The 54,737-nt window shown below is 71.4% G+C and carries 59 protein-coding genes and 1 tRNA gene (2 of these 60 running past the window's edge); 19 read left to right on the top strand and 41 right to left on the bottom strand.

Annotation, left to right across the window (positions count from 1 at the left end):
• The 3 genes in view from aztC to aztB are tightly spaced (at most 13 nt apart) and all read right to left on the bottom strand, a layout consistent with a single transcriptional unit that may run on beyond the window.
• A protein-coding gene (gene aztC / locus MRBLMI1_RS12460) for a zinc ABC transporter substrate-binding protein AztC (protein ID WP_367733342.1) crosses the window boundary here: on the bottom strand, positions 1–37 show its 5' end (the start). The gene continues 896 nt to the left of window position 1, outside the view; 37 of the gene's 933 nt are visible here — the first part of the coding sequence; the start codon lies at positions 35–37; its stop codon lies off the left edge, out of view.
• Position 38: 1 nt separating this feature from the next.
• Positions 39–1,334 (bottom strand): ABC transporter, encoded by a 1,296-nt coding sequence (locus tag MRBLMI1_RS12455; protein ID WP_367733340.1) that lies wholly within the window; start codon positions 1,332–1,334, stop codon positions 39–41.
• Between the two features lie 13 nt (positions 1,335–1,347).
• Positions 1,348–2,217 (bottom strand): zinc ABC transporter permease AztB, encoded by an 870-nt coding sequence (aztB, locus tag MRBLMI1_RS12450; RefSeq protein ID WP_367733338.1) that lies wholly within the window; start codon positions 2,215–2,217, stop codon positions 1,348–1,350.
• Between the two features lie 63 nt (positions 2,218–2,280).
• Here aztB and aztA point away from each other — a divergent pair, with 63 nt between their 5' ends.
• Positions 2,281–2,946 (top strand): zinc ABC transporter ATP-binding protein AztA, encoded by a 666-nt coding sequence (gene aztA, locus MRBLMI1_RS12445; protein ID WP_367733336.1) that lies wholly within the window; start codon positions 2,281–2,283, stop codon positions 2,944–2,946.
• 81 nt (positions 2,947–3,027) lie between these two features.
• Here the strand turns inward: aztA and MRBLMI1_RS12440 are convergent, their stop codons facing one another.
• The gene (locus MRBLMI1_RS12440) at positions 3,028–4,305 is read right to left on the bottom strand and encodes a hypothetical protein (RefSeq protein ID WP_367733334.1); all 1,278 of its coding nucleotides are present in this window, start codon (positions 4,303–4,305) and stop codon (positions 3,028–3,030) included.
• A 419-nt stretch (positions 4,306–4,724) separates the two neighbouring features.
• Here MRBLMI1_RS12440 and MRBLMI1_RS12435 point away from each other — a divergent pair, with 419 nt between their 5' ends.
• Entirely contained in the window at positions 4,725–5,540 is an 816-nt protein-coding gene (locus MRBLMI1_RS12435; protein WP_367733332.1) for a helix-turn-helix domain-containing protein, read from the top strand.
• A gap of 62 nt (positions 5,541–5,602) precedes the next feature.
• Positions 5,603–6,562 carry a hypothetical protein gene (locus MRBLMI1_RS12430; protein ID WP_367733330.1) on the top strand — a complete coding sequence of 320 codons (960 nt, stop codon included), beginning with the start codon at positions 5,603–5,605 and terminating at the stop codon, positions 6,560–6,562.
• A 151-nt stretch (positions 6,563–6,713) separates the two neighbouring features.
• On the opposite strand, the gene MRBLMI1_RS12425 is transcribed toward MRBLMI1_RS12430, so the two are convergent.
• A complete protein-coding gene (locus tag MRBLMI1_RS12425) occupies positions 6,714–7,148 on the bottom strand; it encodes a MarR family winged helix-turn-helix transcriptional regulator (protein ID WP_367733328.1) in 435 nt (144 codons plus the stop codon).
• A gap of 145 nt (positions 7,149–7,293) precedes the next feature.
• On the opposite strand from MRBLMI1_RS12425, the gene MRBLMI1_RS12420 reads away from it, so the two are divergent.
• Both MRBLMI1_RS12420 and MRBLMI1_RS12415 read left to right on the top strand, forming a co-directional pair.
• Complete coding sequence (locus MRBLMI1_RS12420) at positions 7,294–7,641, top strand: hypothetical protein (protein ID WP_367733326.1); 348 nt, start codon at positions 7,294–7,296, stop codon at positions 7,639–7,641.
• A 121-nt stretch (positions 7,642–7,762) separates the two neighbouring features.
• Complete coding sequence (locus tag MRBLMI1_RS12415) at positions 7,763–8,095, top strand: hypothetical protein (protein ID WP_367733324.1); 333 nt, start codon at positions 7,763–7,765, stop codon at positions 8,093–8,095.
• A 22-nt stretch (positions 8,096–8,117) separates the two neighbouring features.
• On the opposite strand, the gene MRBLMI1_RS12410 is transcribed toward MRBLMI1_RS12415, so the two are convergent.
• The 4 genes from MRBLMI1_RS12410 to MRBLMI1_RS12395 form a co-directional block, all read right to left on the bottom strand.
• Entirely contained in the window at positions 8,118–9,614 is a 1,497-nt protein-coding gene (locus MRBLMI1_RS12410; protein WP_367733322.1) for a LuxR C-terminal-related transcriptional regulator, read from the bottom strand.
• Between the two features lie 521 nt (positions 9,615–10,135).
• Positions 10,136–10,220: transfer RNA gene (locus tag MRBLMI1_RS12405), tRNA-Tyr, on the bottom strand.
• Positions 10,221–10,329: 109 nt separating this feature from the next.
• Complete coding sequence (locus MRBLMI1_RS12400) at positions 10,330–11,211, bottom strand: PfkB family carbohydrate kinase (protein ID WP_367733320.1); 882 nt, start codon at positions 11,209–11,211, stop codon at positions 10,330–10,332.
• Positions 11,208–11,708, bottom strand: coding sequence for an FBP domain-containing protein (locus MRBLMI1_RS12395; protein ID WP_367733318.1), 501 nt, complete (start codon positions 11,706–11,708; stop codon positions 11,208–11,210). The genes MRBLMI1_RS12400 and MRBLMI1_RS12395 overlap by 4 nt, the downstream gene beginning before the upstream one ends.
• Before the next feature lie 114 nt (positions 11,709–11,822).
• Here MRBLMI1_RS12395 and MRBLMI1_RS12390 point away from each other — a divergent pair, with 114 nt between their 5' ends.
• The 4 genes from MRBLMI1_RS12390 to MRBLMI1_RS12375 all read left to right on the top strand — a co-directional run bounded on the left by MRBLMI1_RS12390 (position 11,823) and on the right by MRBLMI1_RS12375 (position 13,186).
• The gene (locus tag MRBLMI1_RS12390) at positions 11,823–12,311 is read left to right on the top strand and encodes a YajQ family cyclic di-GMP-binding protein (protein WP_367733316.1); all 489 of its coding nucleotides are present in this window, start codon (positions 11,823–11,825) and stop codon (positions 12,309–12,311) included.
• 28 nt (positions 12,312–12,339) lie between these two features.
• A complete protein-coding gene (locus MRBLMI1_RS12385) occupies positions 12,340–12,477 on the top strand; it encodes a hypothetical protein (protein ID WP_167494239.1) in 138 nt (45 codons plus the stop codon).
• A 200-nt stretch (positions 12,478–12,677) separates the two neighbouring features.
• Entirely contained in the window at positions 12,678–12,929 is a 252-nt protein-coding gene (locus tag MRBLMI1_RS12380) for a type II toxin-antitoxin system Phd/YefM family antitoxin (RefSeq protein ID WP_367733313.1), read from the top strand.
• On the top strand, positions 12,926–13,186 hold the full coding sequence (locus MRBLMI1_RS12375; RefSeq protein WP_367733309.1) for a Txe/YoeB family addiction module toxin: 261 nt from the start codon (positions 12,926–12,928) through the stop codon (positions 13,184–13,186). Before MRBLMI1_RS12380 ends, MRBLMI1_RS12375 begins: the two co-directional genes overlap by 4 nt.
• Positions 13,187–13,198: 12 nt before the next feature.
• Here MRBLMI1_RS12375 and MRBLMI1_RS12370 read toward each other — a convergent pair whose 3' ends face one another.
• Positions 13,199–13,903 carry a FadR/GntR family transcriptional regulator gene (locus MRBLMI1_RS12370; RefSeq protein ID WP_367733307.1) on the bottom strand — a complete coding sequence of 235 codons (705 nt, stop codon included), beginning with the start codon at positions 13,901–13,903 and terminating at the stop codon, positions 13,199–13,201.
• Between the two features lie 154 nt (positions 13,904–14,057).
• Between MRBLMI1_RS12370 and MRBLMI1_RS12365 the strand changes: the two genes are divergently transcribed.
• A complete protein-coding gene (locus MRBLMI1_RS12365; RefSeq protein ID WP_367733305.1) occupies positions 14,058–15,404 on the top strand; it encodes a dicarboxylate/amino acid:cation symporter in 1,347 nt (448 codons plus the stop codon).
• Between the two features lie 17 nt (positions 15,405–15,421).
• On the opposite strand, the gene MRBLMI1_RS12360 is transcribed toward MRBLMI1_RS12365, so the two are convergent.
• The 10 genes from MRBLMI1_RS12360 to MRBLMI1_RS12315 form a co-directional block, all read right to left on the bottom strand.
• Complete coding sequence (locus MRBLMI1_RS12360) at positions 15,422–17,119, bottom strand: AMP-binding protein (protein WP_367733303.1); 1,698 nt, start codon at positions 17,117–17,119, stop codon at positions 15,422–15,424.
• A gap of 44 nt (positions 17,120–17,163) precedes the next feature.
• On the bottom strand, positions 17,164–18,117 hold the full coding sequence (locus MRBLMI1_RS12355) for an alpha/beta hydrolase (protein WP_367733301.1): 954 nt from the start codon (positions 18,115–18,117) through the stop codon (positions 17,164–17,166).
• Between the two features lie 20 nt (positions 18,118–18,137).
• On the bottom strand, positions 18,138–19,412 hold the full coding sequence (locus MRBLMI1_RS12350) for an ABC transporter ATP-binding protein (protein WP_367733299.1): 1,275 nt from the start codon (positions 19,410–19,412) through the stop codon (positions 18,138–18,140).
• A gap of 43 nt (positions 19,413–19,455) precedes the next feature.
• Positions 19,456–20,304: a carbohydrate ABC transporter permease gene (locus tag MRBLMI1_RS12345; RefSeq protein WP_367733297.1), complete on the bottom strand. Its 849-nt coding sequence runs from the start codon at positions 20,302–20,304 to the stop codon at positions 19,456–19,458.
• Positions 20,304–21,254: a carbohydrate ABC transporter permease gene (locus MRBLMI1_RS12340; RefSeq protein ID WP_367733692.1), complete on the bottom strand. Its 951-nt coding sequence runs from the start codon at positions 21,252–21,254 to the stop codon at positions 20,304–20,306. The genes MRBLMI1_RS12345 and MRBLMI1_RS12340 overlap by 1 nt, the downstream gene beginning before the upstream one ends.
• 26 nt (positions 21,255–21,280) lie before the next feature.
• Complete coding sequence (locus MRBLMI1_RS12335; RefSeq protein ID WP_367733295.1) at positions 21,281–22,546, bottom strand: sugar ABC transporter substrate-binding protein; 1,266 nt, start codon at positions 22,544–22,546, stop codon at positions 21,281–21,283.
• Between the two features lie 156 nt (positions 22,547–22,702).
• Positions 22,703–24,076, bottom strand: coding sequence for an FAD-dependent oxidoreductase (locus MRBLMI1_RS12330; RefSeq protein ID WP_367733293.1), 1,374 nt, complete (start codon positions 24,074–24,076; stop codon positions 22,703–22,705).
• Between the two features lie 47 nt (positions 24,077–24,123).
• A complete protein-coding gene (locus MRBLMI1_RS12325) occupies positions 24,124–25,185 on the bottom strand; it encodes a polyprenyl synthetase family protein (protein ID WP_367733291.1) in 1,062 nt (353 codons plus the stop codon).
• A gap of 97 nt (positions 25,186–25,282) precedes the next feature.
• Positions 25,283–25,996 carry a demethylmenaquinone methyltransferase gene (locus MRBLMI1_RS12320; protein WP_367733289.1) on the bottom strand — a complete coding sequence of 238 codons (714 nt, stop codon included), beginning with the start codon at positions 25,994–25,996 and terminating at the stop codon, positions 25,283–25,285.
• Between the two features lie 9 nt (positions 25,997–26,005).
• Positions 26,006–26,569, bottom strand: coding sequence for a DUF402 domain-containing protein (locus MRBLMI1_RS12315; protein ID WP_367733287.1), 564 nt, complete (start codon positions 26,567–26,569; stop codon positions 26,006–26,008).
• Between the two features lie 36 nt (positions 26,570–26,605).
• Between MRBLMI1_RS12315 and MRBLMI1_RS12310 the strand changes: the two genes are divergently transcribed.
• A complete protein-coding gene (locus MRBLMI1_RS12310; RefSeq protein ID WP_367733285.1) occupies positions 26,606–27,883 on the top strand; it encodes an isochorismate synthase in 1,278 nt (425 codons plus the stop codon).
• 19 nt (positions 27,884–27,902) lie between these two features.
• Here the strand turns inward: MRBLMI1_RS12310 and MRBLMI1_RS12305 are convergent, their stop codons facing one another.
• The 3 genes from MRBLMI1_RS12305 to MRBLMI1_RS12295 form a co-directional block, all read right to left on the bottom strand.
• Positions 27,903–28,757, bottom strand: coding sequence for a PPK2 family polyphosphate kinase (locus MRBLMI1_RS12305; RefSeq protein WP_367733283.1), 855 nt, complete (start codon positions 28,755–28,757; stop codon positions 27,903–27,905).
• Positions 28,758–28,860: 103 nt separating this feature from the next.
• Entirely contained in the window at positions 28,861–30,651 is a 1,791-nt protein-coding gene (gene menD / locus MRBLMI1_RS12300; protein WP_367733281.1) for a 2-succinyl-5-enolpyruvyl-6-hydroxy-3-cyclohexene-1-carboxylic-acid synthase, read from the bottom strand.
• 3 nt (positions 30,652–30,654) lie between these two features.
• Positions 30,655–31,095, bottom strand: coding sequence for a PLD nuclease N-terminal domain-containing protein (locus MRBLMI1_RS12295; RefSeq protein ID WP_367733279.1), 441 nt, complete (start codon positions 31,093–31,095; stop codon positions 30,655–30,657).
• Positions 31,096–31,169: 74 nt separating this feature from the next.
• Between MRBLMI1_RS12295 and MRBLMI1_RS12290 the strand changes: the two genes are divergently transcribed.
• Positions 31,170–31,478, top strand: a complete 309-nt coding sequence (locus tag MRBLMI1_RS12290; protein ID WP_367733276.1) for a DUF4229 domain-containing protein — start codon at positions 31,170–31,172, stop codon at positions 31,476–31,478.
• Positions 31,479–31,516: 38 nt separating this feature from the next.
• Here MRBLMI1_RS12290 and MRBLMI1_RS12285 read toward each other — a convergent pair whose 3' ends face one another.
• The 4 genes from MRBLMI1_RS12285 to MRBLMI1_RS12270 form a co-directional block, all read right to left on the bottom strand.
• Positions 31,517–32,491: a 1,4-dihydroxy-2-naphthoate polyprenyltransferase gene (locus MRBLMI1_RS12285; RefSeq protein WP_367733274.1), complete on the bottom strand. Its 975-nt coding sequence runs from the start codon at positions 32,489–32,491 to the stop codon at positions 31,517–31,519.
• Positions 32,492–32,502: 11 nt separating this feature from the next.
• On the bottom strand, positions 32,503–33,645 hold the full coding sequence (locus MRBLMI1_RS12280; protein WP_367733270.1) for an AMP-binding protein: 1,143 nt from the start codon (positions 33,643–33,645) through the stop codon (positions 32,503–32,505).
• Positions 33,646–33,709: 64 nt separating this feature from the next.
• Positions 33,710–34,612, bottom strand: a complete 903-nt coding sequence (locus MRBLMI1_RS12275) for a 1,4-dihydroxy-2-naphthoyl-CoA synthase (protein WP_367733268.1) — start codon at positions 34,610–34,612, stop codon at positions 33,710–33,712.
• A 4-nt stretch (positions 34,613–34,616) separates the two neighbouring features.
• Positions 34,617–35,414 (bottom strand): LLM class F420-dependent oxidoreductase, encoded by a 798-nt coding sequence (locus MRBLMI1_RS12270; protein WP_367733266.1) that lies wholly within the window; start codon positions 35,412–35,414, stop codon positions 34,617–34,619.
• Between the two features lie 73 nt (positions 35,415–35,487).
• Between MRBLMI1_RS12270 and MRBLMI1_RS12265 the strand changes: the two genes are divergently transcribed.
• Positions 35,488–36,486, top strand: coding sequence for an o-succinylbenzoate synthase (locus tag MRBLMI1_RS12265; protein WP_367733258.1), 999 nt, complete (start codon positions 35,488–35,490; stop codon positions 36,484–36,486).
• On the opposite strand, the gene MRBLMI1_RS12260 is transcribed toward MRBLMI1_RS12265, so the two are convergent.
• Positions 36,483–37,112: a TetR family transcriptional regulator gene (locus MRBLMI1_RS12260; RefSeq protein ID WP_367733257.1), complete on the bottom strand. Its 630-nt coding sequence runs from the start codon at positions 37,110–37,112 to the stop codon at positions 36,483–36,485. The genes MRBLMI1_RS12265 and MRBLMI1_RS12260 overlap by 4 nt on opposite strands.
• A gap of 116 nt (positions 37,113–37,228) precedes the next feature.
• On the opposite strand from MRBLMI1_RS12260, the gene MRBLMI1_RS12255 reads away from it, so the two are divergent.
• Positions 37,229–40,054: an MMPL family transporter gene (locus MRBLMI1_RS12255; RefSeq protein WP_367733689.1), complete on the top strand. Its 2,826-nt coding sequence runs from the start codon at positions 37,229–37,231 to the stop codon at positions 40,052–40,054.
• Positions 40,051–42,141, top strand: coding sequence for a YhgE/Pip domain-containing protein (locus tag MRBLMI1_RS12250; protein ID WP_367733255.1), 2,091 nt, complete (start codon positions 40,051–40,053; stop codon positions 42,139–42,141). Before MRBLMI1_RS12255 ends, MRBLMI1_RS12250 begins: the two co-directional genes overlap by 4 nt.
• 140 nt (positions 42,142–42,281) lie before the next feature.
• Here MRBLMI1_RS12250 and ccsB read toward each other — a convergent pair whose 3' ends face one another.
• The 7 genes from ccsB to MRBLMI1_RS12215 form a co-directional block, all read right to left on the bottom strand.
• The gene (gene ccsB / locus MRBLMI1_RS12245) at positions 42,282–43,292 is read right to left on the bottom strand and encodes a c-type cytochrome biogenesis protein CcsB (RefSeq protein WP_367733253.1); all 1,011 of its coding nucleotides are present in this window, start codon (positions 43,290–43,292) and stop codon (positions 42,282–42,284) included.
• 4 nt (positions 43,293–43,296) lie between these two features.
• The gene (gene resB / locus MRBLMI1_RS12240) at positions 43,297–45,006 is read right to left on the bottom strand and encodes a cytochrome c biogenesis protein ResB (RefSeq protein ID WP_367733251.1); all 1,710 of its coding nucleotides are present in this window, start codon (positions 45,004–45,006) and stop codon (positions 43,297–43,299) included.
• A 13-nt stretch (positions 45,007–45,019) separates the two neighbouring features.
• Positions 45,020–45,769, bottom strand: a complete 750-nt coding sequence (locus MRBLMI1_RS12235) for a cytochrome c biogenesis CcdA family protein (RefSeq protein ID WP_367733249.1) — start codon at positions 45,767–45,769, stop codon at positions 45,020–45,022.
• Positions 45,766–46,371 carry a TlpA family protein disulfide reductase gene (locus tag MRBLMI1_RS12230; RefSeq protein WP_367733247.1) on the bottom strand — a complete coding sequence of 202 codons (606 nt, stop codon included), beginning with the start codon at positions 46,369–46,371 and terminating at the stop codon, positions 45,766–45,768. The genes MRBLMI1_RS12235 and MRBLMI1_RS12230 overlap by 4 nt, the downstream gene beginning before the upstream one ends.
• Positions 46,371–47,015 (bottom strand): histidine phosphatase family protein, encoded by a 645-nt coding sequence (locus tag MRBLMI1_RS12225; protein WP_367733245.1) that lies wholly within the window; start codon positions 47,013–47,015, stop codon positions 46,371–46,373. Before MRBLMI1_RS12225 ends, MRBLMI1_RS12230 begins: the two co-directional genes overlap by 1 nt.
• Before the next feature lie 83 nt (positions 47,016–47,098).
• A complete protein-coding gene (locus MRBLMI1_RS12220; protein ID WP_414685873.1) occupies positions 47,099–47,782 on the bottom strand; it encodes a DedA family protein in 684 nt (227 codons plus the stop codon).
• A 108-nt stretch (positions 47,783–47,890) separates the two neighbouring features.
• Positions 47,891–48,280 carry a hypothetical protein gene (locus MRBLMI1_RS12215; RefSeq protein ID WP_367733241.1) on the bottom strand — a complete coding sequence of 130 codons (390 nt, stop codon included), beginning with the start codon at positions 48,278–48,280 and terminating at the stop codon, positions 47,891–47,893.
• Positions 48,281–48,322: 42 nt separating this feature from the next.
• On the opposite strand from MRBLMI1_RS12215, the gene aspS reads away from it, so the two are divergent.
• The 3 genes from aspS to MRBLMI1_RS12200 all read left to right on the top strand — a co-directional run bounded on the left by aspS (position 48,323) and on the right by MRBLMI1_RS12200 (position 52,122).
• Complete coding sequence (gene aspS, locus MRBLMI1_RS12210) at positions 48,323–49,663, top strand: aspartate--tRNA(Asn) ligase (RefSeq protein WP_367733238.1); 1,341 nt, start codon at positions 48,323–48,325, stop codon at positions 49,661–49,663.
• 80 nt (positions 49,664–49,743) lie between these two features.
• Positions 49,744–50,772 (top strand): ATP-binding cassette domain-containing protein, encoded by a 1,029-nt coding sequence (locus MRBLMI1_RS12205; RefSeq protein ID WP_367733234.1) that lies wholly within the window; start codon positions 49,744–49,746, stop codon positions 50,770–50,772.
• A 99-nt stretch (positions 50,773–50,871) separates the two neighbouring features.
• A complete protein-coding gene (locus MRBLMI1_RS12200; RefSeq protein ID WP_367733232.1) occupies positions 50,872–52,122 on the top strand; it encodes a mechanosensitive ion channel family protein in 1,251 nt (416 codons plus the stop codon).
• A gap of 40 nt (positions 52,123–52,162) precedes the next feature.
• Here the strand turns inward: MRBLMI1_RS12200 and MRBLMI1_RS12195 are convergent, their stop codons facing one another.
• The 6 genes from MRBLMI1_RS12195 to MRBLMI1_RS12170 form a co-directional block, all read right to left on the bottom strand.
• Positions 52,163–52,465: a Dabb family protein gene (locus tag MRBLMI1_RS12195; protein WP_367733230.1), complete on the bottom strand. Its 303-nt coding sequence runs from the start codon at positions 52,463–52,465 to the stop codon at positions 52,163–52,165.
• Entirely contained in the window at positions 52,462–52,740 is a 279-nt protein-coding gene (locus tag MRBLMI1_RS12190; RefSeq protein ID WP_367733228.1) for a glutaredoxin family protein, read from the bottom strand. The genes MRBLMI1_RS12195 and MRBLMI1_RS12190 overlap by 4 nt, the downstream gene beginning before the upstream one ends.
• Before the next feature lie 28 nt (positions 52,741–52,768).
• Positions 52,769–53,062, bottom strand: coding sequence for a rhodanese-like domain-containing protein (locus MRBLMI1_RS12185; RefSeq protein ID WP_367733226.1), 294 nt, complete (start codon positions 53,060–53,062; stop codon positions 52,769–52,771).
• Positions 53,063–53,149: 87 nt separating this feature from the next.
• Positions 53,150–53,248: a 30S ribosomal protein bS22 gene (locus tag MRBLMI1_RS12180; RefSeq protein ID WP_003792170.1), complete on the bottom strand. Its 99-nt coding sequence runs from the start codon at positions 53,246–53,248 to the stop codon at positions 53,150–53,152.
• 82 nt (positions 53,249–53,330) lie between these two features.
• Entirely contained in the window at positions 53,331–53,522 is a 192-nt protein-coding gene (locus MRBLMI1_RS12175; protein WP_367733196.1) for a helix-turn-helix domain-containing protein, read from the bottom strand.
• A 104-nt stretch (positions 53,523–53,626) separates the two neighbouring features.
• Positions 53,627–54,022, bottom strand: coding sequence for an ArsR/SmtB family transcription factor (locus MRBLMI1_RS12170; RefSeq protein ID WP_367733194.1), 396 nt, complete (start codon positions 54,020–54,022; stop codon positions 53,627–53,629).
• A gap of 66 nt (positions 54,023–54,088) precedes the next feature.
• Between MRBLMI1_RS12170 and MRBLMI1_RS12165 the strand changes: the two genes are divergently transcribed.
• On the top strand, positions 54,089–54,737 hold the 5' end (the start) of the coding sequence (locus MRBLMI1_RS12165; protein ID WP_367733192.1) for a TrkH family potassium uptake protein. The gene runs 794 nt beyond the window's last position; 649 of the gene's 1,443 nt are visible here — the first part of the coding sequence; it begins with the start codon at positions 54,089–54,091; its stop codon lies off the right edge, out of view.

The following is a 54,737-nucleotide window of genomic DNA, read 5'->3' as shown; positions in this document are numbered from 1 at the left end:
TCGCGGCGAAACGGAAGCGGGGGCGGAAGCGGTTCATCTCAGCGCCCCGTCTGCGCGACGAAGGCCGGCACGCGCTCGGGGGCGAACTCGCGGGCGATGCGCGCCGCGTCGGCGAAGTCGATCTCCCACAGCCGCTGCTCGGCCGGGCCGTTGAGGTAGGCGCGCTGCTGATCGGCGACGAGCGTCACGGCGTCGCCGGCGGTCAGGCTCGCCCCGACGAGAGGGAGGGATGCCGCCCGCGCGGCGCCGTTCTCACCGTCGATCACCAGCACCCGGCCGTCCGGCGTGAGGCCGAGCACGTTCGCGTCGGCGTCGTCGACGGCGGTCACCTGGACCAGCGGCTCGGGGGCGGCGAGCAGCGTCCACGTCCGGTCGCGGGTGTCGAGCATCCAGATGCCGGACGTCCCGGCGAGCGCGGCGACGCGGGGCCGCCCCTCCCGGTTGGCGAACGCGGTGGCGCGGGGAGCGTCGACGCCGTCGGGGTAGGGGATGCGCTCGACGACGGGCTGCTCCTCCTCGACGTGGAGGAGGAGGGCGCCGTCCTCGCATCCGATCACGGCGCCGACGCGGGTCGTGATCGTGCCCTGGGGGGCGACGCACCGCACGCCCTCCCCCGCTTCCGCACCGTCGGCGGTGTGCACGGCGACCTCGTCGCCGTCGGCGGTGTGCACGGTGACCTCGTCGCCGGAGGCGACGGCGGCGAACGACCCGACCGGGACGACGAGACCCGCCCCGGGCGTGCGCTCCAGCCGGAACGACTCGACGAGCTCGCCCGTCGACATCGCCTCGGTGTCGAGCAGGACCGCCTCCCCGGAGGCGGGGAAGAACAACCCGGTCCCGCCGGTGGTCGAGGAGTTCGAGGTGGCGACGGTGGCCACCCCCTCCCCCGCGACGTCGCCCAGCAGCGCCGGCTGCGCCCGGTAGTAGTGGAAGTGGTCGACGTGGTCCCACGTCCAGACGCCGCTGTCGACGATGGACACTCCTGCCGCGTCGGCGGCGAAGAGGTAGCGCCCGTCGGTGTGGACGACCGCGGGAGCGCGCACCGTGCCGAGGTCGACCGTGCTCTCGTCGAGGAGGTCGAGATGCGAGACCCGCCCGGCGGGATCGATCGACGTCAGTCCGACGGCCGGCTCCGCGAGCTCCTCGGCGCCGGCGATCTCACCGTGGGTGTCGACGGTCGGCTCGTCCGCGGCAGGAGCATCGGACACGGGCGCCGCGCACCCGGTTAGCACGGCCAGCACCGCCGCGGCGGACGGGAAGAGCACCGGGAGACGGCGGCGGCGGGCGGGACGAGGCGGGCGGGAGGACTGCGAGGGGCGGGAGGGGTGGAGCATGAAGGCTTTCTTCTCAGACCGCGGCGCGCGGCGACGCCGCGGCGAGCGATCGGGACGGAGGGGAGGTGAGGCGGTCGCGCAGCGACCGGAGCGCCCACGAGAGACCGGCCGCGGCGATCGCGGTGCCGGCGATGGTCGCCCCCGCGGCGGTCGCGGCGTGCCACGAGACCAGCAGCCCCACGGCCACGGCGGCCGCACCGATGACCGCGGCGAGCGCCATGGTCGTGGGGATGCGCTCGGTCCACTGGCGCGCGGCGACGGCGGGAGCGACGAGCAGGCCGACGACGAGCAGCGACCCGACCGCCTGGTAGGAGGCGACGACGGCGAGGGTGACGAGGCCGACCAGCAGGACCTGCGCCGCGCGCGGGGCGAGGCCCGCCACACGGGCGACCCGTTCGTCGATCGCGAGGGCGACGAGGCTGCGGTGGCCGAGCGCGGCGGCCGCGACGCCGAGCACGACCGCGACGGCCAGCACGACCAGGTCGCCGACGCCGATGGCGAGGATCTCACCGAAGAGGATGGCCGTGGCATCGGTGGCGAAGCTCCCGGCGTGCGAGATGACAATGACGCCCAGCGCGAGCATCCCCACGAAGAGCAGTCCGATGCTCGTGTCGTACGACAGCTTCGCGCGTCGCTGCAGCACGCCGATCCCGGCGCTCATCGCGATCGCGCTGACGGCGGCGCCCAGGAGCACCGGCAGCCCGAGCACCGTCGCGACGGCCACGCCGGGCAGCATGCCGTGTGCCAGCGCTTCGCCGAGGAAGGCCATCCCGCGCACGATGACCCAGGTCCCCGCAACGGCGCACAGCACCGCCACGAGCACGCCGCCGAGCAGAGCCCGTTGGACGAACTCGAAGGCGAAGGGATCAGTGAACCAGGACACGATGCTCGACCGTAGCGATAACGAGAATGATTCTCAAACTCGCTTCTCGGATACGCTGAGGCCGTGCCCCTCCGCTCCGCCCTCTCGACCGCCGCGGCACTCCGCGGCATCCGCGTCGACTACCCCGGCTCCACCGCCGTCGATGGCGTCGACCTCGACATCACCGCCGGCGCACTGACCGTCATCGTCGGACCCAACGGCGCCGGCAAGACCACCCTCCTGGAGGTGCTCGCGGGGGCGCGCACGCCGACGGCGGGCACGGTGGACGCCTCCCTCGCCACCCGCGCCTTCGTCCCGCAGCGCTCAGCGGTGTCCGACCGCCTGCCGCTCACGGTGCGCGACGTCGTGACCGTCGGCGCCTGGGGCCGCGTCGGACCGTTCCGGCGGCTGTCCGCCGATGCGCGCACCGCCGTCGACCGGTCCCTCGAGCGGCTCGACATCGCGGACCTGGCGCGGCGCCCGTTCGCGGCGCTCTCCGGCGGACAACGCCAGCGCGCCCTCCTCGCCCAGGGCCTCGCCCGCGAGGCGGACCTCCTCCTGCTCGACGAGCCGACGACCGGATTGGATGCCGCCAGCGCCGAGCTCATCCGGGCGGCGGTCACCGCGGAGCTGAGGCGCGACGCCACGGTGGTCTGCGTCAGTCACGACGATCGGCTCATCGCCGACGCGGACCGGGTGGTGGAGATGGCGGAGGGTCGGGTCGTCGCCAGCGGAGGCGAGACGCGATGAGGACGACCAGCGGCCCCGCCTCCGTGAGAGACGAGGCCGCCATCGCCGTCGGTGAGACAGTGGCGCTCACCGTAGTGCGTATCAGCTGCAGGTGCTCTTCGTGAAGTACAGGTGATTGCCGTCCTTCGCGGTCCAGCCAGTCGAGGTGGATTCCACACCGTCGGTGATCTTCGTCCCGTCGTTCCAGTACAGGACTTTGTCCTTGAGGAAGTAGCCCGAGTTGAGCGGAGTGGATCCGCTCGGCACGCTCGACAGATCGCTCGTCGTCTTGTTGAACGCCGCGTGCGCCTTGCCCGAGGTGTCCGTGTAGTAGACGTGGTTGCCGTCGCTGGCCGACCACCCCGTCGAGGTCTTCGAGACGTTCTCCGCGAGCTTCGTTCCGTCGATGTAGTAGAGCGTGTTGTCCTTCAAGAAGTACCCAGAGTTGAGGGCGGTCGCCCCGGACGGAACACTGGAGAACGCGGTCGGCTTGTTCTTCTCGCCGATGCCGTAGGCGGCGCCGGAGGTGCTGATGTACTGGATGTGATTTCCATCGCTAGCGGACCACCCGGTGGACGTGGACGCGACGTCCGTGGCCAGAACGGTGCCGTCGTTGTAGTACAAGGTGGATCCCTTGAGGAAGTACCCCGAGTTCAGCGGTGTGGCGTCCTTCGGGACGGACTTGAGATCGCCCGGTGCGTTCCCCTCGAAGACCGAGTGTGCGTTGCCGCTGGTGTCGGTGTAGTAGATGTGGTTACCGTCCGACCCCGTCCAGCCTGTCGAGGTCTTGCTGACGTCCGTCGCCACAGCTGTCGAGCTGTTGTATTGGTAAAGCGAGCTGCCCTTGAGGAAATATCCGCTGTTGAGCGGCGTCGAGCCGGCCGGGACGTTGCCGAGCGCGTTCGGCGTCCCCTTCTCGAAGACGCTGAACGCACGTGCCCCCGAAGGCGTCTTCAGCGCGGCAGTCGTCGAAGCACTGCCCGATGTCGCCGTGGCAGTGCTGTCACCCCCGGTCCCGGGAACCTTGATGTCGGGCAGGGTGAGCTTGCCGTTCGCGTCCGTCGTTCCCGTGTAGCTCGTGGACCCGTCTTTGAAGGTGTAACCGTCGGCGAGGGTGACCGTGACGCTTTCACCCGCTGCCACGACGCCGTTCCGCGTGGCGGTCACGTAGGCACCTGAGATCGTGCCGCACGCCTTGCCGTCGTAACTGCTCTTGTCGAATGCCAGCGTGAGGTCGTTGGTCGCCGCCGTGGCGGGTGCGGCCGTGACGACGGTCACGACGGGGATCGACCACGCCGCTCCCGCCAAGATAGTGCGGCGCTTTACGCCGTCGGGGCCAGTGAACACGCCTCGAAGCGGCGCGTCGTTCTCAGTCGTCATCTCGTCTCCCTGTGGTGTGAATGACGCGAGCAGCTTCTGGTGTCACACGCGCCCCGGCTACGTCGGTTGACGAGACTCCGCCATGGGTTTCCATCGATGAGTGCATGGGTGAGCTTGCCCGGTCGCGGAGAGGTTAAGTTTCCACAGGCGCTCCGAGGTTGCGATTGCGGCGCGGAACAGAGGACATCTCACGAGAAGGGGTGGTGAATCACGCCCTCCACCCCTTCGTGGCATGCGAATGTGCCCGGGTGGCTCAAAAGCGCGGCGCGTCCCCGGACGTGGCGTCGCGTTCCCGCGGCGACGACCGTGCTCCGTCCCGCCGACGGATACGAGCCGAGGGCCCCGCTGCGGCACGGTGGTTCGCGAGTCAAGGACTGACGCCGCAGCCCCCACCTCCGGCGACAGATGCCCCCGTCCTCATGGTGGACGAGCTCATCCACGGATCCTTCGCTGTACGCCGCATCAGGCACACCGCGGTGACTCTCTCGAGCGTGGGCGGTGAAGACCCGCAGAACAGTTGCTCGTCATCGACACACCCGTCGATATCGCTCACCTTGCAGACCGAAGGGGAGAGTGTCGTTTCCTCGCCCGACGGCGTGCGGACCCTTCACGCTCATGACGCGCTCCTCGCTACAACGCACAGCGTGCAGTCGTTCATGACGAGGTCCCCCTCCGCTCGCATCGAGATGATTTCGTCCAGCCTGCGCCTGCCCCCGTCGCACTTCACCCACCTGGCCCGCACGCGTGATTCATCTGCGTCCGTCGCGATCGTGTCCATCGTGAATGCCATTCTCGACGAGGGGGATGAGGTGAACTCCTGCACGGGCAGCGCGGTGCAACGCGCATTGGAGAATCTCGTCGAGGCCCTCCTCTGCGAGGCCGCCGTACCGAAGAGACGAGGTCAGCGCCGTGCCGCTGCAGAGCTCTTCTGCGCCGCGAATGAGTACATCGCGCTGTCCGCGCATGACGCGTCTGTCGGAGTCGAATCGGTCGCCGAGGCGACGAACGTCTCCGTCCAATATCTCAGGCGAGTGTTCGCAGCCCGAGGGACGTCGCCGAGCTCTGAGATTCGCCGCCGCCGATGCCAGCTCGCCCGAATCTTGTTGGCCGCGGGTGTCGACGATCCGCTCGAGATATGCGCGCATTCCGGCTTTCCGTCGGTTCGCGCTCTGCACCGGGCGCTAGCTACGTTCGACGCGGAGGACGCTCATCCTCGTGCAACCCTCACCGGGTGAAGCAGCGGGTGATATTCGCGATTCGGAGGGCGCGGCGAAGCGCCGTCTGCGAATGTGACGCCATGCCCCTCAGGATCCCAGAGCAGGTTGTCAGCAACGTGCCGCCATGGGAGCCGTTGCAAGGTGCCGGCTTCGATCATCTGCCGAAGAGAATGAGACAGAGACTCGACGGGCCCGCGGCCATCGAATGGTTCGAGGCGAGAGGGCATTCGTTGTCGACGTCCGACGCGTCGCTCAACGAGACCGTTCTCGTCGTCGACGAGCTGTCCGACGGCGAGTTCACCGCGCGCCGGCTGTGGCACACCCCGCTCAACCTGCTCCGCGACACGCAATCCACCGCTGACCGGGGCGTGCGCTTCTCCCTTCAGGTGGACGGGACGATCACGATAGCCGCCGGCGATACGACCACCACTCAGACGACGAACGACATCGTCGTCGTCTCCGCCCGTCACCGGTGCACTCTGCAGGCGCAGTCACCAACAGCTCGGATAGAGGTGGAGACATCATCGGCGACTGCTCAACTCCCGGGCGGGTTTCTCTACCTTCCCTTCGACGAGCCGACGTGCGCGGGTGCCGGTCTCGCCGCCCTGCTGAACACCGCGCTCAACCTCACCCCATCGCCGCACCCCGCCGTCATCCGCAAGATCCATGGCGCGATCGACTTGCTGATCGAGGGCCTCCTCGACGAGCACCGACCCCGTGCGGGTTCGACGTTGCCCGCGCTAGATCGCCTCTACGAGGACGCGATGGAGTGTATTCGGTCGTCAGCACACAACCCGGCCACCACCGTCGCGTCCCTCGCCGACACCCTCGACGTGTCCAGGCAGTATCTCGCGCGGGCCTTCGCCTCACGAGGCACGTCGCCATCCTCCGCGTTGCGCATGCGACGCCTGGAGCTGCTGGACAGCTTGCGGCGAGGGGGCGTCGCAAGCCCCGGCGAGCTGGCTCACCTGTCCGGGTTCCGCTCGACCTGGGCGATGCACAATGCCGCAGGCTCGACCTTTGCGGACGTTGACAATTGACCGCCTGGGCAACCGCATCCGGCACCCATGGAACGTGTGGCCACCGCCGTGCGGACGACCGAGACGGAAGCGCTGACGCGTCAGCTGCGGTCGCGCGTGGCTGCCGTGATGCGGCGGAGCACTTTGGCGAAGGCGTCGGCGCAGGGACCGTTCAGCTGCGGTCGCGCGTGGCTGCCGTGATGCGGCGGAGCACCTTGGCGAAGGCGTCGGCGTCGGCGCGGGGCTCTTCGCTGACGGCCGTCTCGACGTCGGACCCGAACCCCGTGAGGGCGGACCACGGCGCGGCGTCCAGGTCGATCTCGAGGTAGATGTGGTTGACGCGCCGGTCGTCGACGTCGAGCTCCCGGCGAAGCAGGCCACGCTCGACCAGACGATCGACGAGCGTCGTCACACCGGCGGACGTCACGTCGAGGTGCTCCCGCAGGCGGCTCGGACGGATCCCGGGCTCGGCGCCGATCGCCGCGAGCGCTCGAGCCTCGAGCTCGCTCACGCGCAGCTCCTTCCGCGCCGTGGCGACGGCGCGAGTGCGCGCCTGCACGAATTCCTCGAGAGCGAGGGAGAGGGCTGACAGAGTGCGCTGCGGCATCCACGTTCCTTTCTCTCGTTCGACGCGTATCCGCCCATCGTAGTCTTTATCGCGAACATTTCATCTTGTTAATTAACCTCGTGAAATACGTGATACCTTAGTATTTCGTCGGGAGCCCGCCCGACGGATGACCGAAGGAGATCGCATGGCAAAGCTCTACTACGGCTCCGACACCACCCCCGTCGCCCTCCCCGATCGTCTGCTGAGCTACATCAAGGTCATCGCGGCCACCAAGCTGCGTCGCAATGAGTCCTTCACGCTGACCTGGACCGGCGACGACACCGGGGACGGCCGCCAGACCATCTGGCTGCAGCCCTCCATCGCCCTGCGCTTCGTGTTCGAGACGCCCGAGCCGGAACAGCTGGTGGGCGAGTATCTCCGCCAGCTCGCCGACCAGTCCAACTCGTCGGCCGGGCTCATGCTCGACGTCCGCACGTGGGAGCAGGCCGAGGCCGCCGCGCGCCCCGCGTCGCGTTCCGTTCACGCCGCCTGATCGGCACCTCTTTAGCACATTCGCCCTCCCCGTCTGAATGCGGCCATACTGGACGCATTGCGCAAAACCTATTCGCGCGACTGGATCGGGGAGTGCGGTGCCGGTACGTGACCTTCTGAACATGGCGACCCTCGAGCTCTGGCTCGAGGAGTTCCGCGCGCTGGGCTACGTGACCGGCAGCGAGATGCGAGTCCTCGAACAGCAGGACGACACCGTCCCGGATGCCGGGCTCATCGTTGTCGACCTGTCGAAGGCGGCCACCATCAGCTACCTGCAGCCGGTCGACGGCAGCGGCGGCGCGTGGAAGGTCACCATGGAAGCCCGCGACACCACGATCGAGCTGGGCCCCGTGGAGCTCTTGAACCTCGGCAACGAGGTCAACGTGCTCTCGGCGCTCTGCGCCTTCCTCGAGGTCAAGTCGCGCGCACTCCTAGCCGTTCAGGCCGGCTGCTGAGGGCGTCGAGCCACGACCCGGCTCACTCCCCCGCGAGCCACAACGCCTCCTCCCGCGTGTGGGCGCCGAGCTTGCGATAGAGCGCCTTGAGGGATGCCGCGGCCGTGTCCTCGGAGACGAACAGGGCCGCGGCGATGTCGGACAGCGACGAATGCGCACGCAGCACCCGCAGCACCTGCTGCTCCCGGCGGGTCAGACGGACGCGTGCGGCGCACTCCCACAACTGCGGCACGACGGCCGCCTCCACGCCCACCCGGGGCAGGAGCAGTTCCCGCACGGGCGGCGTCGCCTCGGTGAGCGCGGCCGGCGCCCCGTGGGCGCGGACCACCGCCGCCGCGGCATCCAGGGTCTCCTCGCGTACCTCTCCCCCCACCTCCTGCTCGGCCGACGCGGCCAGCACGACACCGGACGGGAAGTGCGCGGGCGTGAACCCGTCGCGCATCGGTGAGCGCAGGATCGTCAGGGCGTCGTCGGGTCGTCCGCGCAGCAGAGCCTGACGCGCGCGACTGACGTCGATCGCGAGGTTGCCCTCGCGCATCCCGGGGGCGCGCAACACGCGTTCGGCCGATCTGAGGTCTCCGGCGATCTGCGTCAGCTGAGCGAGGTCCGCGCGCAGCAGGGAACCGGAGAAGGAGCCCGGCGGGAAGCGGTCGTACGAGGTGCTGAGCGTCGTCCGGATCGCGTGGATCGCCTCCCACGGCTCCTTCTCGAGCATGGCCGCTCGCGACCGGGCATGCAGGACGAGCCACTCCAGCTCACCCGTGACGGTCGGCTCGTCGACGCGAGCGATCCATCGGCGGGCGGAGCCCGGGTCGAGCTCCCCCACGGCGATCAAGGCGCGGACGACGAAGCCGACGCTCTGATACCGGTGAGCGAGGGTTCCCGCCGCGGGCGCGGGCGCCGGGTCTCCCAGCAGCCGTGCGGCCTCGACGAAACGCTCCTCCAGCACGTGCCAGAGCGCCAGGTGAGCGTGGACGGAGGCCAAAGCGGGATGCCCCTCGCCGACGGATGCCCAGTGCGCCGCCTCCCACAGCACCTCGACGGCGGCGGGCTCCTCGTGGGCGAGCATCCTGGCGACCGCGCAGAGGATGAACAGCACCGGCAGGATGTCCGTCAGACCCGTGCGGTCCTCGGCCGCCTCGACGGCGAGGTGGATCTCGTCGATGAGGGCGGAGGTCCGCTCCCCCCAGCCGTGGGAGATCAGCTCCCCCAGACGGACGTGCAGAAGGATCAGACCGTCCGCCGGCCGCGCGGATGCGTCGTGGCGCACGAAGGCGGCGAAGCGCTCGAGCACGGGCGTCGGAATCTGCCGCCCCTCGCCGAGTGCCCCCGTCAGGGCGCGCCACATCTCGCGGCGCGGGTGCTCGGCCAGCCACTCCGATGGCAGGGATGCCACGGCTCGATCCACCAGAGCGGGATCCTGCAGAAGCAGTCGGTAGAAGTGCCGCTCCCAGAGAGCCTCGATCCGGTTGAGATCGGCGCGGTCGATCGCGCGCGCGAGCTCGCTGATGATGTCCATCGGTGTTCCCCCCACCGGCGCGCGATCGCGCGCCGAACGTCCTGTCATCCGTCGCAGGCCCGAGCTCGCACTCGAGGGGAATGCCCACGACGGCGGTCACCCGCGACCGGCCGGGAACGCACTCGGGTGGCGTTCGCGGCGAGGCCACGGGTCCCGGACGACCGCGGAACGATCGCCCGGCACTGCGCGTCCACCGGCTCGGCAGGAGTCGATGGTCGCGTCCCGGCGGAGCCGGATGCGCGAACTGGATAAGTTTGCGCCCCGAGAGCCTAACTACCTGGACGTCGAACGCAGCACATGTACGCATTATCGAACGGCGTTCGCCAATGCAGAGGTTAACCATCTGGTTAACCCACGTGGGACGCGCGCTTCGGTGTACGCGCCGAGGGCGGGTCGCGGAACACCTGCGCCGGCGTCTTCTTCAGAATGACGGCGATGGTGCCCACCGGGCACGAAGAAGGCCCCCAGGCTCACCGATTGCTCGGCGGCCTGGGGGCCTTACGTCCGCGTCGTCGTGCGGATGGTGGCGAGTGAGGGATTCGAACCCCCGAATGCAATGCAGTCTGATTTACAGTCAGATCCCTTTGGCCGCTTGGGTAACTCGCCAGGTGCGCACCCGCCCGGCTTAGTCAGTCGACCGGAGGCGCGATCCCCTACTCTACTATCCCCGAAGGGGTGCCTCAAACCACGCCCGCGGGACGTCGCAGGATGCCGCTCACTCGGGCACGCGCAGCAGTGCACCCTCTTCGCGGCAGGTCGCTGCGGCCACGTCCATGGCCCGCTGCAGCACCGCCGCCCACGCGTCCTCGCCGGCCGGCAGCGCGTCCCGGACCAGCGAGACCGTCGTCGCCAGGACCGCGTCACCGCCGCCCATCGTGTCGACGATGCGCCCGGGCAGTTCGGAGATACCGCGTGCGACGGTGACGTCGCCGGCATCCACGGCCGCTCCCCCGGCCCCGTACGTGGCGAGCACCGCTCCCACGCCGAGGTCGCGCAGACGGGTCCGGAGCTCCTCGAGCGACGAGCCGTACAGCACCTCGGCGTCGTCCTCCCCGACCTTCACCAGCAGCGCCCCGGCCGCGGCCTTCTCGAAGCCGCGCACGAACGCCGCACGGTCGCGCATCATGCCGGTCCGCGGGTTCGGGTCGATCGCCAGCGGGGTCGACGGCGACGCAGCGGCATCGACGAGCTCGTCCGTCTGCGCCTCGTCGTCGAAGGGGAAGCAGCTGACGACGACCATCGCCGCGGAATCCATCGCCTCCCGCTCTGCGGCACCGAAGACGACGCGACGGTTCTGCGCCGCCTCGTTGAAGACGTACACCGGCTCTCCGCCGGCCGAACGCGTGCTCACCGCCCGGGACGTGCCGTGCGGTGCGGGACTCGCGAGGAGCTTCACGTCGAACTGGTCGAGATAGGCGCGGATCTGCGCGCCGGCCGCGTCGTCGCCCACCATCGCGACGAGCGTCGCCGGCACGCCCAGACGCGACAGGCCGACCGCGACGTTCAGCCCGGCGCCGCCGACGAACTCGCGCACGCCGTCGTCGTCGCGCAGCTCGTCGATCAGCGCGTCGCCGATCACGACGACGCGCGGGGTCACCGCTCCGCCCCGGCGGTCTCGAGCACGCGCTCGACGAACGCCTCCGTGCGGCGCTTCGTGCCGTCGATCTTCATGTCCACGCTCCCGCGGATCTCGCTCGGAGCGAGCGGCATCGCCAGACGCACGTTCTCGTGGCACGACAGGTCCGCGCACATGTACGTGCCGACCGTGTCACCGTGCGCCCCGGCATCCCCGGCCTTGCGGGCCGTGAACAGCGCGACCTGATCGCCCGGCTGCATCGTGTGGCACAGGTTGCACATCGCCGCCCGGGCCCGCGACTGCCCGTCCGCCGCGCGCAGCACCACGGCCGTCGGCTCGCCGTCGCGCTCGGTGACGAGATAGCCGCGCCCGCGGGTGCGCGGATCACGCCAGGCGAAGAAGTCCATGTGATCCCAGTCGGTGAGCAGGAAATCGTGCGGCATCGTGACGACCCGCAGCTCATCGGGTCCGGCGTTCACGAACGCGTCGCGGACCTCGTCTTCGGTGAGTGCTCGCATGGGATCCGAGTCTACGAGCGCGACGGGCGGCGGGGGGCGGTCTCTCAGCCTCGCCTCAGCGGCATCCCGCGGCCGATCCCGCCGTCTCCCGGCCGTCCCCGGTAGCCTGGACGCATGGCCGACAGCTCATTCGACATCGTCTCCAAGATCGACCGCCAGGAAGCCGACAACGCGCTGAACCAGGCCCGCAAGGAGGTCGAGCAGCGCTACGACTTCAAGGGCACGGATGCCTCCATCGACTGGAGCGGCGATGCCATCCTCATCAAGGCGAACTCCGAGGAGCGCGCGAACGCCGTCCTCGACGTATTCCAGACCAAGCTCATCAAGCGCGGCATCTCGCTCAAGAGCCTCGAGTCCGGCGAACCGACCGCGAGCGGCCGCGAGTACCGCATCACCTCCACGCTGAAGGAGGGCATCTCGCAGGAGAACGCGAAGAAGATCGGCAAGATCATCCGCGACGAGGGCCCCAAGGGCGTCAAATCGCAGATCCAGGGCGACGAGCTGCGCGTGCAGTCGAAGTCCCGCGACGACCTGCAGGAGGTCCAGCGCCTCCTCAAGGCCGCCGACCTCGACGTCGACCTGCAGTTCACGAACTACCGCTGACCGGCGTCATGGACGTCACCTTCGCCCGGTGAGCAGACCTCTCGACCCGCTCACGTGCCCGACGTGCGGCGACCCGCTGCGCTTCGAGATCCTCGACGACGAACGCTTCCTCGTCGCGTGGTCGTGCGTGAACTGCGGCCTCATCCGCACCACCGAGCCGGTGTGAGATTCCCTCGATCGATGATCCCGCCGGGTCCGACCATCCCTGTCGAGCAGGGCGATGCATGCGTATTGCCACGGCGAGATGATCGCGATCGTCTGGGTCGACGCTTGTGCAGCACCGCGACCGACGGGCCACCCGCGGATCCGCGCGGCGCGCCCAACACCGCCGAGTGGTACCATATCCGGTACGCCCGAGGAGGTATCGTGTCCGCCATCACCGCGTCGGAAGCCCGCAAGACACTGTTCGGCCTTATTCAGCAGGTGAACGAGGATCACGCACCCGTCGAGGTCGTCTCGCGCCACGGTAACGCCGTGCTGCTGTCCAAGGACGATTACGACTCCCTCACCGAGACGGCCTACCTCCTTCGCAACTCCGCGAACGCGGAACGTCTGCTCGAGGCCATCGGACGGGCCCGGCGGGGTGAGTTCGAACAGCACGACCTTCTGGACGCGTGACCCGGTCGTTCGCCTTCGACCCCCACGGGTGGGAGGACTACGTGTGGTGGCAGGGGCAGGACCGGAAGACCTTGAAACGCATCAACACGCTGATCACCGAGGTCCTTCGTGATCCCTTCGCCGGCATCGGAAAGCCGGAGCCGCTCCGGCACGTCCTGAGCGGCGCGTGGTCCCGACGTATCGACGACGCCAATCGACTCGTCTACTACGTCACGGACGATCACATCGTCATCCTGCAGGCACGCGAGCACTACTGACGAAGAAGCGAGTCACTCGCGGAGGCGGGCCACGAGGTCGGCGATCTCGTCGAGGTGGACGCGCATGGCCGCCTCGGCGGCATCCGGATTCCCCGCCCGCAGGGCACGGAGGATGCGGGCGTGACCGTCGTGCGACAGTCGACGCCCCTCGTCGTCGAGGTGCGAGTACAGCCGACCCTCGACCGTCCACGAGACCGTCAGCTCGCTGAGCGACGCGAGCAGCGGGTTGCGCGTCGCCGCAGCCACGGCGACGTGGAAGGCGACGTCCAACCCCACCGACCGCTCCACGTCGTGCACGTGCGCCGACCCCTCGAGCAGCGCCTCCAGCGCGGCGAGCTCGTCCCGCTCGATCCGTCCGGCCGCGAGCCGCGCGATCTGCGGCTCCACCACGGTCCGGAACTCGCTCGAGGCGGCGATCGCCCCGTCGTCCGGGGTGTCGAACGATCCCAGCACGGCCGATAGCGGCAGCCGGGCGCTGACCCGCGTCCCACTCCCCTGCCGGCGCTCCACCAGACCGGCGGACTCCAGCCGCGACAGCGCCTCGCGCACGGCCGAGCGGGAGACGCCCATCTGCGCGGCCAGCTCCCGCTCCGTCGCCAGTCGGTCCCCGGGCTTCAGCACGCCCGCGACCATCAACGACCGCAGACGCGCGAGCACCTGGTCGCGCACCGAACCGGCACCCCGTTCGAGCGGCGCCAGCGCCACATGATCCGTCACAGTGATCCTCCCCTCGCTCATCCTCCCAGCCCGCGGGTGACTCGGGCGCTGGATTGGTCCGACCGTAACCGCGACGAAACAGAGGAAAACCGCCGAGGAAACAGGGGCGTCCCATCATTGGACGGACCACTCAGAACCCGAACGAGGAGTACAGATGGCCAACGACACCGCACGCGGCGGCATCCGGAGTCCCCGGACCGTCGTCAGGGCCCTCCGCCACCCGGCCACGCTCATCGCACTGGCCGCGGTGCTCGGCGTCGTCTTCGGCCTCGTCGCCGGCGAGTGGGCCGGCAACCTCAAGTTCATCGGCGACCTGTTCATCCGCCTCATCCAGATGGCGATCGTGCCCCTCGTGATGGCCTCCGTCATCGTCGCGACGGGCTCCATGACCGGGACCGGGATGGGCCGCCTCGCCGGCCGCACCTTCTCGTGGATGATCGGCTTCTCGATCGTCGCCGCCCTCGTCGGCTGGGGCCTGGCGGCCCTCTTCCAGCCCGGGGTGGGCATCGACTACTCCGGACCCGTCGATGCCGCCCTGCAGGAGTCCGCGCAACCGGCGACCGGCTGGCAGGAGACGGTCCTCGGCTTCGTCTCGACCAACATCGTCAACGCCATGTCGACGGCGAGCATGCTGCCCATCATCGTGTTCTCGCTCCTGTTCGGCCTCGCCCTCAACGGCTACATCCGCACGACCGGCAACCGCCTCATCGTGACGCTGCTCGAACAGCTGCAGCAGGTCGTCCTGGGCATGATCCGCCTGGTGATGCACATCGCCCCCATCGGCGTCTTCTGCCTCCTCGCAGCCCTCGCCGGCGACGTCGGCTTCGCCGTCGTCACCACCGCGCTGTCGTACCTCGGCCTCACCCTTCTCGGCGTCGTCATCGTCACCGTGCTGTTCGTCGTCGTCGTGATCGCCCGCACCCGCCTGAATCCCTGGGCCCTGCCCGGCAAGCTCGCCGAGCAGACCGTCATCGCCGTCACCACGACCAGCTCGGCCGTCACCTTCCCCACGGTGCTGAAGAACGCCGTCGAGAAGGTCGGCATCAGCCAGCGCGTCGCCGGCTTCACCCTCTCGGTCGGTCTGACGATGGGCTCCTACGGCGCGGTGCTCAACTACACCATCGTCATCCTGTTCCTCGCCCAGGCCGGACGCATGGAGCTCAGCCCCGGACAGGTCGTGCTCGGCATGGCCCTCGCGATCCTGCTCAACATGGGCACCATCACCGTGCCCGGGGGGTTCGCCGTCGCCGCGATGTTCCTCGCCACCTCGCTCGGGCTCCCCCTCGAAGCCGTCGGCCTCCTCATCGCCGTCGACTGGTTCACCGGCATCTTCCGCACGTTCCTCAACGTCAACGGCGACACCATGGTCGCCATGCTCGTCGCGGATGCCACCGACGAGATCGACCGCGACGTGTACGCCGGACGCACGACGGTCACCGCCGCCCCCGTCGACCAGGAGGGACTCGCCGACCGCTTCGCCGCCGCCGACCGCGCGGACTGACGGACGGGTCGAGAACCTCAGCTCCGCAGGCTGTCGTCCCGCCACTCGGTCACGACGATCTCGCCGCGCGCGGCGCGCTCCTCCCGCTGACGCAGCTCGACCCGCCGGATCTTCCCCGAGATGGTCTTGGGCAGGTCGAAGAACTCGACGCGACGGACGCGCTGGAACGGCGCGAGCCGCTCGCGGGCGAACCGCAGGATGTCCAGCGCGACCTCCTCGCCCTCGACGTGCCCGGCCGCCAGCACGAGGTAGGCCTTCGGGACGGCGAGCCGCAGCTCGTCGGGGGCGGGGACGACCGCCGCCTCCACGACGGCGGGGTGCTCGATGAGCACGCTCTCCAGCTCGAACGGGCTGATCTTGTAGTCCGACGCCTTGAAGACGTCGTCCGTCCGCCCGATGTATGTGATGCTCCCGGTCTCGTCTCGGCGCGCGACGTCCCCGGTGTGGAAAAGCCCGTCGGCGAAGGCCTCGGCGTTCCGTGCGTCGTCGCCGACATACCCGCTCATGAGGTTCACCGGCCGCTCGCGCAGGTCGATGCAGATCTCGCCTTCGTCGGCCCGCTCGCCCGTCACCGGGTCCACGAGCACCACGGGACAGCCGGGGAGCGGTCGCCCCATCGACCCCGGCACGAGGCCGGCGGCCGGCGTGTTCGCCACGACCGCCGTCATCTCGGTCTGGCCGTACCCGTCGCGGATGTCGAGACCCCATGCGCGCTGCACCGCCGCGATCACCTCGGGGTTCAGCGGCTCCCCCGCCGAGACGACCTCGCGCAGCGCTCCCCGCCGCCCGGTGAGATCGGCTTGGATGAGCATGCGCCACACCGTCGGCGGCGCGCAGAACGTCGTCACCCGGTCGGCCTCCAGCTCGGCCAGCAGGCGGTCGGCCGAGAACCGCGAGTAGTTCAATGCCAGCACCGTGGCCTCCGCGATCCACGGCGCGAAGAAGCAGCTCCAGGCGTGCTTCGCCCAGCCCGGCGAACTGATGGCCAGGTGCACGTCGCCCGGTTGCAGGCCCAGCCAGTAGACGGTGCTGAGATGTCCGACCGGGTACGAGGCGTGCGTGTGCTCGACGAGCTTCGGCTTCGACGTCGTCCCCGAGGTGAAGTAGAGGAGCAGGCGGTCGTCGGCGGCGGTCTCCGGATGCCGTGCGGGAGCGGCATCCCTCAGAAAGGCGTCGTCGTAGTGCGCCCAGCCGTCGACCGCGGGCCCGACCGCGATCCGGCCGAGACCGGCGGGGAGGTCGTCGAATTTGGGGGCATCCGCGGCTCCGACGACGACGTGGCGGATCTCGGCGCGCTCGATGCGGTCGGCCAGGTCGCCCGGACCGAGAGCGGTCGTCGTCGGGGCGATCACCCCGCCCAGCTTCATGATCGCCAGCATCGACTCCCACAGCTCGACCTGGTTGCCCAGCATCAGCAGCACCGCGTCGCCGCGAGCGACGCCCCGGGACGCCAGCCACGCGGCGACCTGATCGGAGCGGCGGGCGAGCTCGTCGAACGTCCGCTCGTGGTGGGTGCCGTCGTCGTCCACGACGATGAGCGCCGGGCGGTCGTTCCCCCGCGCCATCGGGTCGAACCAGTCGATCGCCCAGTTGAACGGACCCTCGAAGCGCGGCCAGGCGAAGGCGGCGGCGCGCGCGGGATCGGTGCGGGATGCGAGCAGCTCGTCACGGGCGGCGCGGTAGCGCGCGGTCGCAGAGGCGGTGGTGGGGCTCATGGGACTCCTTCGAACCCGTCCTACGCTAGTCCCGCGTCCGGCCGTCACCGCAGGCCGGACGCCAGCGCCGCGTAGGCGGCCTCCCGCGCCGCCGGGGCCGACAGGAACACGTCGTGCAGCGCCCCGTCGACCCGGGAGATCGTCACGGTCGCCGCGATACGCGTCGCCGCACGGGCGATGTCGTCGACGACGAGGACCGAGTCGCTGGACAGCATCGCGTCGCTCCACGTGAGCGCCGTCGTGGACCGGGCCGAGAGCAGCACGTGCACGGCGCAGCCGACGTCGAGACCGGATGCCACCCGCGCATGGCCCGCGATGACCGCCGCGAGCCAGCCGGGATGAGTGGGGAAGCCCTGCGGCGGCCGCCACCCGTCGGGACTCTCCGGCAGCGTCCCGACCTCGCGCTGCGCGCGGGTGTAGAACCCCAGATCGACCACCGGGTGCGTGCCCAGCGGGTCGATCCGCGCCCGCGCGTTCACGAGCGGGGCGAGTGCCTGCCGACCGATCGGGCCGAGCTGCAGCTCCAGCCACGGACTGTTCAAGATGAGCGCATCCGCCGCACCGGGATGCCGCGCCGCCCACAGCGTCAGCGTCAATCCGCCCGTGCTGTGACCGACCAGCATCAGCCGGCGCCCCTCGCGCGCCGTGCCCATGGCATCCCGCGCCGCCGCGATGTCGGCGTCGTACACGTCGAGAGCCGCGACGTACCCCGGCGACTGCCCCGGGCGGAGGCTCCGCCCGTACTTCCGCAGGTCGAGGGCGTAGAAGCGCGCGCCCCGCTCGGTGAAGAAGCCGGCGAGCCCGGTCTGGAAGAAGTAGTCCGACCAGCCGTGCACGTACAGCACGTCGACGTCGCGCAGCTCGCCGAACAGTCGCGCACCCGGGTGCGGGCGCGAACGCACGAGCGTCGCGCACACCTCGCCCTCCGGGTCGCGGCCGAGCGGCAGCGTCTGCTGCTCGAACCCCTCCCCGAGGACGTCCGGACGCCACTCCCCCATCGACTCGCGGCCCCGCCGGATCAGGCGCGCTGTTCCTCGCGCGCCGCGCGCTCCTTCGCCCGCTCCAGCGCGCGCTTCCGGGCCGCGCGGGCGTCCTCCTCGAGCTTCTCCGCCTTCGCCTCGTCGCGCGTCAGGTTGACCCCCGTCTCGGGATCGAACAGGTGCAGCGCATCCGGGGAGAACCACAGCCGCGCCGCATCGCCCGCGCGGACCGTGCTCATGGCATCCAGGGCGACGACGAGCTCGGTGCGCAGACTCTCGCCGTCCAGGTCGCGGTCCAGCTCCGACAGCTTCTCCTTCACCGTCGCATCCGTCTCGTACGGCACGTAGGCGTACAGGACCTCGCCCAGCCACTCCGTCATCTCGATGTCCAGCTCGGTCGTCACGCCGCCCGTGAGATCGCGCTCCGTGGCGTCCGCGTCCTCGAACGCGTCCGGACGCACCCCGACGATGACCAGGTCGCGTCCCTCCACCGCCGCGCGCAGCCGGTCGTCGAGCGGGACGTCGGCGATGGGCAGGCGCAGCACATCGCCGCCGGACCCCCGCACCACCGTGCCGCTGAGGAAGTTCATCGGCGGCGAGCCGATGAAGCCCGCCACGAACAGGTTCACCGGCTGGTCGTACAGACCGCGGGGGCTCGCGACCTGCTGCAGCTCGCCGCGGCGGAGCACCGCCACCCGGTCGCCGAGGGTCATCGCCTCCGTCTGGTCGTGCGTGACGTAGACCGTCGTGATGCCGAGGGACCGCTGCAGACGCGCGATCTCCGTCCGCATCTGCCCACGCAGCTTCGCATCCAGATTCGACAGCGGCTCATCGAAGAGGAACGCGCTCGCGTTGCGCACGATCGCGCGCCCCATCGCCACGCGCTGCCGCTGACCGCCCGACAGGTTCGCGGGCTTGCGCTCCAGATGCTCGTCCAGCTCGAGCAGCTTCGACGCCCGCCGCACCCGCGTGTCGATCTCCTCGTCGCTGAGGTCGCTGGACTTCAGCCGCATCGGGAACGCGATGTTCTCGTACACCGTCAGATGCGGGTACAGCGCGTAGTTCTGGAAGACCATCGCCAGGTTCCGGTCCTTCGGCGCCTTGTCGTTGACGACCTCGTCGGCGATGCGCAGCTCCCCGTCGGAGATGTCCTCGAGGCCCACGATCATCCGCAGCAGCGTCGACTTCCCGCATCCCGACGGCCCGACGAGGATCACGAACTCCCCGTCGGCGATGTCGAGGTCGACGCCCTTCACGGCGGTGAAGCCATCGTCGTACGTCTTGACGATCTTGTTCAGAGTGATGGATGCCATGACTCGCTCCTTTAGCCCTTGACGGCGCCCTGCGTGCTGTTCCTCAGCCCTTGACGGCGCCCTGCGTGAGACCGGACACGATCCGGCGTTGGAAGATGACGACGACGATGACGATCGGGATCGTCACGACGATGGCGGCGGCGGAGATCGCCCCCGTCGGCGCCTCGAACTGCGACGCCCCGGTGAAGAACGACAGGGCTGCCGGCACCGGCCGGGCGGCATCCGTCGAGGTCAGCGAGATGCCGTAGACGAAGTCGTTCCAGGCGATGAAGAACGCGATGATCGCGGTGGTGAACACCCCGGGCGCCGCGAGCGGGACGACCGTCTTGCGGAACGCCTCGAACGGCGTCGCCCCGTCGACCTGGGCGGCCTGCTCCAGCTCCCAGGGGATCTGGCGGAAGAACGCCGCGAGGGTCCAGATCGAGATGGGCAGGGTCAGCGACAGGTACGGGATGATCAGGCCGAGCCACGTGTCGTACAGCCCCACCACGCGCCACAGGTTGAACAGCGGCGTGACGATCGACACGATCGGGAACACCGACACCGCCAGCGCCGTCGTCAGGATGATGCGCTTGCCGGGGAAGTCCAGCCGGGCGATCGCGTACGCGCACAGGGTGGCCAGCACGACCGCGATGAACGTCGCGATCAGCGAGATGCCGATCGAGTTGCGCAGCGCCGGCAGGAACAGGTCCTGGGCGCTCCCGCCCGGCGCGAGGATCGTGGCGTAGTTCTCCCACGTCCACTCCTCAGGCAGCAGCGTCCCCGAGAACAGCCCCGCCTGCGTCTTGAACGACGTCATCGCGATCGAGAAGACGGGGAACAGCGACCACACGAGCACGGCCGCGATGATCACGAGCCACATGATCCGCTGGGGCCAGGTCATCGCGCGCATCAGCTGTTCCTCCCCGCGGACAGGTCCACTTTGAAGCCCTTGATGAAGATGCCCGCGATGATCAGCACGCTGAGGAACAGCAGCACCGAGATCGCGGAGCCGAGGCCGATCTCGAGCCGCCCGATCGAGGTGTTGTATGCCAGCAGCGACAGCGCCTCCGTGTCGTTCGCGCCGGCGGTCATGATGAAGATGTTGTCGAAGATGCGGAACGCCTCCAACGTGCGGAACAGCACCGCGACCATGATCGCGGCCTTCATGTTCGGCAGGATGACGCGACGTAGCACCTCCCACGAGGTCGCTCCGTCGACCTTCGCGGCCTCTTCCAGGTCGCCGGGCACCTGCGCCAGGCCCGACAGCAGCAGCAGCGAGATGAAGGGCGTCGTCTTCCACACCTCGCTCAGGATGATGACGACGAGGGAGGTGCTCTGGGAGGCGAACCAGTTGAGGTCCTCGTCGAACCCGGGGATCCACGACAGCCAGTTGTTGACGTATCCGCCGGAGTTGATGTCGAAGGCGTAGAAGAATGCGAACGCCGAGACGACCGTGATGATGCCGTACGGCACGAGGATCGCCGTGCGCGCGAAGCCCCGCAGCTTCTTGATCGCGCGATGCATGACGAGCGCGAAGGCGAAGCCGATGATCAGCTCCAGCAGCACCGTCACGACGGTGATGAACAGCGTCACCCCCATCGACTGCCAGAACGCCGGGTCGCCGAGGATGACCTGGTAGTTGCGGAACCAGATGAACTCGCGGTCGTCCGGAGCGGTGAGCCGCAGGCTGAACAGCGAGTCCCACAGGGCCTGCACGATCGGGTACAGCGTCACCAGGAGCATGATCCCGAACGCCGGCCCGGCGAGCATCCAGCCAAGGCGGGCCTCGGCGCGGGCGCGGTCGGAGCGGCGCTTCTTGGGCCGGGTCGCGGTGTCCGGACGCTCCCGGTCGGCCCGCAGCGTGCCGGTGGCGGCGATCTCGGCGGTCACAGCAGCCTCTCCCCTCTCAGCACCGCGAGGATGAAGTCCGTCGAGGTCTCCGGCGTCGCGTCCGGGTTCACCGCGGTCGGCGGATGCCAGGTGCGCTGCAGACCGATGGAGATCTCGTTGTAGTACGGCGTCTGCGGGCGCGGGGCGCCGAGGTCGAGCGACTCGCGGATCGTGTCGGCCATCGGGAACTGCTCCTGCACCTGCGGGTCGTCGTAGGCGGCGGTGTTCGACGGCGGGTTGCCGTTCGTCACGAAGTACTGCGCCTGGTTCTCGGGCTGCACGATGCACTCCACCGCCCGCCAGGCGAGGTCGGTGTTCTCGCTGTAGGCGCCGACCCCGAGGTTGATGCCGCCGACGGGCGGAGCCGCCGGGGTGGCGGCATCCACGCGGGGGTAGACCGCCCACCCGAGGTCGTCGACGATCTCGGGATCCGAGGCCTGCATCGCCGGCCACACGAAGGGCCAGTTGACCATGAACGATCCGCTGTCGCCCTGGAAGAGGTTCATGCTGGCGTTCTCGTCCGCGGTGGGCAGTCCCGAACCGCCGAGCCCCTCGGACCCGATCCGTCCGATGATGTCCGCGGCGGCGCGACCCGCGTCGGTCTCCAGCCCCAGCTGCATCTCGTCCGGAGAGGCCTCCGGGTCCTCGAGGATCTGGCCGCCGGCGGAGGCGACGAGGGCGTTGATCCACACCGTCAGCGACTCGGCGAGAGCGCCCTGCACGCCGATCTGCTTGTCCTGGTCCTCGGCGACCTGGATGATCTGGTCCCAGGTCACCGGTTGCGACATGTCCAGACCCGCGGCCTCGGCCACCGACTCGCGGTACCAGAGCAGCTGCGTGTTGGCCCAGAACGGCACCGTCACCAGCTCGCCGTTCCAGCTCGCGGACTGCACCGCGCCCTGCACGATCCCGTCGGTGTCCTGCAGGGTGTCCGGCACGGGGGCGAGGAACCCGGGCTCGGCCAGCTCGGGGATGAACGGCGGGTCGAGGCTCATGATGTCGAGCGACCGGTCGCTGGCCGCGAGACGGCGGGCCAGCTGCTCGCGCTGCGAGGCGGCGTCGCGCGGAAGCAGCGACGTCTCGATGCGGTAGGCCCCGTTCGCGGCCTCGGTGCAGGAGGCCGCGATCTCGGCCTGCCCGCCGTCGTCCGGGTTGATGTACCAGGTGAGGGTGGGGACGCCGTCATCCGCGGAGCAGGCCCCGAGGGTCGCCGCCAGTGCCACCGCCGACAGCCCGGCGACCGTCCGTCTCAGCGTGCGCATCCGGCCTCCTCGCCTCGGTGCGCGGGCGTGGTGCCCGCGGCATCCCCTCCATCCTCATGGCGGAGGCGCCGGGGAACAGGTGGCTTGCGAGGCCGAAGGACGATGTAGTACCGGGTGGAAGTGTCTAACGACCGCCGTCCGGGCCCGGGTCCGCGGTCACTCGCCGCGCGAGATCGCGATCATCTCGTCGCGGGGCACGACCTTGACGCGGGCGCGCTCGTGCGGCTGCCCGAGGGCGACCTCGTGCTCGTCGAGGCGGTGCCACCCGTCCAGGTCGGTCCAACGCACGCCCCGCTCGGCGAGGAGGGCGGGGATCGCCTCTTCCTCGGGGTGCTCGGGCTGCCACCACTGGCCCTGGTCGTTGATGAGGTGACGGACCGTCTCCATGGCATCCGACTTGGTGTGCCCGATCAGGCCCACCGGACCGCGCTTGATCCAACCGGTCGCGTAGACGCCGGGGACGCGCGCGTTCGAGCCGGCCTCGATGACCTGGCCCTCCTGGTTCGGGATGACGCCGTGACGCTCGTCGAACGGGACGTCCTTCAGCGGCGAGCCGAAGTAGCCGACGGCGCGGTAGATGGCCTGGATCGGCACCTCGCGGATCTCGCCGGTGCCGACGACACCGCCCTGGCCGTCCGACGCGGTCCGCTCGTACACGAGCGCGGCGACCCGGCCCTCGTCGTCCTTCTTCACCTCGAGCGGCTTCGCCCAGAAGTGCAGGTGCAGACGGCGGGACGCTTCGCCCCCGACGCCGTTCGCGCCCGGGCGCGTGCGCCACTGCTGGAGCACGCGGTCGATGACCTTGACCTGCTTGTTGGTCTGCACGGCGGCCAGCGACTGCTCGTCGTAGTCGAAGTCCTCGTCGTAGACCACCATGTCGACGTCGCGCAGCTCGCCCAGCTCGCGCAGCTCCAGCGGCGTGAACTTCACCTGCGCCGGCCCGCGGCGGCCGAACACGTGCACGTCCGTGACGGGTGAGGCTTTCAGCCCCTGGTACACGTTGTCGGGGATCTCGGTGGGCAGCAGGTCGTCCGCGTGCTTCGCGAGGATGCGGGTGATGTCGAGGGCGACGTTGCCGTTGCCGATGACGGCGACCGACTCGGCCTCCAGCGGCCACTCGCGCGGCACGTCGGGGTGACCGTCGAACCAGCTGACGAAGTCCGCGGCGCCGTAGGAGCCGTGCGCGTCGATGCCGGGGATGTCGAGGTCGGCGTCCCGGACCGCGCCCGTCGCGAAGATGACGGCGTTGTAGTGCTGCTTGAGGTCGTCGAGGGTGATGTCCCGGCCGAAGAGCACGTTGCCGAAGATGCGGATGTCGCCGCGATCCAGCACCTCGCGCAGCGCCGTGACGACGCCCTTGATGCGGGGGTGGTCGGGCGCGACGCCGTAGCGCACGAGGCCGTACGGCGCGGGGAGGTGCTCGAACAGGTCGATCGACACGTCGAACTGACGCTCGGCCTTGAGGAGGATGTCGGCGGCGTAGATGCCGGCGGGTCCGGCACCGACGATGGCGAGACGCAGCTTGGTCATGGGTGTCCTCTCGATCGAGATCGGGGGGGGTGAGAAAAAGGGGGGGGTCAGGCGGAGCGGTCGGCGACGGCGCGCGCGAACCGGGTCAGCGCCTCGCGCACCGCGCCGTCCGGCAGCGGTGCGAGGGCGTCGATCGCCTCCTGCGACCACTGGTGCGCCAGGCGCAGGGTCTCGTGCGTGGTCTCGTGATCGCGCAGCTCGGCGAGCGCGTCGTCGAGGATCGACGGGTCGGCGCCGGCGGCGATCCGCTCCTGGCCCTCGTCGATGCGCGCGCGCAGGTCGGCGGAGGCCTCGTCACGGCGGTGCCCCAGAAGCAGGTACGGCATGGTGGGCACACCCGCGCGCAGGTCGGTCCCGGGCACCTTGCCGGTCTCGGAGGCATCCGGCGACAAATCGATGACGTCGTCGAGAAGCTGGAACGCGACGCCCGCCTTCTCGCCGAACACGACCATCGGCTGCTCGTACTCCTCGGGCGCTCCCGAGTAGATGACGCCCGACTGGGCGGCGGCCGCGATCAGCGACCCCGTCTTGTCGGCGAGGACCTTCAGGTAGAACTCGACGGGCTCGTCGCCGTCCTGCGGACCCACCGTCTCGTGCATCTGGCCCAGGACCAGACGCTCGAACGTGTCGGCCTGCAGCTGGATCGCGCGTTCGCCGCGGCGGGCCATGAGCTGGCTCGCGCGGGAGAAGAGCAGGTCGCCGGTGAGGATGGCGATGTTGTTGCCCCACACCGTCTGCGCGCTCGGCACCCCGCGGCGCTTGTCCGCGCCGTCCATGACGTCGTCGTGGTAGAGCGAGCCGAGATGCGTCAGCTCCAGGGCGGTGGCCACCTCGACGACCTCGTTCGTCGTCCCGCGGCCGAGCTGGGCCGTCAGGATCGCGAGCATCGGACGCACGCGCTTGCCGCCCGCCTCGTAGAGGTAACGGGCAGTGACGTCGGCGAGCCGGTCGGCGCTGCGGACCTCCCCCTCGAGGGTGCTCTCCACGCGGGCCAGGCCGGCCTCGACGGTGGAAAGCAGGGCGCGCGAACGGAGTCCGCCGAAGATACGGTCGCTCAGTCCGAGCTTGCCCGCCAGGCGGGAACCGGCGGCGGGCGGGATCGGGGTCACGGTCCCAGCCTAGCCTGGCCAGGGTGACCTCACTCGCGGGCGCCGACCGGTTGACAGCGGTATCGAGCTATCGGACGGATCGCGCGCTCACGGCGAGTCAGGCCGGGTTCGTCCCGCGGTGCAGCGCGACGATGCCGAGGGTGAGGTTGCGGTAGGCGACGTCGACCCACCCGGCGTCCCGCATCCAGCTCGCCAGCGTCCGCTGGTCGGGCCAGTCGCGGATCGACTCGTTGAGGTAGTCGTACGCGTCGGCGTTGGAGCTGACCGCCTTGGCCACCACCGGCAGGACCCGGTCGTTGTAGAAGCGGTACACGCCGTTGAACACCGGGGACGGCGGATGCGAGAACTCGCACACCACGATCCGCCCTCCGGGGCGGGTGACCCGGCGCAGCTCCCGCAGCGCCCGGCGGGGGTCGTTGACGTTGCGCAGCCCGAACGACATCGTCACCGCGTCGAACTCGCCGTCCGCGAACGGGAGGTCGGTGGCATCCGCCCGCACGAACTCCAGGTTCGGCACCGTGCCGTGCCGACGGCGTCCCTCCGCGATCATGCCCGGGGAGAAGTCCGCGGCGACCACGTGCGCGCCGCTCGGGACGAACGCCATCGACGACGTCCCCGTGCCGGCGGCGAGGTCGAGGATGCGCTCGTGCCGCTGCGGGGCGACCGCGCGCAGCGTGGCCACGCGCCAGAAGCGGTCGTTGCCGAGGCTCAGGACCGTGTTCGTGCGGTCGTACGCGGCCGCGACCTTGTCGAACATGCCGCTGACCCGCTGCGGGTCCTTGCCGAGGTCGGCGCGGGGGGAATCGCTCACGCGACGAGTCTAGGCGCGGGGCGCGGTGCGGTCGTCGGGGGTTGCGAGCTCCGCCAGCCGCTGCAGCCACGGGCCGGTGGTCTCGTCCGAGAAGGGCGCCTCCCGGGCGACGACCCGGCGCTCGAGATCGAGCGCCGTGGCCTCGAGATGCCGCACGACGTCGGCGGGGTAGCCGTAGCGGACCCGGTGGTCCTCCCACTCGTCGCGGTCGTCGATCCACGTGCCCCGGCCGTCCGTGCGGCGGACGACGTCGAGGTCCATGTCGATCCCGACCGGCACGCCCTCCTCGTTCCACGTCACGTCCCAGGCGAGGTCGATGTACACCGCGACCGGGTGGGGCGCGGCGTTGTGCGTGAACGCCCAGTCGCCGGACGGCGGCACGAGCGTCACGTTCGGCTCGCGGCAGACGAAGTGCCGACCCGGACGGTCGCTGCGCCAGCCCACCTGCTGGCCGAACCAGTCGCCCCACTCGTCCGACCCGAGGTAGACCGAGTCCTGCTCCCAGTGGGGCGAGCCGTCCCACTTCCGCCAGCGGAACAGGAGGCGGGTACCGGGTGCGGGACGGGAGGACATGATCGGGAGTCTAGATCGCGGGTCTAGGGTGAACGGGTGACCACCGCCGCGGATGACGCCGTGCCGCGCCTGCGCGTCGTGACGCGCGAACTTCCCCCCATGGAGGACGTGCTGGCGTACACGACGCCGTACGACCCCCTCTTCTGGAGCCGGCGCGGGGAGTCCCTCGCCGCCTTCGGCGACCTGCTGACGCTCCGCTTCCCCGGCTCCCGGATCGGGGACGTCTCCATCGCCGACCGCTGGCGGGCCATCGCCGCCGCGGCCGAGATCGACGACCCGGTGGGCCTGCCGGGGTCCGGACTGGTCGCTTTCGGCTCGTTCGTCTTCGACCCGCGCTCGGAGCGCGAGAGCGTGCTGCGCGTGCCCGGCATGATCGTCGGCCGTCACAGCGGACGCGCCTGGGTGACGCGCCTCGCCTTCGACGACACCCCCGACGAGCCCGAGCCCGAGCTCCCGCCGCGCTCCCCCTTCGGCCCCCACTGGGCCGCGTCCTTCGGTCCGGGGCGCCTCACGGCGGGCGGATACCAGGATGCCGTCCAGAAGGCGATCGACCTCATCTCGGCCCGCGAGCTGGACAAGGTCGTCATCGCCCGCGACATCGCCGGGACGATCCCCGCGGGATCCGACCTGCGCCGCCTGGTCCGCTCCCTCCTGGAGGGCTACCCCGACTGCTGGATCTTCGCCGTCGACGGGCTCATCGGGGCGAGCCCCGAGACGCTGGTCACCGTGTCCCGGGGCACCGTCACCGCCCGCGTCCTCGCCGGGACGACCGCGCGCGGCGGTGACGCCGACACCGACGCAGCCGCCGCCCTCGCCCTCACCGAGAGCGCCAAGGACCAGGAGGAGCACCGCTTCGCCGTCCAGAGCGTCCTCGCGTCGCTGCGCCCGCACACGTCCGCCCTCGCCGCCGCCGAGCAACCGTTCACCCTCAAGCTGCCGAACGTCTGGCACCTCGCCACCGACGTCGAGGGCGAGCTCTCCGCGCACGCCTCCTCGCTCGACCTCGTGTCGGTCCTGCACCCGACCGCCGCGGTCGCCGGCACGCCCACCGACCGCGCCATGGACGTCATCCGCGAGCTCGAGCCGTTCGACCGCGGACGCTACGCCGGCGCCGTGGGGTGGATCGGCGCGTCCGGAGACGGCGAATGGGCGATCGCCCTGCGGTGCGCCCAGGTCGACCGCGCCGCGCCGACATCGCCCACCGCCCCCATCACCGCCTACGCGGGCGCCGGGATCATCGCCGACAGCGATCCCGAATCCGAGCTGCTCGAGACGCGGGTCAAGTTCCGGCCCATCATCGAGGCGCTGGCCTGACGCGGCGGGAGGAGCGTCGTCAGGATGCCGCGAGCCGCTTCTTCTCCTCCTCGACGTCGTACTCCGCCTCCGGCCAGCTCGGGCCGATGTCCTCCAGCGCGTCGATCAGCAGCTGCTGCACCGCGAGCCGGGCGTACCACTTCCGGTCCGCCGGGATGACGTGCCACGGAGCCACGGGAGTCGACGTCCGATCGATGGCCACCTGATAGGCATCCATGTACTCGTCCCAGAGCTGACGCTCGTCGACGTCCGCCGGGTTGTACTTCCAGTGCTTGTCGGGGCGGTCCAGCCGCCGGGCCAGACGGTCGCGCTGCTCGTCCTTCGAGATGTGCAGCATCACCTTGACGAGGCGGATCCCCATCGCGGCGGCCTCCGCCTCGAAGCCGACGATCGCGCTGTACCGGCGTTCGATCTCGTCCTCCGGTGCGAGCCGACGCACCCGGCCGATGAGCACGTCCTCGTAGTGCGAGCGGTCGAACACCCCGATGCGTCCCGCATCGGGCAGGCGCTTCTCGATCCGCCAGAGGAAGTCGTGCTCCAGCTCCTCGGCGGTCGGCTTCTTGAACGAGGCCAGCTCGACGCCCTGCGGATCGACGGAGCCCACCACGTGCCGGACGATGCCGCCCTTGCCGGCGGTGTCCATCGCCTGCAGCACCAGCAGCACCGACCCGGTGGCGGTCCTCGCGACGCTCTGCGCGAAGAGGCGCTCCTGCAGATCCGACAACGGTGCCGCGCCGGCGGCCAGCGCCTCCGCGGCGTGCGACTTCGTGCCGTCGTACCCGGGCGTCGACCGCGTGTCGATGTCGGCGAGACGGAAGCCGGGCTCGATGCGCAGCGCGTCGGTGGCGGGGGTGGACCATCTGCTCTTGCTCATCGCCCCATGGTGGCCGGTGCGTCACTCGCCCACCACGCCCTTGACCCGCGGCCGGTCGGCGCGGCAAGGGCGCTGCGGGGCAGGCGCGGGAGGGCTCCCTGCGTCACCGGGGCAGCGGCACCTCGATCAGCTGGCGGCCGCCGACCGACGCGGTGAGCACCTGGTCCAGGGCCACGCGCGTCGTCACCCGGTGGTACTCCCAGCCGAGGGCCAGCGCGAGCTGCTCCAGGCGGACCGTCTGCGGGGTGTACTGCACGCGCCGCATCGCGTCCTCGCCTGCGACGCCGGCGACCTCGAGACCGTCGAAGATCGTCCCGCCCCCGTCGTTGCCCACGACGACCTGCAGCCGCGGCTCCTCCTCCCCCGGCGGGAGCAGCAGCGCACCGGCGTCGTGCAGGAACGCCAGGTCGCCGAGCAGCAGCCGCGTCACCCCCGGCCGGCCGCCGGCCTGACTGGCCAGCGCCACGCCGGTCGCGGTCGCGACGGTGCCGTCGATACCCGCGAGCCCCCGGTTCGCATGCACCGCGACCTTCTTGCCGCCGAGCACCTCATCGGCCACGCGCACGAGACGCGACGAGCCGAACACGAGTCGGTCGTGCGGCCACGTCGCCCGCCACAGCGCGTCGACGAGCGTCGCCCGGTCCAGCGGGGCGCGCATGACCTCCACCTCGGCGTTGATCGCCCCGAGACGCTGCTGCGGCACCGCCGACGACAGGCCGTCGGCATCCGGCGCGCGCGGCGACAGGTCCACGGCAGCGGCGCGCGATGCGCGCATCCACGCCCCGAGCCACGACCGATCGGACTCCCCGGACCCGATCCGGACGGCATCCACCCCCACCGTCGCGCCGTTCAGGTTCACCGCCTCGCCGGGACCCCGCACGGCGAGGACCTCGACGTCGGGCTGCCCGAGCAGCCGGGCGACCTCGCGGCTCAGCGTCGGATGCCCGAAGACCACGACCCGCTCGATGCGTCCGCCCAGCTCCGGGTCGCGCAGCAGCGCGCGATACCCGTGGACGACCTGACGCCCGAACCGTGCGCCGCTCACGATCTCCGCGATGAGGGGGAATCCGCCGCGGTGCGCGAGCTCCTCGGCGCCCGGACCTGCATCGGCTCCGGCGACCACCACGGTGCGCGGACCGTGGTCGAGCACGTGCGCGTCCTCGAGCCCGGGAGCCGCGTCCGCGATCCCGATGCCCCCGCCGCCCTGATAGTGGGCCCCGGATGCCTCGGCGTCGTCGCCGTCCTCGACGCTCTCGTCCGCGGGGGCGCTCCCCGCCGCGCGCACGGTCATCCATGCCGGGGCGGCCCCGGCCAGGGGCTCGCGCAGCGGGACGTTCAGATGCACCGGGCCCGCTGCCCGCGCCCCGGCCCCGAGGGCGGCGGCCAGCGCCGTCGCGGCGACGGCGTCCAACTCGCGGGTCTGCGCCCCGTCGCCGTCGTCGTCCGTCGCGACCGGCACGGGGAGGTCCGCCTCCCACCGCACCGCCGTGTGGAACAGCCCCGGCTGACGCGTCGTCTGGTTCGCCCCGATGCCGCGCAGCTCCGGCGGCCGGTCGCCCGTCAGCAGCAGGAGCGGGACGCCGGAATGGTGCGCCTCGAGCGCGGCGGGCAGCAGATTGGCCACCGCGGTCCCGGACGTGCAGATGACAGCCGCCGGCATCCCGGTCTCCCGACCGATCCCGAGAGCGGTGAACCCGGCCACCCGCTCGTCGATCCGGACGTGCAGCGACACGAGACCCGCGGCCTCGAGCTCCGCCGCGGCGAGGGCCAGGGCTTGCGAGCGCGAGCCCGGGCTGACGACGAGATGACGGATGCCGCGGGCCACCAGCCCCGACAGCAGCGCCGCCGCCGCATCGGTCGACGGGGCGGCGTCGCGAGGTGCGGGAGAACCCACGGCTCAGCCGACGGCGCCGCGCTGACCGCGGGAGTCGTCGTCGCCCTTGCCGGGGTCGTCGGGGTCGTCGGAGGACGCCGTCCCGGGTGCGGGCGGAGGCGTCTGCGGGCGCGGGTCGTCGGCCTGGGAGTCCAGCTGCGCGAGCTCCTCCTCGAGGCGGCGGATCCGCTCGTCCTGCTCGGCGCGGGCGCTCGCCGACATGCCCCGCAGGAACTCCGGGTCGTCGTCCGGCGCGCGGCGGGCCGCCGTGGGACGGCTCGCGCGACCACGACCGATGAGGAACCACAGGATGCCGCCGAGCACGGGCAGGACGATCACGATGACCATCCATGCCGCCTTGCTCACCCCGCGGTGACGCCCGGCCGGTTGCACGGCGCAGTCGACGATCGTGTAGACCCAGAAGGCGGTCGCCACGAGCGCCAGAATCAGCAACAGCCGTGCCATGCCCCAATCCTACGTGCGCCGGCTGGACAGGGGCCGGACGCCGACAGGTCCGCCGACCGCCGTAGAATGGTCGAATGCGTGCCCGCTCCGCCCTGGTCTACACCGTGCTGCGGCTGCTCGCGTTCCTGATCCCGCTCGGCATCCTCCTGCTGTTCCCGGTGTTCCAGGAGCTGCCCTGGCTGGCCGCCGTCTTCGCGGCCCTCATCGGCCTGAGCCTGTCGCTGCTCCTCCTGCGTCGACCGCTCGACCAGGTCACCGGCGGGCTCGCCGAGCGCAACGCCGCCCGCAGGGCCGAGAACCGCGAGCGCCGGAGCGCCGCGGAGGCCGACGCCGACGTCGAGGACGCCGTGGTCGACCGCAGCCGCCCCGACGACCAGCGCTGAGCTGGCGCGGAGCCGGCCGGCGCTGAGCCTGCGCGCGCTCAGACCGCGAGGAACGCCCAGAACAGCAGGGCACCGTAGGCGACCGACGTGAGGCTCGTGACCTGCAGCGCCGTGATCAGCTCGCGCGGCACGCGGTAGGTCCACACGATGAGGATCGCCGACAGTCCCCCGAGCAGGGCGATGAGCGTCAGCCACGCGACCGGGAAGATCAGCGCCAGGAACGCGGAGATCGCGAACGGCACCAGCACGAACACCGTGAACAGCACCCGCGTCGCCGTGCGGCCGATGAGGACCGACAGGGTGCGCTTGCCCGCAAGGCGGTCCTGGTCGATGTCGCGCAGGTTGTTCACCAGAAGCACCGCGCAGGCCAGCAGTCCCGCGGCCACCGCTCCGAGCCAGGCCTCCTGCGGCAGCGCCCGCACCTGCAGCCACGTCGTCCCGAGGGTGGCGACCAGGCCGAAGAACACGAAGACGAACACCTCGCCGAGCGCGTTGTAGCCGTACGGCCGCTTGCCGCCGGTGTAGAAGTACGCCGCGACGATGCACGCGGCCCCGACCAGCAGCAGCCACCACTGCTGCGTCCGGATGACCAGCGCGAGACCGACGAGAGCCGCGAGGGCGAAGAACGAGAACGCGACGATGAGCACCGTGCGCGGGCGGGCCTTGCCGGCCCCCGTCAGACGGGCCGGACCCACGCGCACGTCGTCCGTGCCGCGCACGCCGTCGCTGTAGTCGTTCGCGTAGTTGACGCCGATCTGCAGCGACACGGCGACCGCGAGGCACGCGAGGGCGATCACCCAGTGCAGCGCGGGATCGACCAGCGTCGCCGCGCCCGAGCCGATGAGCACCGGCGTGATGGCCAGCGGCAGCGTCCGCAGTCGCGCGGCGCCGATCCAGTCCCGGGCCGTCGCGGGAGCGACCGCCGCCGGCGACGCGACCTTCGGCTTCGACGGGTCACCGCCGACGCGCCGACGCTTCACGGGCTGGGAACGCTTGCGAGACTGTGCTGCCACGAGGGGTCAGTTTATGCCGCCCCGGCCGCCAGACGACGACGCAGCAGCGCGCGGTCCGGCTTGCCCGACGACAGCACGGGCATCTCCTCGACCAGGACGACGCGCGACGGACGGGCCGGTCGCCCCACCTCGAGCCCGACGGCGTCCCGCACCCGCCGGAGGAGCGCGTCGGCCGGTCCCGCACCGACGGCGACCACGGCCGAGCCCTGCCCCCACGTCGCGTCCTCGACCGGGACGACCACGGCCGTCTCCAGACCCGGGATGCCGCGGACCACCGCCTCCACCCGGTCCAGCGACACGTTCACGCCGCCCGAGACGATGACGTTGTCGAGACGACCGGTGACCCGCAGCACCCCGTCCGTCAGCTCGCCGGCGTCACCGGTGCGATACCAGCGCACTCCGGCGGCATCCGTCGGGAAGATCTCCGCCGTCCGGGCCGGCTCGCCCAGGTACCCGTCGGCGAGAGTCGGACCGGTGAGCCGGACCTCCCCGTCGACGATCGCGACCTCGACGCCGTCGAGCGGGACCCCGTCGTAGACGCACCCGCCGCTCGTCTCGGTCGAGCCGTAGGTGCGGACGATCCGTGCGCCGAGACCCGCCGCCCGCTCCCGGGTCGCCGGGGGCAGCGCCTGGCCGCCGACGAGGATGCGCTCGAACGACCGCAGCGCCTCCGCGACCTGGGGATCCTCGTCCGCCGCGTCCAGCAGCCGCTGCAGCTGCGCCGGGACGAGCGAGGTGTACGTGGGCACGCGCGCGCCGTTCTCGTGCGACACCAGGCCGAGCGCGGCCGCCGCGAACGCGTCCGGACGGAACGACCCGGCCAGCACCCCCGGCTCCCGCTCCGCGGCGAGCGCCCGCACGAGCACCTGCACCCCCGCCACGTAGGTCGCCGGCACCGCGAGCAGCCACGCCCCCTCGCCGATCCGCGCGGAGGTCGCGAACGCGCTCGCCAGCAGGGCGTTCCGGCTGAGCGCCACCGACTTGGGCACCCCCGTCGAACCGGACGTCGTCACGACCACCGCCGTGCCGGGCGGCACCTCGTCCGGCAGGTCCGCGCCCCCCAGTGCCACCGCCGGCCCGGCGCCGAACACGGCCGCGCGCAACGCCCGCAGGACGTCGCGCGCGTCCGAGGACGACGGGGCCGCGAGTCTCACCGCGCTCCGCCGGGGCGGCATCCGACGGTCGCCTGCCGCGCCCCTGCCGAACCGGGTCCGGGGATCAGAAGTGCCACGGGACGCCGGACCAGTCGGGAGCCCGCTTCTCGAGGAAGGAGTCGCGCCCCTCCGCGGCCTCGTCGGTGCCGTACGCCAGTCGCGTGGCCTCGCCCGCGAAGAGCTGCTGGCCCACCAGACCGTCGTCGACCGCGTTGAACGCGTACTTGAGCATGCGGATGGCCGTCGGCGACTTCGTGAGGATGGTACGGGCCATCCCGAGCGCCTCGCGCTCGAGCTCGGCGTGCGGGACGACGCGGTTGACCGCCCCCATCTCGTACGCGCGCTGCGCCGAGTACTCCTCCGCGAGGAAGAAGATCTCGCGAGCGAACTTCTGCCCGATCTGTCGGGCGAAGTAGGCGGAGCCGTAGCCGGCGTCGAACGAGCCGACATCGGCATCCGTCTGCTTGAACCGCCCGTGCTCGGCGCTGGCGATCGACAGGTCGCACACGACGTTGAGCGAGTGGCCGCCGCCCGCGGCCCAGCCCGGCACGACCGCGATGACGACCTTCGGCATGAAGCGGATGAGCCGCTGCACCTCGAGGATGTGCAGGCGCCCGGCGCGCGCGGGGTCGCCGACGGCGCCCTCCTCGTCGGAGTACTTGTAGCCGTCGCGTCCGCGGATGCGCTGGTCGCCGCCGGAGCAGAACGCCCAGCCGCCGTCCTTGGGGCTCGGCCCGTTGCCCGTGAGCAGCACGACGCCGATCCGCGGGTCCTGCCGCGCGATGTCGAGCGCCGTATACAGCTCGTCGACCGTGTGCGGACGGAAGGCGTTGCGCACCTCCGGACGGTCGAACGCGATGCGGGCGACCCGGCCGTCGTGCGTGACGTGCGCGGTGATGTCGGTGTAGCGCTCCGCCCCGGGCGCCGGGACCCACTCGTCAGGGTCGAAGATGTCGGAGACGGTCACCGGCTCAGGCGTTCTTCGCGTCGCGCCAGGCGAGCCACCGCTCCACGATCGAGTAGTCCCAGTCCGGACCCGAGAAGCCGAGCGTGAACAAGCGGGTCCCGGCGTCGAACAGCGCGTCGGCGTCGGACTCGTCCCGGTCCTTCAGCTCGTTCGAGACGACGAGACCCGACAGGTCGCGCCCCTCCGTCTCGGCCCAGCGCTCGATGACGCCCAGCTTGTGCGGCAGCTCGTCGGGGGTGACGAAGCTGTGCCAGATGTCGGCGTGACGCGCCACGATGCGGAGCGTCTTCTGCTCGCCCTTGCCGCCGATCATGACCGGGATGCCGCGGGTCGGCGTCGGGTTGAGCTTGCCCCACCGCGCGACGATGCGGTCGAGGTCCGTCGCGAGCGCGTTGAGGCGGGACCCGGCGGTGCCGAACTCGTAGCCGTACTCGTCGTAGTCGCGCTCGAACCAGCCGGAGCCGGTGCCGAAGATGAAGCGGCCGGTGTCGCCGCCCTTCTTGCTGATGTGGTCGATCGTGCGGGCCATGTCGGCCTGCAGGTCCGCGTTGCGGTAGCTGTTGCAGTTGACCAGGGCGCCGAACTCGACGCGCTCGGTCTGCTCGGCCCACGCGGCGAGCATGGTCCACGCCTCGAAGTGCTCGCCGTCCGGGTCGCCGTAGAGCGGGAAGAAGTGGTCCCAGTTGAACAGGATGTCGACGCCCATCTCCTCCAGACGGAGGACGGCGTCGCGGATGTCGGAGTACTGGACGTGCTGCGGCTGGATCTGGACGCCGAGCCGGACCGGGGTGTCGAAGAGCATGCGGCCAGCCTATTCCCGTGTCCCCGGCTGCGGGCGGCTGACGCGGACGGCCTCCACGCGACAGGATGAGGGGATGAGCACCGCCGCCCTCCCCCCGCTGGACGCCCTCCTCGCGACCGCGCGGGTCGTGACCCTCCCCCTCGTGACGCGGTTCCGCGGTGTCGAGACGCGCGAGGCGGTCCTGCTGGAGGGCCCGGAGGGGTGGACGGAGTTCTCCCCCTTCGTCGAGTACGGCGACCGCGAGGCCGCCACCTGGCTCGCCGGTGCCCTCGACTTCGGCTGGACGCCCGCCCCGCCGACCGTGCGCACGGCCGTGCCCGTCAACGCCACCGTGCCCGCGGTCGCCGCGGACCGGGTCGACGCCGTGCTCGACCGGTTCGACGGATGCCGCACCGCCAAGGTGAAGGTCGCCGAGCGCGGACAGGTGCTCGCAGACGACGTCGCCCGCGTGCGCGCCGTGCGCCGCCGGCTGGGACCGGAGGGTCGCGTCCGGATCGACGCGAACGGCGGCTGGAACGTCGACGAGGCCGAGCGCGCCGTCCACGCGCTGGCCGAGTTCGACCTGGAGTACGTCGAGCAGCCGTGTGCGGAGATCGACGAGCTCGCACAGCTGCGGGAGCGCATCGGCTACCTCGACATCCCCGTCGCCGCGGACGAGAGCGTCCGCAAGGCGGACGACCCGCTGCGGGTGGCCCGCGCCGGCGCCGCGGACCTCCTCGTCATCAAGGCCCAGCCGCTCGGCGGCATCCATCGGGCGCTGCGCGTCGTCGCCGAGGCCGGACTTCCGGCGGTCGTCTCCAGCGCCCTGGACACCTCGGTCGGTCTGGCGATGGGCGCCGCCCTCGCCGCGGCGTTGCCGACGCTCGCGCACGACTGCGGGCTGGGCACCGCCTCGCTGTTCACCGCGGACGTCGTGGCCGACCCCCTCGTCGCCCGGGACGGCCTGCTCCCCCTCGTGCGCCCGCGACCCACCGACGCCGAGCTGGACCGCGTCGCGGCGAGCGCGGACCGGCGCGACTGGTGGCTCGCGCGCCTCGAGCGGTGCCATGACCTCCTTCGGGCGGAGGGCTAGCCGAGGATCAGCCGGACGATCTGCGACAGCCGGTCGGCGAGCAGGGCACGGGATGCCGCGGCGTCGTGCCCCGTCATCAGGGCGTGCTCGCTCGCGGACACCCACGCGGCCAGCAGCAGTTCGGTCGCGGACTCGGCCGACACGCGCAGCTGCAGCCCCCGCGTGCGGGCGATGTCGCGGACGAGCTCGAGGACGCTCTCGGACAGGGCGGCGTTCAACGCCAGGTAGGCCTCCGCGAAGTCGGGGTTCCGCAGCGCCTGCAGACGGGTCTCCGCCCCGAGCAGCACGTCGAGACGGTCGCTGCCCGACACCTCGAGCACTTCCTGGACCAGGAGGAGCGCGTCCTGCGAGGAGCCGACGCCGACGCCCTCCGCCGCCGTCACACGATCGCGGACGGCGGCGATCGTGGTCTCCGCGGACCGCTCGCAGAGCGCGAGGAACAGCTCGTCCTTCGACGCGAAGTTGGAGTAGAACGCCCCGCGGGTGAAGCCGGCGCGCTCGCACACGGCCTCGACGGAGGCGGCATCCATCCCCACCTCCGCGAAGACCTCGGCCGCCGCGTCCATGAGGCGGGTCCGGGTGTTCTCGCGCCGTCGCGTCGGCGCCGCCGCAGCCGTCTCGCTCATCGTCCGTCGTCCCCTCGCCGCGGGACCCGGTCGGGTGCCCGGCTCATACGATACAGTGTTGTATCCGATACGGTGATGTATCGAAGCTGTCCGCCTCGATCGTGGGAGCCGCCACCGTGTCCACCTTCCTCTTCACCCTCGGACGCTGGTCGTTCCGTCACCCGTGGCGCGTCCTCGTCGGCTGGCTCCTCGTGCTCGTCGTGGCCGGCGGCGGCGTCGCGCTGCTCGCCAAGGGCACGGACAACACCTTCGCCATCCCCGGGACCGAGTCGCAGGCCGGGCTCGAGATGCTCGCGCGGACGTTCCCACAGGTCAGCGGCGCGAGCGCCGAGATCGTCGTCGTCGCGGCCGACGGCGCCACCGTCGAGGATCCCACCTACCGGGACGCCCTCGGCACCGCCACCCAGGACATCGGCGCGCTCGACTTCGTCGCCGCCGTCACCGACCCCTACGACGACATGGTCTCGGGCGGCATCTCCGACGACGACCGCGCCGCGATCGTCCGGGTGCAGTTCGACGGCGAGGCCACCGAGGTCCCCGCCGACACGATCACCGGACTCGAGCAGGCGCGCGACACCCTGGCATCCACCCTCCCCGCCGGCGCGCAGGCGGTGCTCGGCGGTCAGCTGTTCGCGACGGAGATCCCCGGCGTCTCGATCACCGAGGCCGTGGGCGTCGTCATCGCGGCCCTCGTCCTCATGGTGACGTTCCGCTCGTTCCTGGTGGCCGGGATGCCACTGGCCACCGCCCTGCTCGGCGTCGCCTTGTCGGTCGCCCTCATCTTCATCGCCACGGGCTTCGCCACGGTCTCCTCCACCACGCCGCTGCTGGCCGTGATGCTGGGCCTCGCCGTCGGCATCGACTACTCCCTCTTCATCGTGTCGCGACATCAGGACCAGACCCGGCACGGCATGGACCCGGAGGAATCGGCCGCGCGCGCGACCGGCACCGCGGGCTCGGCCGTCGTCTTCGCCGGCATCACGGTGCTGATCGCGCTCATCGGCCTCGGCTTCGCCGGCATCCCGTTCCTCACCACTATGGGGGTCGCGGCGTCCGTCGCCGTCGCGATCGCCGTCTGCGTGGGGCTCACGCTCACGCCCGCGCTGCTCGGCTTCGCGAAGGGGCGCGTCGTCGGCTGGGGCTTCGGGCCGAAGGGCCGTGCGCGTCGCAGCGCCCGAGCCGCCCGCCGCACCGAGCGACCCGGGACGGCGCGCCGCTGGGTGGGCCTGGTCACCCGGCATCCGATCGTCACCTCGGTCGCCGTGATCGGCGTGCTCGGCGTCGCCGCGATCCCCGCCGGCAGCCTCGCCCTGACGCTGCCGAACGCCGGTCAGGTGCCCGAGGGCGACGAGGCGCGGACGGCCTACGAGCTGACCGACGAGTACTTCGGTCCCGGTGCCAACGGCCCGCTCATCATGACCGGCACGATCGTCACCTCGAACGACCCGCTGACCCTCATGCAGGACATCGGCGACGAGATCGCGAAGGTCCCCGGCGTGGCCGAGGTCGCCCTCGCCACCCCCAACGAGACCGCCGACACCGGGATCGTCCAGATCGTCCCCGAGACCGCCCCGGACGACCCGGCCACCGCCGACCTCGTCCGCGAGCTGCGTGCGCAGGAGGACCGGCTCTTCGACCGGTTCGGCGTGCGCCTGCTCGTCACCGGCTACACCGCCGTCACCATCGACATCTCCGACCAGCTCGGCGCCGCGCTCGTGCCCTTCGGCATCTTCGTCGTCGGCCTCTCGCTCGTGCTGCTGATGATCGTCTTCCGCTCCATCTGGGTGCCCCTCACGGCCGCGGGCGGCTACCTGCTCTCCGTCGCGGCCTCCTTCGGCGTCGTGGCGGCGGTCTTCGAGTGGGGCTGGTTCGCCGACGCGCTGCACGTGGCGAAGGTCGGCCCGATCATCAGCTTCATGCCCATCGTCGTGATGGGCGTGCTGTTCGGCCTCGCGATGGACTACCAGGTCTTCCTCGTCTCGCGCATGCGCGAGGACTACGTGCACGCCGACCGCGAGGACCGGACGCCCCGCGAGGTGGCCGTGGGAGCCGTCCGCAGCGGGTTCCACGCCTCCGCGCGCGTCGTGGTCGCCGCCGCCGTCATCATGTTCGCCGTGTTCGTCGCGTTCGTCCCCGAGGGCGACTCCAGCCTCAAGCCCATCGCGCTCGGGCTCGCCGTCGGCATCGCCGTCGACGCGTTCCTCGTCCGCATGACGCTCGTGCCGGCAGTCCTGGCTCTCCTCGGCGCGAAGGCGTGGTGGATGCCCCGCTGGCTGGACCGCCTGCTGCCGCGTCTCGACGTCGAAGGCGAGGCGGTGGAACGCGAGATCGGCCTCGCCGACTGGCCGGGCGAGCCCGGGCTCGCCGTCGCCGCCGATGGGCTGCGCGCCCCCGCCGGCCGCGACGGGGAGCCGGCGTTCGCCGACGTGGCGCTGCGCGTGCCCGCCGGCGGGACGCTGCTCGTCACGGGCGCCACCGCGGTCACGCGGCCCCTGCTGCTCGCGCTCGCGGGCCGCCTCTCCGGCATCGACGGACGGCTCCGCGTCGACGGACTGCTGCTCCCCGAGCGCGCCGGCGCCGTGCGCGCCCGCGTCGGCCTCGCCCTCCTCGACGACCCCGACGACGTCGCGCCCGAGGTCCGGCGCGCCCTCGCCGGTGGGACGCGCCTCGTCGTCCTCGCCGACGTGGACCGTCTCGACGACGACGCCCGCGACGACGTCGCCCGCGCCCTGCGCCGGGCCGCGGGTGACCTGCGGGACCGCGACGACGCGACCGACGGCCTGACGGTCGTCGTCTCCGCCCGCGACGAGGGACGCGCCCTCGCCCTGCTGGCCGCCGCGGAACGCCCCGACATCGCCGCGGTCGCCCTCCCCTCCCGTCGCGCCCCGCGCGACGAGCCCTCCCCCGATTCCTCCTCTTCGATCCTCGAGGTGTTCGCATGACCCGTCTCGTCGAGCGCTCCCGCAGCCGCCGCCCCGTCACCTGGCTGACGCTCGTCGGCGTCCTCCTGCTGCCCGCCGTCATCGGCGGCATCCTCGTCGGTGCCCTCTACAACCCCACCGACCGCCTCGACAACATCACCGCGGCCATCGTGAACGACGACGAGCCGGTCACCCTCGACGGGCAGACGGTCCCCCTCGGTCGCCAGCTCACCGGCGGTCTCGTCGCCGGCGCGGAGGACCAGCCCAGCAACATCGACTGGGTCATCTCGAACGACGACGACGCAGCGGCCGGCCTCGCCGACGGCACCTACACGGCCGTCGTCACGATCCCCGACAACTTCACCTCCGCCGCCCTGTCCACGCGGCCCGGCGAGACCCCCGAGCGGGCGACCATCGGCGTCTCGACCGCCCCCGACGCCCGCGTCGTCGACGGCGCCATCACCGCGCAGCTCGCATCCACCGCGTCGTCCGTGTTCGGCAGCGAGCTCTCGTCCCAGTACCTGCAGAACGTCTTCCTCGGCTTCACCACCCTCGGCGACCAGCTCGGTCAGGCCGCGGGGGGCGCCCACCAGCTCGCCGACGGGGCGTCGCAGGCGACCGACGGCGCCACGAGCCTGCGCGACGGGCTCGGACAGCTCGCCGACGGCGCCGCCGGTCTCGCCGACGGTGCCGGACAGCTCACCACCGGGGCCGACCAGCTCGCCGCCGGAGCGTCGCAGCTCGGCGGCGGCGCCGCCCAGCTCGCCGACGGCACCCGCGAGGCGGCCGCGGGCATCGGCGACCTCGCCGCGGGGGCGGATCGCATCGCCGAGGGCAACCGCGCACTGGCGACGCAGATCGGCGCCCTGGCGGACGCCGTCCCGCCGGAGTTCGCGCAGACGGCGACCGGCATCACCGACGCAGCCCCCCAGGTGGATGCGGCCCTCGTCACCGCCGCCGCCGACCTGCGCCGTCTGGCCGACGCCTGCGACGCCGGCACCACCCCCGACCTGTGCGGGCAGCTCGCCCAGGCCGCCGATCGTGCGGACCAGGAGCTCCCGCGCGCCCAGCAGACCGTGGCGCAGATCGGCGCCCTCGCCGGACAGGCCGCCCAGCTGCCGGCCGGCATCCGCACGATCGCGGACGCCAACGCGCAGCTCGCCGACGGCGCCGCGGGCATCGCCGGCGGAGCGCGCGAGGCCCAGTCCGGTCTCGGCACGCTCGCCACCGGCATCGACGGCGTCGCCACCGGCGCGAACGGCCTCGCCGACGGCGCCCGTCAGCTCAGTGGCGGTGCATCCGCCCTGCAGTCGGGCGCCGAACAGCTGGCATCCGGCACCCGCGACGCGCAGGACGGAGCGGGCGCGCTCGCCGACGGCGTCGGGCAGGTGGCATCCGGGACCTCCTCGCTCGCCGACGGTCTCGACCAGGCCGTCGCCGCCCTGCCGACCTACACCGACGCGCAGGCCGCGAGCCTCGCCGACGTCGTCGCCGACCCCGTCTCCGCGACCGGCGTCGAGGACTCGCTGTTCGGGCTCTCGGCCGTGCCGCTGCTCGCGATGGCGGTTCTCTGGTTCGGCGGCCTCGGGTCGTTCGTGGCGTTCCAGGCCGTGTCCGCACGCGCCCTCACGACGCGGCGCCCCTCCGCCCTCGTCGCGCTGCGCTCCTTCGCCCCCGCCGGTCTCATCGGCGCCGCCCAGGGCCTCCTCGTCGCGGGCGTCGTCCAGATCGCCGGTCAGTACGGGTGGGGGGACTGGGCCCTGTTCGCCCTCGTCAGCATGCTCGCCGGCATCGCCTTCGCCGCCGTCCACCAGGCTCTCGTCGCCGTCTTCGGCGGCGCGGGGCGGTGGCTCGCGGCCGTGGTCGGCGCGCTTGCCCTCGGCGCGAGCATCGTCTCGACCGTGCCGCCGGCCTTCACCGCCGTCGCGGCGCTGCTGCCCACCTCCCCCGCGTTCGACGCGATGCTCGGCGCGCTGTCGTCGGCCGGCGGGGTCGGAGCCGGAGTCGCCGCCCTCGTCGTCTGGGGCGCGCTGGCGCTGCTCGCGACGACCCTCGTGGTCGTCCGGAGACGGACCGCCTCCGCCCGCACCGCCCTCGCGACGACCTGAACCGCCGGAGCGCGCGCAGGCGGGAGCCGCCTGTAGCTCGCAGGGCGGGGAGCCGCCCGCCGCTCGCAGAAACGCACGAACCTCGCAGTGATCCGGACGGATGCTGCGAGGTTCGCGTCGTTCTGCGGGGAGCGGAAGGGTTACTCCGTCAGGCCGCTGTAGGCGTGCAGCCCCTTGAAGAACACGTTCACGATCGTGAAGTTGAACAGCACCGCGGTGAAGCCGATGATCGACAGCCACGCCGAGCGCGTGCCGCGCCAGCCACGGGTCGCCCGCGCGTGGATGTACCCCGCGTAGAGCACCCAGATGACGAAGGTCCAGACCTCCTTGGTGTCGAAGCCCCAAAAGCGCCCCCACGCGTCGTTGGCCCAGATGGCCCCGGCGATGAGGGTGAAGGTCCAGAAGATGAAGCCCACGATGGCGAAGCGGTACGCGAGCGACTCCAGGTCGTCGGACGACGGGAGCGTCCGCAGGAAGCTGCGTCGCGGGGTCGCCTCGACCGGGGCGCCGACGAGCTTGCGCTCCCGACGCGACTGCAGCAGCTGCACCACCGACAGGCCGAAGGCGAGCGCGAACAGCGCGGTCGCGAGGATCGCGACGAAAACGTGGATGACGAGCCACACGGACTTCAGCGGATCCGCCAGCGGCACGACGTCCACGTGGTACGCCAGCGTCGCCCCGCCGAGCATGACGATCGCCATGCCGGTGATGAGCGAGCCAAGGAAGCGCAGGTCGAACTTCGGCAGCACGGCGAGGTAGACGCCGACGATGATCAGCAGGCCGGTCAGGGCGAACTCGTACATGTTCGACCACGGGACGCGCTCGGCGGCGATGCCGCGGAGCACCGTCGCGACGAGATGGAACGCGAAGCCCATCGCCGTCAGCGCGGTGCCGATGCGGGCCCACACGTAGCGCGGCTTCGCGACGGAGGATCCGGATGCCGCTCCCCCGCGGTCCGCTGTCAGCACCCCACCGCCGCCGGCGGTGACGAGCTCGCGGGCGACGACGGCGTCCTTCGCCTTGACGGCGAGGTCGGAGCGGCGTGCGAGGTCGATCGCGTAGGCGATGAATGCGAGGACGTAGATCGCGACCGCGGTCCACACCAGCAGGAGGGAGATCTCATCGAGGAGGATCGGGTCGGTTCCGGGCATGATGTCAGTCTACTTTTCCGGTGTCGGGGCGGCTCGGGCCGGCGTCAGGACGGCTCGGGAGGGTGGCGGCGCCCCGTTCGGCCATCTGGTCCACGGCGGCGGCGAGCGTGGGATCCTCGCCGCGGGCGAGACCGGCGTACTCGACGGTGACGCGTCCGTCGCGCGCGGTGGCCTTGACCCACATGCGCCGACGGGGGACGAACAGGGCGGCGAGCAGGCCGAGGGTCGCCAGGACAGCGAACGCGAGGACCCAGGGACCCGCGAGGTCGCGGTGGATGGACAGCGACGCGAAGCGCTTGACGGACCCGTCGTATCCGGTGGCCCCGTCAGGCGCCTCGTTCTCGAACGTGATGGTGCCGAGGCCGTTCGGGAGGTCCTGCGTCTCGCCCGGCATGAGCTGCAGCGCCGGGGTGCCGCTGTCGCCGCCGGCGAGCTGCTCCATGCCCGTCGGGTCCAGCGTGTACACCGAGCGGGGGGTCCCGTCGTCGATGCCCAGGTCGCCGGCGTACACGCGCAGCGTGAGCACCGGGTACTCGAGATCGCCGTAGGTCGAGGTGAGGGCCCCGCTGTCGAGCACGTCCATGGTCGGGTAGAAGAACCCGACCAGGCCCAGCTGCTCGGGCAGACCGTCGGCGACCTTGATGACGCCGAGCGAGGTCATGTTGGCATCCTGGGGCAGGAACGCGATCGAGTCGTGGAACACCTCGTCGCCCTGGGCGTCGCGGATGGTCACGGTCGGGGCGTAGCCGTTGCCCAGGAGGTAGACGCGATCGCCGGCGACGTCGAGCGGGTGGTTCACGCGCACCTCGCCCTCCTGCGGCTCCTGCCCGGGAGCCCGCGTCGTCATGTGCGCGGCGAAGTCGCCGGCCTGACCCGACCCCGGCTGGCCCGGCGGCACGTATGTGACGTCGAACTGGTCGAGGGTGAGGGAGTACGGCGTGAGCGTGTCGCCGCCGACGAAACGCCCCGGGTTGAACGACGAGTAGTCGAGAAGGCTGTTGGCGAAGGCCTGGCCCTCGACGAGCACGCGCTGCCCCGTGTAGGTGAACCCGCCGCCGACACCGACCGCGAGGAGCACGCCGACGAGCGCGGCGTGGAAGACGAGGTTGCCCGTCTCGCGGAGGTAGCCCCGCTCCGCCGAGACGGAGAACGACCCGCGCCCGTCGTAGCGCGCCACCCGGTAGCCGCTCTTGCGCAGCTGGGTCGCCGCGCTGTCCACGGCGGCCGCGGCGGCGGCATCCGCGTCCCCCTCCGGGACGATCGTGAGCGAACGGTGGTCGTCCAGTCGCGAGAGGCGCGCGGGCGTGCGGGGCGGCTGCGACCGCAGGGCCTTCCAGTGGTGCTTCGTGCGCGGCAGCACGCAGCCGATCAGCGAGATGAACAGGAGGATGTAGATGGCCGAGAACCACGGCGACGTGTACACGTCGAAGAGGCTGAGCCGGTCGAGGATCGGCGCGAGGTCCGGGTTGTCGGTGAAGTACTGCGTGACGCCGTTCGGGTCGGCGCTGCGCTGCGGCACGAGGGACCCGGGGACGGCCGCGATCGCGAGCAGGAGCAGCAGCACGAGCGCGGTGCGCATGCTCGTCAGCTGACGCCAGCCCCAGCGCAGCCACCCGACGACGCCCAGACGCGGGGAGGTGACGTCGTCCCCGCCGCCCGGCTCGGACTCGGCGTGGTCGGACGGACGCAGCACGCCGTCGGTCGGGTCGGTCATCGTGGTCCCTCGATCAGAGCGGGAGCTGGACATTGGCCATCACCCCCTGCAGGGACGACATCCACGCGCCCCAGACGCCGGTCACCATCGCCAGGCCGAGCACCACGAGGAGCAGGCCGCCGATGATGTTCACGGCGCGGATGTGCGCGCGGATGAACGCGACGGACCGGGTGGCCCAGCCCAGGCCCAGCGCGAGGAGTAGGAACGGGATGCCGAGACCCAGCGAGTAGAAGAGGCCGAGGAGCGCGGCCCGGCCGGGATCGCCGAGGTTGTACGACACCGAGAGGATCGCCGCGAGCGTCGGCCCGATGCAGGGCGTCCAGCCGATGCCGAGCGCGACGCCCAGCAGGGGCGCCCCGACGAGGCCGAGACCGCTCTTCGACTGCATCCGGACGGAGCGCTGCGCGATCCCGAACAGGCCGATGAAGACGAGGCCCATGAGGATGATCACCACGCCCAGCACGCGCGTGATGACGTCGGAGTACCGGGTGAAGAAGGCGCCGGCCGTCCCGCCCAGGGCGTTGTACGCGACGAACACGAGCGTGAACCCGGCGATGAACAGGAGGGTGCCGCCGACGAGCCGCCCCCGACCGGGCGCGGACGCCGACCCGCCGCGGGGAGCGACCGCGCCGCCGATGTAGCCGAGGTACCCGGGCACCAGCGGCAGCACGCACGGCGACAGGAACGAGATCAGCCCCGCCGCGAGGGCGATCGGCAGCGCGAGCCAGAGGGCGCCGTCGAAGACGATCGCGCCGGGGTTCACGCCGTCTCCGCCACGAGCGTGCGCACGATGGCCTCGAGGATGGATGCCTCGGGCAGCTCGCCCACGATGCGGGCCGCGACGCGGCCCTCCCGGTCGAGCACGAGGGTGGTCGGCGTCGCGTTGATGGGCGTCTTGTCGGCGAAGGCGAGCTTGAGGTCCGCGTCGTTGACGGCCATCGCGCTGGGATAGGACACGTCGTTGTCGCGCGCGAACGAGAGCGCCGTCGCGGGCTGGTCGTACGTGTTGATGCCGAGGAACGACACGTCCTGTCCCTCGAAGCTCTGGTACGCCTGCTCCAGACGAGGCGCCTCGATGATGCACGGGCCGCACGTGGCGTACCAGAAGTTCACGACGAGGACGCGACCGGCGAAGTCGCCGCTGGAGACGGGCGAGCCGTCGTCGAGCGAGCCGGAGAACTCCACGGGCTGGCCGCGCTGGTCGGCGGGGATCTCGACGGTCTGGAAGCCGTTGGCGGCGATGTAGCCCTTGTTGTCGCCCGCGCGGTACTGCTCGGCGAGCGGATCGGCCGAGCAGGCGGCGAGCCCGACGGCCAGCGTGGCGGTGGCCGCCGCGGCGACCACGGCGGAGAGGATTCGGCGCATCAGACGGCTCCTACGTCGACGGCTCCGGCGGTGGATGCCGGCTCGGCGTACGCCACCTCGACCCAGCGCGGCGCTCCGGCGGCGCCGTCTCGCCGCTCGAAGCTCGTCACGCTCGACAGCGCGCAGCGGCGCTTGCGGGGGTCGTGGCGGGTGGGACGGTGGGCGATCGCGAGGTGCGTCACCCAGATGGGGAGCTGATGCGACACGATGACGACGTCACCGTCGGGCACGCGCTCCCAGGCGTCGTTCATGGCCTCGACGACACGGCCGACGATGCTCGCGTAGGGCTCGCCCCAGCTGGGCAGGTCCGGCTGCCGCAGGTGCCGCCAGTTCAGCGGATTCGCCAGCGCCTGCTTCATCCGACGCCCTTCGAAGACGTTCGTCGGCTCGATGACGCGCTCGTCGATGACCGCCTCGAGACCGAAGATCTCGGTGAACGGCTCCGACGACTCGCGCGTGCGCTGGAGCGGGGAGGCCACGAGCGCCGACACCGGCCGCTCGAGCCCCTGGACGTGCTCCGCGACCTGCCGCGCCATCCGCCGACCGTCGACGCTCAACCCGAAACCGGGGAGCCGACCGTAGAGCACACGGCGAGGGTTGTGGACCTCTCCGTGGCGCACGAGGTGAAGGCGTTCGGCGGGCACCTGGTCAGTCTACGTTCGAGGGCTGTGGGCGGACTGAGCGCCCGGCCCCGTTACTTCGACGGTGGGGGAACGCGGGGCGGACGTCAGGCGTCGCGCCGGGACGCCAGCAGCGCCCGCACGCGGGCGTACAGGAACCACGCCACGCCGATGGCGACGGCGGCGATCACGATGTACTGCAGGATGTCGGCGTACTGCTCGATGACGTGCCAGTTCTCGCCCAGCAGGTACCCCGCGAGCACGAAGATCGTGTTCCAGATGAGGCTGCCCGCGCCGGTGAGCAGGCCGAACCGGAGCGGGGACATCTTCGCCACGCCGGCCGGGATGGAGATGAGGCTGCGGAAGATCGGGATCATCCTCCCGAAGAACACGGCCTTGCCGCCGTGACGCTCGAACCAGGCGACCGTGCGGTCGACGTCCTCCGGGTGCAGCAGCGGCACCTTCGCGGCGATGGCCCGCAGGCGCTCCGCCCCCAGCCAGCGGCCGAGCCCGTACAGGACGTAGGCGCCGACGATCGAGCCGACGGTGGTCCAGATCAGCGCCTCGGCCAGAGTGAAGCTCCCGCGGCTGGCCGTGAGACCGGCCATCGGCAGCACGACCTCGCTGGGAAGCGGCGGGAAGAGGTTCTCCAGCGCGATGGCGACGCCCGCTCCGACCGGGCCGATGACCTCCATGAGCGAGACGGTCCAGTCGGCCAGGGAGGTCAGCCAGGACTGGTCCTGGGAGCCGGCCGCGGCGGACACCGCGGCGGGGAGGGTCATGACGGTCATCGGGTGCCTTCGCGCTCGGTGATCGGCAGCCCGGGCGGACGCCTCCTCCAGGCTAGGGCGGGAGCCGCCGGTCTGCCTGGGGATTGCCCTGGAGGGCGGGCAGGAGCCTCAGCGGGGTGAGACGCCCGCTCCCACGATGGCGGCGGCCACGAACCACAGCGCCACCATCCCGATCACGGTCAGCAGCGGCACCCAGAACGCGATGCGGTGCCGCACGAGCCGGACGATCGCCACGGCCACGCCGATGACGAGCGCCGCCCACGGCGCGATCACGGCGAACCACAAGCCGAAGTTCACCAGGCCCAGGTCGCAGGAGGCGAGGAAGCAGCTGTCCCCGGCGGCGGTGAACAGCAGGCCCGCGGAGGTCGCCACGAGGGCCGCGAGCGGCAGCAGGACGAGCAGGACGACCGTCAGCGCGACGTCCCACACCCGCAGGCCGCCGCGCCTCGGCTCGGGACGCAGCGTCCGGAACGCGTCGGGCGGCAGGGAGTAGGTCACGACGGACATCCTAGGGAGGCCCCCACCGTAGACTGTCCCCTCGTGAGCGAACGCGTCCTGATCACCCAGTTGAAATCCCTCCCCGCCGGCCCCGTCGAGGTGTCGGGATGGGTCGAGACCGTGCGCGATCAGAAGAAGGTGCAGTTCGTCGTTCTCCGCGACGAGACCGGCGCCGTCCAGTTGGTGAACCCGGCGACGCGTCCGAGCGAGGAGGCCGGGCACCAGGATGCCGCCGCCCTCGCGCTCACCGAGACGATCGGAACCCTCGCCACCGGCACCTTCCTCACCGTCCGCGGCGAGCTGAAGCACGACGAGCGCGTGAAGCTCGGCGGCGTCGAGATCAAGGTCGGCGAGCTCGTGATCGCCGCCGCCGCGAACCCCGAGACGCCGATCGCCGCCGACAGCAGCCCCGACAAGCGCATGGACTGGCGCTTCATCGACCTGCGTCAGCGCCGCAACAACCTCATCTTCCGCGTGCAGACCACGCTCGAGCACGCGATGCGCACCTACTGGGTGGAGCGGGACTACATCGAGGTGCACTCGCCCAAGCTCATGGCATCCCCGTCCGAGTCGAACGCGGAGCTCTTCGAGGTGCCGTACTTCGAGGAGAAGACCGCCTACCTCGCGCAGAGCCCGCAGTTCTTCAAGCAGATGGCGCAGGTCGCCGGCTTCGGCAAGATCTTCGAGATCGCGCCCGCGTTCCGCGCCGACCCCTCCTTCACGAGCCGCCACGCGACCGAGTTCACCTCGATCGACGCGGAGATCAGCTGGATCGACTCGCACGAGGACGTCGCCCGCATGCAGGAGGAGCTCCTGCAGACGGCGATCCAGGCCGTCGCCGACAAGCACGGCGCCGAGATCCAGGAGCTGTTCGGCGTCGAGGTGCAGGTCCCGACCCTGCCGTTCCCGCGCATCCCCCTCGCCGAGGCGCGGGAGATCGTCGCGGCGCGCGGGTACGACATCCCCCGCACCGACGGCGACCTCGACCCCGAGGGCGAGCGTCAGATCGCCGCGCACGTCGCCGAGACGTTCGGTCACCAGTTCGTCTTCATCACCGACTACCACCCCGAGATCCGCGCGTTCTACCACATGCGCGACGAGGAGACCGGGCTGACGAAGTCCTACGACCTGCTGTTCAACGGCGTCGAGATCACCACCGGCGCCCAGCGCGAGCACCGCGTCGACGTCCTCGTCGAGCAGGCGAAGGAGAAGGGTCTCGACCCCGAGCACCTCGACTTCTACCTCGACTTCTTCCGCTTCGGCGCCCCGCCGCACGGCGGGTTCGGCATGGGTCTCGCGCGCGTGCTGATGCTGCTGCTGGGCGAGTCGTCGATCCGCGAGGTCACCTACCTCTTCCGCGGCCCCACGCGCCTGGCCCCCTGACCCGTATTCGTTCCCTGCGCGTCGGCGCCGGTTCACCCACCGGGACCGCGCCGGTCGTCGCGGACGCCTAGCGTCGGGGGATGGCCGTCGTCCGTCCCCCCGAGTCCGAGGCCGTGTCCGCTCCCGACACCGAGGGAGCCGTCGCCCCGCGACGGGCGGCCGACGTCGTCCACCTGGATGCCGTCGGCGTCCGGCGCGGTCGCCGGTGGGTGCTCGCGGAGGTGGACCTCGCCGTCGGCCCGGGCGAGATCGTCGCGGTCACCGGCTCGTCCGGGTGCGGCGCCTCGACCCTGCTCGCCGTGGCGGCGGGGCGGCGACGCGCGACCGTCGGCCGCGCCCGTACCGCCGCACGGCACGAGGTCCGCGTGGTCGCCGGGGACGCTCCCCTGCCCCTCCTCCCCGGCGTCGACCCGGATGCCGCGGACCTGACCGTCGTCGGCCTCACTGCCGGAGCCCCCCGCCGTCCGCACCTGCTGAGCGGCGGCGACCGGCAACGGCTCGCGCTCGCCCGGGCCCTCACCGCCGCCCCGCGCCTGCTCGTCCTCGACGACCCGCTCTCCCGCCTGCACAGCGTCGAGCGGGCCGAGCTGGTGTCGGCTCTCGCGCGGACGCTGCGCGCCCGCGGCGTCGCCGTCGTCTGGGCCACCCGCGACACGGCCGAGGCATTCGCGCTCGCCGACCGGGTCCTGGCGCTGTCGGCCGGACGGGTGGTCGCCACCGGCGCCCCGGAACAGGTGAGCGCGCGCGCCGCCGAACCGGAGCTCGCGCCCGTCCTCGGACCCGTCAGCGCCGTCCCCGGCATCGTCGACGGCGACATGGTCGACGTCTGGGGTCAGGAGATGCCGCTGGCCGCCTCGGCCCACGACGGGCACTGCGAAGTGCTCGTGCGCCCCGAGGACGTGCTCCTCGTCGACGTCGACGGCGGACCGGGCGTCGACGCCGTCGTCGAGGAGAGCACCTTCCTCGGCGGCACGCGCCGCACCATCGTCCGCGCGGCGGACGGCAGCCTGGTCCGCCTGCAACACTCCTCCGCGCGGGATCTCGCGCCGCGCGAGCGCGTCCGGATCGCCCTCGCCGACGTCGCCGTGTCGACCCGCCCGCTCGCCTAGGCCCGTCAGTATCGCCCGACCCCCGTCGTCCTGTCGAGGCGCACGGGGTCCCGCCCCCCTCTCGGTAGCGTGGCCGCCGACCCCGACCCGAGGAGGCCCATGCTCGACCCCTGGCTGCAGTTCGCCGTCACCCTGACCGCGGCGATCGTCATCGCCGTCATCGTCTCGTTCATCGTGACCGGCATCGTCCGGCTGATCGCCCGGCGCCACGACTGGCCCGGAGGCCTCGTCCGCCGCGCGCGTCGCCCGTTCCGGGCCGTGGTCCTCGTCGTGGCGGTCTGGGCCGGCATCGGGCTGGCCTTCCCCCGCGAGCTGCGGGACGAATGGATGCCACCCCTCACGCAGACGCTGACGATCGCGGTCATCCTCGCCTCGGCGTGGCTGCTGTCGGCCCTGGTGTCGTTCGCCACCGACCTCGCTCTGGGCCGCCATCGGATCGACGTCCCGGACAACCGGCACGCGCGCCGGATCCGCACGCAGACGCTCATCGTCCGCCGCCTCGCCCTCGTGCTCATCGTGGTCGTGGCCATCGGCGCGATCCTGCTGACCTTCCCCGCCGTCCGGACCGTCGGCGCGAGCCTGCTCGCCTCGGCCGGCATCGCCTCCATCGTCGCGGGCCTCGCAGCTCAATCCGTGCTCGCGAACATCTTCGCGGGGGTGCAGCTGGTCTTCAGCGACGCCCTGCGCGTCGACGACGTCGTCGTGGTCGAGGGCGAGTGGGGGCGGATCGGCGAGATCACCCTCAGCTACGTCGTGGTGGACCTGTGGGACGAGCGCCGGCTCGTCCTGCCCTGCACGCACTTCACCACCCAGCCGTTCGAGAACTGGACGCGGCAGGGCAGCGAGCTGCTGGGCGCGGTGGAGATCGACGTCGACTGGCGGGTGTCGCCCGCCCGCATGCGCCGGCACCTCGACGAGATCCTCGCGGACACCGACCTGTGGGACGGACGCACTTCGGTCCTCCAGGTCACGGACGCCGTCGGCGGGCTCGTGCGCGTGCGCATCCTCGTGAGCGCCCGCGACGCCCCGACCCTGTTCGACCTGCGGTGCCGCGTCCGCGAGGACATGGTGGTGTGGGTCCAGCAGGCGATGCCCGCCGCCGTGCCCGCCCAGCGCGTCCTATGGGCGGACAGCGGGACGGATGCCACCCCCTCCGACGGGCGGGACGCGGCGCGGCACAACGGCGCAAACGCCTCCACCGGCGGACGCACCGACGACGCCGACGTCCTCGAGGACGATCACGGCTCCGGGCTGTTCACCGGGAGCGCCGAGGCGGAGCGCCGCGCCAGCACCTTCACCCAGGCGATCCCGATCGTGCACGTCGACGGTGCGGGAGACCCGCGCCGCTGACCACGGTGCTCCCGCGCGCGAGCGCGGGAGCAACCCGGTCTCAGCCGGGGAAGTCGATCGAGGCGCGCTCGGCCACCACGGAGCGGACGAACGCCGCCGCCTCCTGGTGGGCCGGGTGCACCTGGTAGCGCTCGAGCGCCTCGACGTCGGCGAACTCGCTCACCAGCGCGACATCCCAGTTGGCCTGGGGGTACGCCACGTTCCGGCCGATCTCGATGTGCTGGATGTCGTCGATGACCTCGCGCAGGGCGAGCAGCCGCTCCGCGATCTGCTCCGCGTGCAGGGCACGGGTGTCGGCGTCGTCCGCCGCGAGCTTCCAGAGGACGATGTGTCGGATGCTCACGCGGAGGCTCCTTCGGTGTCGGCGGCCAGGAGCGCCGCGCGCAGGCGGTCGGCCGACACGCGCCAGTGCGCGTGCAGACGGCCGTCGATCAGGACGACGGGGATCTTCTCCCACCACTGGTCGTACAGGGCGGGATCGTCGGCGATGGACGAATGCTCGACGGCGATGCCGTCGGCGACGCCGTCAGGCAGATCAGAGACCACCGAGTCGACGATCTGCTCGGCGACCTCGCAGAGGTGGCAGTCGGGCTTGCCGATGAGCGTGAGGGTCGTCACGCTCCCATCCTAGGAGCCGGGGAGGCGCTCAGGACTGAACGTCGTACCCCGCGGCGATCCATTCCCCGGTGCCGCCCTCGACGTTGGTCGCGTCGTGCCCGCGGGCGGTGAGGGCCTCGACGACCCGCGCCGAACGGCCGCCGGCCTGGCAGATGACGTCGAACGCGCCCTCGGGCAGCTCGTCGAGGTGCTCGCCCAGGGTCGACATGGGCAGGTTCACGGCGCCCGGCACGTGGCCGGCGACGAACTCGTGCTCCTCCCGCACGTCGATGAGCGGGCGCTCGCGGCCCGCGTGCAGATCGTGGACGGTGATGGACTGCATGCTTCCTCCGAGGACGGACGACGGCCGGGCGAACGGATACACGAAGCGCCCGTCACAACAGGACAGGCGCTCGGTGTGGTGGCCGCTTTACTTCTTGTTGCGGCGCTGGTGACGAGTCTTGCGAAGCAGCTTGCGGTGCTTCTTCTTCGCCATGCGCTTACGGCGCTTCTTGATGACAGAACCCACGGAAAACCTCACTAAGTCGGGGTCTGGGTGCCGATGTCGGCCCCCGGGAACACTAGGCGTTGGAAAAAAGCCTCGGATCAGTCTAGCCGACGTCGGACACCGGCCGCTGCACGGCATCCGCCACGGCGGATTCCGGCACCCGATAGCTGCGTCCGAAGCGGACGGCGGGCAGCTCGCCCGAGTGCACGAGACGGTAGACCGTCATCTTCGACACGCGCATCAGCTCGGCGACCTCGGCCACCGTCAGGAAACGCACGTCCGGCAACTCGGCCATCGACCACCCCTCGTCCGGGTGCTCTCACCCTCTGATGCTGGACACACTCTAGAGTCTGCGCGCGACGCGTGTAAACCGCTGTGACAGCCGTGACGGATGTGCGTTCAGCGGCCGGGCAGCTTGCGGAAAGCGCTCTCGATCGAGTGCTTCACGGACGCCGCCGCACGGCCGACGACCTCTGCCGCGTGGACGGCCGAATCCGGCAGCGCCGGCTCGTTCTCGGCATCCACCGAGAAGAACGGCACCAGCCAGTCGTCGACCTCGTCGAGAGGCGCGACCGTCAGGCTGTAGAAGCGGTGCTGCCCCACCTCGCGGACCGTGACCAGCTCGGCCTGGCGGAGCACCTTGAGGTGCTTCGACACCGTCGGCTGACTCACCCCGAGGGCCGTGACGATCTGCGAGACGCTCGTGCCCCGCTCCCCGCCGGTGGCCCGATCGAGCAGCAGCTGAAGGATGTCGCGACGCGTCCCGTCAGCGATCACGTCGAAGATGTCCGCCATGGCATTAGATTAGCCGCGCCCTCGCACGAGTACCATGATCCGGGTTCCGGCAGAGAGGGAGTGGGCATGGCGGCGACGCCGAGCGACCGACGTGCCGGAGTGCGCGTACGGCGCATCGCATACGAGGCGTGGGACGCGCTCCGGACCCTCACGACCGCCTCCCCCGCCCGTTTCGCGGTGCTCGTCTTCGTGACGCTCATCCTGCTGTTCACCGCGCTGTTCTCGCTCCCGGCGGCCGCCGCGGACGGGCAGCGCACCTCCCTCGCGGACGCGCTCTTCACCGCGGTCTCCACGATCTGCGTCACCGGCCTCTCGACGGTGAACATGTACACGCACTGGTCGCCGCTCGGGCACGTCATCACCTACATCGGCGTCAACGTGGGCGCGTTGGGCGTGCTGACCCTGGCATCCATCCTCGGTCTCGTCATCTCGAAGCGCCTCGGTCTGCGCGCCAAGCTCATCGCCGCGGGCGACAGCAACCCGCTCCGCGTCCACGGCGGGCCCGTCAACGAGGGGCAGACCGTCCGGCTCGGCGAGGTCGGTCAGCTGCTGCGGACCGTCGCCCTGTCGACGCTGGTCATCGAGGCGGCCCTCACCGTCCTCATCTACCCGGCGCTCCTGGTCGGCGGCATCGACCCCTTCGTGGCGCTGTGGGAGGCGCCCTACTACGCCGCCATGGCGTTCACGAACACCGGCTTCGTGCCCAACGCCGAGG

Source organism: Microbacterium sp. LMI1-1-1.1 (assembly GCF_040815675.1).
Lineage (GTDB): Bacteria > Actinomycetota > Actinomycetes > Actinomycetales > Microbacteriaceae > Microbacterium.
Note: the sequence above shows the minus strand (reverse complement) of the source record. Positions and strands in the feature narration are given on the sequence as shown.

What these genes read in the sequence shown, in the direction of transcription:
- MRBLMI1_RS12455 (WP_367733340.1), bottom strand. Translation starts at nt 1,334, where the DNA reads ATGCTCCACCCCTCCCGCCCCTCGCAGTCCTCCCGCCCGCCTCGTCCC.
- MRBLMI1_RS12440 (WP_367733334.1), bottom strand. Translation starts at nt 4,305, where the DNA reads ATGACGACTGAGAACGACGCGCCGCTTCGAGGCGTGTTCACTGGCCCC.
- MRBLMI1_RS12435 (WP_367733332.1), top strand. Translation starts at nt 4,725, where the DNA reads ATGGTGGACGAGCTCATCCACGGATCCTTCGCTGTACGCCGCATCAGG.
- MRBLMI1_RS12430 (WP_367733330.1), top strand. Translation starts at nt 5,603, where the DNA reads ATGCCCCTCAGGATCCCAGAGCAGGTTGTCAGCAACGTGCCGCCATGG.
- MRBLMI1_RS12425 (WP_367733328.1), bottom strand. Translation starts at nt 7,148, where the DNA reads ATGCCGCAGCGCACTCTGTCAGCCCTCTCCCTCGCTCTCGAGGAATTC.
- MRBLMI1_RS12420 (WP_367733326.1), top strand. Translation starts at nt 7,294, where the DNA reads ATGGCAAAGCTCTACTACGGCTCCGACACCACCCCCGTCGCCCTCCCC.
- MRBLMI1_RS12415 (WP_367733324.1), top strand. Translation starts at nt 7,763, where the DNA reads ATGGCGACCCTCGAGCTCTGGCTCGAGGAGTTCCGCGCGCTGGGCTAC.
- MRBLMI1_RS12410 (WP_367733322.1), bottom strand. Translation starts at nt 9,614, where the DNA reads ATGGACATCATCAGCGAGCTCGCGCGCGCGATCGACCGCGCCGATCTC.
- MRBLMI1_RS12395 (WP_367733318.1), bottom strand. Translation starts at nt 11,708, where the DNA reads ATGCGAGCACTCACCGAAGACGAGGTCCGCGACGCGTTCGTGAACGCC.
- MRBLMI1_RS12390 (WP_367733316.1), top strand. Translation starts at nt 11,823, where the DNA reads ATGGCCGACAGCTCATTCGACATCGTCTCCAAGATCGACCGCCAGGAA.
- MRBLMI1_RS12365 (WP_367733305.1), top strand. Translation starts at nt 14,058, where the DNA reads ATGGCCAACGACACCGCACGCGGCGGCATCCGGAGTCCCCGGACCGTC.
- MRBLMI1_RS12360 (WP_367733303.1), bottom strand. Translation starts at nt 17,119, where the DNA reads ATGAGCCCCACCACCGCCTCTGCGACCGCGCGCTACCGCGCCGCCCGT.
- MRBLMI1_RS12355 (WP_367733301.1), bottom strand. Translation starts at nt 18,117, where the DNA reads ATGGGGGAGTGGCGTCCGGACGTCCTCGGGGAGGGGTTCGAGCAGCAG.
- MRBLMI1_RS12350 (WP_367733299.1), bottom strand. Translation starts at nt 19,412, where the DNA reads ATGGCATCCATCACTCTGAACAAGATCGTCAAGACGTACGACGATGGC.
- MRBLMI1_RS12345 (WP_367733297.1), bottom strand. Translation starts at nt 20,304, where the DNA reads ATGCGCGCGATGACCTGGCCCCAGCGGATCATGTGGCTCGTGATCATC.
- MRBLMI1_RS12335 (WP_367733295.1), bottom strand. Translation starts at nt 22,546, where the DNA reads ATGCGCACGCTGAGACGGACGGTCGCCGGGCTGTCGGCGGTGGCACTG.
- MRBLMI1_RS12330 (WP_367733293.1), bottom strand. Translation starts at nt 24,076, where the DNA reads ATGACCAAGCTGCGTCTCGCCATCGTCGGTGCCGGACCCGCCGGCATC.
- MRBLMI1_RS12315 (WP_367733287.1), bottom strand. Translation starts at nt 26,569, where the DNA reads ATGTCCTCCCGTCCCGCACCCGGTACCCGCCTCCTGTTCCGCTGGCGG.
- MRBLMI1_RS12305 (WP_367733283.1), bottom strand. Translation starts at nt 28,757, where the DNA reads ATGAGCAAGAGCAGATGGTCCACCCCCGCCACCGACGCGCTGCGCATC.
- MRBLMI1_RS12295 (WP_367733279.1), bottom strand. Translation starts at nt 31,095, where the DNA reads ATGGCACGGCTGTTGCTGATTCTGGCGCTCGTGGCGACCGCCTTCTGG.
- MRBLMI1_RS12290 (WP_367733276.1), top strand. Translation starts at nt 31,170, where the DNA reads ATGCGTGCCCGCTCCGCCCTGGTCTACACCGTGCTGCGGCTGCTCGCG.
- MRBLMI1_RS12270 (WP_367733266.1), bottom strand. Translation starts at nt 35,414, where the DNA reads ATGCTCTTCGACACCCCGGTCCGGCTCGGCGTCCAGATCCAGCCGCAG.
- MRBLMI1_RS12265 (WP_367733258.1), top strand. Translation starts at nt 35,488, where the DNA reads ATGAGCACCGCCGCCCTCCCCCCGCTGGACGCCCTCCTCGCGACCGCG.
- MRBLMI1_RS12260 (WP_367733257.1), bottom strand. Translation starts at nt 37,112, where the DNA reads ATGAGCGAGACGGCTGCGGCGGCGCCGACGCGACGGCGCGAGAACACC.
- MRBLMI1_RS12250 (WP_367733255.1), top strand. Translation starts at nt 40,051, where the DNA reads ATGACCCGTCTCGTCGAGCGCTCCCGCAGCCGCCGCCCCGTCACCTGG.
- ccsB (WP_367733253.1), bottom strand. Translation starts at nt 43,292, where the DNA reads ATGCCCGGAACCGACCCGATCCTCCTCGATGAGATCTCCCTCCTGCTG.
- resB (WP_367733251.1), bottom strand. Translation starts at nt 45,006, where the DNA reads ATGACCGACCCGACCGACGGCGTGCTGCGTCCGTCCGACCACGCCGAG.
- MRBLMI1_RS12230 (WP_367733247.1), bottom strand. Translation starts at nt 46,371, where the DNA reads ATGCGCCGAATCCTCTCCGCCGTGGTCGCCGCGGCGGCCACCGCCACG.
- MRBLMI1_RS12220 (WP_414685873.1), bottom strand. Translation starts at nt 47,782, where the DNA reads ATGACCGTCATGACCCTCCCCGCCGCGGTGTCCGCCGCGGCCGGCTCC.
- MRBLMI1_RS12205 (WP_367733234.1), top strand. Translation starts at nt 49,744, where the DNA reads ATGGCCGTCGTCCGTCCCCCCGAGTCCGAGGCCGTGTCCGCTCCCGAC.
- MRBLMI1_RS12200 (WP_367733232.1), top strand. Translation starts at nt 50,872, where the DNA reads ATGCTCGACCCCTGGCTGCAGTTCGCCGTCACCCTGACCGCGGCGATC.
- MRBLMI1_RS12185 (WP_367733226.1), bottom strand. Translation starts at nt 53,062, where the DNA reads ATGCAGTCCATCACCGTCCACGATCTGCACGCGGGCCGCGAGCGCCCG.
- MRBLMI1_RS12175 (WP_367733196.1), bottom strand. Translation starts at nt 53,522, where the DNA reads ATGGCCGAGTTGCCGGACGTGCGTTTCCTGACGGTGGCCGAGGTCGCC.
- MRBLMI1_RS12170 (WP_367733194.1), bottom strand. Translation starts at nt 54,022, where the DNA reads ATGGCGGACATCTTCGACGTGATCGCTGACGGGACGCGTCGCGACATC.